Source organism: Anaerococcus murdochii (genome assembly GCF_019957155.1).
Lineage (GTDB): Bacteria > Bacillota > Clostridia > Tissierellales > Peptoniphilaceae > Anaerococcus > Anaerococcus murdochii.
The window spans coordinates 576717-634387 of record NZ_JAIPME010000002.1; the positions used below are offsets into that span (position 1 = coordinate 576717).

Below are 57671 nucleotides of genomic sequence, written 5' to 3' on the forward strand. Positions count from 1 at the left end.
AATCTTCTTCCTTCATGAGCTGGGCCATGTGGATGCCGTTATCTAGGATATTCATGAGGTTGCCATTGCCGGCTGGATACCAAAGGTCGACTATGGAATCTTGGGCAAAGCATACATTTATGTCATTGTCGACAAATTCACGAACCCTGGTCATGCCCCTGCGTTTTGGATAGGTATCCTGTCTCGCTTGAAGGTAGGCATTTTCTGTTGGAAGGGCCACGAAATTCATCTTTGACTTTCTAAAAAGTCCCATCATCCTAAAGGCATAGGCATTGTCAGCCGAACCAAAAGAGCAGGTGTGGCTTGCTGTGACCCTTTTTCCTATATCGTGGATTAGGGCCTCGGCATTTAGGACTTCCACAAAGCGTGCCATAGGATCGTCTGTTTCATCACAATGGACGTCGATTAGCTTGTCATATTCCATGGCCAATCTTACAATTTCCTTGATGGATTTTTCCCCAAGTTCACAGGACCATTCATTGTGAGGAATACCTCCAACCACGTCAGCGCCAAGCTTTAGGGCTTCTTCTACCAAATCTCTACCAGTTTTTCCTTCCTCCTTGTAGGAATACATACCATTTTGAGGAAAGGCTACGACTTGGATTGTAATCTTATCTTTAAGTTCATCTCTCACTTCAAGGGCGGCCCTTATGCCTGTTAAATTTGGGTCGGTGCAATCAGTTTGGGCACGGATATATTGGGTGCCGTGGCTTGCGCACTCAAGAACAGCAGCTTTTATCCTTTCCTTCATTTCTTCCTTGGTAGTTCCCTTTTTAAAATCATTCCAAATATCAATGGCCTCAAAAAGTGTGCCCGACTCGTTTTTAGCCTTGTCAGTCTTTCCTACCATGTAATAGTCAAGGTGAAGATGGCTATCAACATAAGGTGGAATTACAAGAGAACCTTCAAGGTCGATTACTTGGTCAACTTCCCCTAAATCTTTGCCAAAACCCACAAATTTTCCATCTTCAACTAAAATTTGGTCACAATCTTCGTGGCCATATATTACTGCATTTATAAATTTTTTCTTCATTATTTTCTCCATACATAAAAACATTTCTACTCATATTATATCACAAAAGGGCAAGCCAACGCTCACCCTTGTCTGTAAGAATATATTAAATTTCCCTTGATTTTATGATTCTTCCTCGCTTTTCTCGTAAGAATTACGCCGAGGAATTCTCTTTCATAAAATTTAAGGAAGATCCCTTTGTATTAATATCTTGGCCTTTCCTTATAGGAGGTGTGGAGTAGTTCGTGGGCACGCCCGCTACCCGGTTCTCCCAAATATTCCTCGTAGAGTTTTTTGATTGAAGGATTTTCGTAAGATTTTCTGTAGGTTTTTTCCTTATCTATGGAATAAAGGCCCTCTGCTCTTTTCTTTAGGATTGTTAGGTCTCCCTTGTGGTAAGGTTGGCCACCGCCACCTACACAACCTCCAGGACAAGCCATTACCTCTATGGCGTCGAGTTTTTCTTCGCCAGAGCGGATTTTTTCTAGGATTTTTCTGGTATTTCCAAGGCCGTTTACAACGCCAATGTGAATTTCCTTGCCATTTATATTCACAACCGCCTTTTTAACTCCCCTAAGGCCCCTTAATTCCTCGTATTCGACCTTATCAAGGCTAGCTCCTGTGAGGGTGTCATAGGCCGTCCTGATTGTGGCTTCGATTACACCACCGCTTGCACCAAAAATTGTGCCGCCGCCTGTAGATTCGCCCAAAGGATTGTCAAAGTCGGATTTATCGGTATTGGCAAGATCTATGCCCGCTTCTTTGATCATTGAGGCAAGCTCCCTTGTTGTGATGACTATATCAACATCGGAGAAGCCTTCTTCGTTGAGTTCATCCCTTTTAGCCTCATATTTTTTGGCTATGCAAGGCATGACTGAAACAACGGTTATCTTTGCAGGATCCATACCGATTTTTTCTGCATAATAGGACTTGGCAATGGCCCCAAACATCTCGTGTGGAGACTTGCAGGTTGATGGAATATCAATTAAGTCAGAAAATTGGTGTTCCATGAAATTTACCCAACCTGGGCAACATGAAGTGAGAATTGGCTTGCCCTCCCCAAGTCTTTCTATAAATTCGTGGGCTTCTTCCATAATTGTGAGGTCTGCTGCAAAGTTTGTATCAAAAACCCTGTCAAAACCGAGATTTCTAAGGGCTGTCACCATCTGACCTGTAACTTCAGTTCCTGGTTCTAGGCCGAATTCTTCGCCCAAAGCCACCCTCACAGCTGGGGCAACCTGGACAATTACAAGGTCTTCATGGTTTTTCCTGTGGAGGATATTCCAAACTTCTGATACATTTGATTTTTCAGTCAGAGCTCCAGTTGGGCAAACAGCCAGGCACTGGCCGCAGAAGGTGCAGGTTGTATCAAACATTGGTCTATTAAAAGTCGAACCGACATGGGTCATAAAACCACGTCCGATTTCAGCAAGGGCTCCCACAGTCTGGACTTCATTGCACATGGTCTCGCAGCGCCTACAAAGTATGCACTTATTCGGATCTCTTACAAGAGAATAAGACGAATCGTCTATTGGTAGATTTCTCTTTTCACCTGGATATTTTATTTCCCTAATATTTAAGTCTGCAGCTAACTTTTGAAGCTGACAGTCGAGATTTTTCGCACATTTAAGGCAATCAGTCGGATGGTCTGAGAGGATTAATTCCACGACAGCACGCCTGGCCCTGATTACCCTTTGGCTATCGGTCCTAATTTCCATCCCATCCTTGGCAAAGGTGGCGCAGGCTGGGATGAGATTTCCCTTATTCACATCTTCTACCAGGCAAACCCTGCAAGATGCGAGTTTATTTACAAAATTAATGCCAGATAGGTCCATGTGACAAAGGGTAAGAATATTGATATTTAAAGCCTTGGCGGCTGATAAAAGGGTAGTTTTTTCCCTGACTTCTATTTCTGTGTCATTTATTTTTAATTTTATCATGTCTCCTCCTAGCATAAAACTATGGCCTTAACTGGGCAGTTATCCATGCAAGTACCGCACTTGATGCAGACTTTTTTGTCGATGTGGTGGATTTCCCTGGCCTTGCCAAATACCGCCCCAACAGGACACGCCTTGGCACACTTGGTACAGCCGATACAGGTGTCTGTAATCTCGTAGGAAAGCAAATCTTTGCACCTTTTTGCAGGGCAGGTTTTGACATTGCCAACATGGGCTAGGTATTCGTCATAAAAATAGTTCATTGTTGAAAGGACTGGGTTTGGCGAAGCTTGGCCCAGACCGCAAAGGCTGGTTTCAGAGACAATTTCTGACAGCTCTTTGAGTTTAAAAAGTGTTTCCTCGCCGGCCTTTCCTGTTACGATTAAATCAAGCATTTCAAGGAGCCTTTTATTTCCAATCCTACAAGGTGTGCACTTGCCGCAAGATTCATCCACAGAAAATTCTAGGAAAAATCTCGCCACATCCACCATGCAGTCGTCTTCGTCCATGACAACCATGCCGCCAGATCCCATTATAGAGCCAATTTCCTTTAGGGATTCGAAATCGCAACCTGTGTCAAAAAGTGATTTTGGTATGCAACCGCCTGATGGGCCACCGGTTTGGACGGCCTTGGCTTCCTTGTCATTTTGGATGCCCTTGCCTATGTCGTAGACAATTGTATTAATAGATGTGCCCATTGGCACTTCTACAAGGCCAGAATGTTTGACCTTTCCAACTAGGGCAAAGACCTTGGTTCCTGGGGATTTTTCTGTACCGTAGGCCCTAAAATAATCCGCTCCTTTTAGGATAATTTGGGCCACATTTGCCAAAGTTTCAACATTATTAATTACAGTAGGTTTTCCCCAAAGACCCTTGACTGTTGTCCTAAATTCCTTGTTTCTTGGCTGGCCACGCTTGCCCTCGATTGATTCCATAAGGGCTGTACCCTCGCCACAAACAAAGGCTCCAGCTCCAAGCCTTAGGTCAATATCGAAGGAAAAATCTGATCCTAGGATATTTTCCCCAAGCAAATTGTATTTCTTAGCGTCTTCTATGGCGTGCCTTAAGGCCTTGACTGCCTTTGGATATTCGGCCCTAACGTAGATAAAACCTTGGTTTGCACCAACAGCTCTGGCACAAATCGCCATGGCCTCAAGGACTGAATGAGGGTCATTTTCAAGAACTGACCTATCCATAAAGGCACCTGGGTCGCCCTCGTCAGCGTTACAAATTATGTATTTCGTATCGACATCTTGTTTAAAGGCAGTTTCCCACTTGCGACCAGCCGGAAAACCTGCTCCGCCCCTGCCCCTAAGGCCTGAGTCTGTGACGACCTTTATAATTTCTTCCCTGGTCATGTCGTAAATGGCCTTTTCTAGGGCAAAATATCCGTCACGGCCTATGTATTCTTCTATTGATCCAGGGTCAATTATGCCGCAGTTTCTCAAAACAAGCCTGGTTTGTTTTTGATAAAATTCGCCCTTAAGCCTGATATCTTCGCCGTCTATGTAATAATTTTCTGGATCAAGCCTAGAAATAAGCTTGGCAAATCCATCCTTTTTGATATTTTCAAGCCTCGACTTCATCTTTTTCCTCCAAAACTTCCTTGATGATATCAGCTGCCATGCCCTTAGTCACATTGCCGATATTTTTTGATGAATCAATACTTAAAACAGGTGCTATTCCGCATTCGCCTATGCACCTAGCCTCGGCAAGGCTAATCTTGCCATCAGCTGTAGTCTCTCCAACTTTGATTCCAAGCTCATTTTCAAGGTTAGAAAGGATTTTATCAGAACCTTTGACATAGCAAGCTGTGCCCAAGCAAACGCAAATCTCGTGTTCTCCCTTTGGAATAAAGGAGAATTGGGAATAAAAACTTGCCACGCCGTAGATTTCTGAAGAGTGAACACCCATTCTTAGGGCCATGAGGTCCACAATTTCTTCCGGTATGTAGGAAAAAATTTCCTGTGCCTTCTGCAAAATCGGCATAACAGCGCCCTTTTTGTCCTTGTTAGCATCCAAGAATTCTACAAATTGATCAAACTTTTCCTGATCTTTCTTAAAACAAAAACTCATAGCTTAACCTCCTATTAATGGTAATAAAAATTTTGAAGGCAAAATTTTTATGGTCTTCACAATATATACAAGTGCAAAGCACGAAGTATAAATTGTTGAAGAACCTTATGTAATTTTTTCATAAGAACGCGACGAAAAGGAGCGTTCGTTGAAAAAGATTACCTTCCTTATTAATATTCTATAATTTCATAATATCAGAATATGAAAACAATTTCAACACCTAAGTTCATTATTGTTTAACGATTGATAATAATTATTAAAATCGTTTTCAATATAACAACAAAAAAAGACTTGAAAAACATCTTCCAAGTCTCTTCAAATTAAAATTTACTTAAAATGCCCAGTTGCCGTCCTTAAAAATTGGGAAAGCTTGGCCATCTTTATAGCCTATTATTTCAAGGTCCTTATCGCCAACCATGAAATCTTCGTGGATTAGGGAATCATTTAGGCCTACTGAATTTACTTCGCTATCGTCAAGGTCAGCTCCGCCTTCAACACAGGTTGGGTAAGCCTTGCCTAGGGCAAAGTGGCAGGAAGCATTCTCGTCAAAAAGTGTATTGTAAAATAGAATATTTGAATTTGAAATTGGACTATCATAAGGCACTAGTGCGATTTCTCCAAGGTTTTTTGAGCCCTCGTCAGATTCAAGCATTTTTGCTAGGGTGTCCTTGCCTTCTTTGGCTTCAAAATCAATTACCTTGCCATCTTTGAAGGTAAATTCAAAGTGATTTATAACCACACCATTGTAAACAAGAGGTTTAGTTGCTACAAGCCTGCCGTCAACGCCATCATATTGTGGAGCTGTGAAGACTTCCTCAGTTGGCATATTTGGAATAAACCTGTCACCCTTTGCATTCTTAGATCCTGCAGACATCCAAATGTGATTTTTTGGTAATTTCACCTTAAGATCTGTACCATTAGTTGATTTGTAATGGACATAGTCAAATTGGTGGCTATTTAAAAAGTCAGCCTTATCATCAAGTGTCTTAATGTGGTCTTCCCAATTTTTCTTAGTTTCTTCCCAAGATTCGGAAACCCTGCACACATCAAGGATAACTTCCCAAAGCTTATCGCAAGCAGCCTCGCCCTTAAGGTCTGGGAATACTTTTTCTGCCCATTTTACAGAAGGAACTGAAATCACAAGCCAAGAGACAATGTCATTCATGGTGTATTTTACAAAGTCCTTTAATTTTAGGGAACGAGCCTTGACAGCCTCAGAAATCTTAGCCTCATCAAGGCCTTTGAGTAAATCTGGATCATCAGAAACAATAGAAATCCTGTTTGACCTCTTTTCAGCAATCTGATAGCGAGATTTTTCCACAACCCAGTCAGGAACTTCGTTAAGTGTTTCCTGGCTTTCGTATTCGTAGGCAAACCTAGTAAGGGCATCGTCAACCCAATTTACAGAAACAGCACGAGCTCCTTTTTCATAAGCAGCCTTAGCCATAAGACGAGCAAGTTCAGGCGATTCCACAGGAGATGAAATTAAAACATCCTCCCCACTTTGCACATTAACACCAAACTCAACAGCAAGCCTGGCAAAATTTTCTATTCTTTTTTGCATATTTCCTCCCTTATATAAATAGTTTTATATATTATACCTTTTATAAAAATTTCATATCATTCTTAAAATATAGATTTAATAATTCTTTCAAAACATCAATATCGAAGAAAGATAAATAATGGAGTATAATGAAGCATTTATCATCAGCCCTTTTAGCATGGAAGGGAGGTGAGAGCATGCGAGAATTTTTGGAATTCATTTTGTCTATCGCAGCAAGTGTAGTTGGTTACTATGTTTGCAAATGGCTAGATAGCAAAATCAATGATGATAATTAGCATAAATAAAAAAGACGAGCAAAGCGGGCTCGTCTTTTTTTGGTTGAGACCATGCAATATCTCTGGAATTCATGGTTAATATTATTATACTTATTTAGGGTGGAATTTCAATAACATTATTTTTTTACTTATAATAGATAAGTTTTTTTACTTAAGACTAAAATCTTTATCTAAGCGAACAAAGTGATATAATAGTTAATAGTTAAAACGAATTAAAAATTATTTTTTATGAGAGGAGAAAAAATGAAAAAAAGATGTGATGTTGACCCTAAGGAAACTTGGGCCATCGAAGACCTTTACACTTCTGATGAAGCTTTTTATGCTGATCTTGAAAAATTAGCTGGAATGGCTGATGCTTTTAAGGAAAAATATTCAGTTCTTGAGACTAGCGAGGATGTTTATAATTCTCTTGAGGCTTATTCTGATATAATTTCCCTTACAGACGGTCTTGGTACTTTTTCTGGAATTTCTAAGGAAACAGATGCCACAGACGATGCTATGGCAAAAAGAGATGCCAAATTTGGAAGCGAAGTTTCTAAGATTTTTGCAAAACTTTCTTTCTATGATTCTGCCCTTGTCAAAGTTGACGGCAAAATCTTGGATGAAGTTATAGAAAATCATCCAGACTACGCTTATTACCTAAAAAGAGTAAAGGAAACTGCCAAATATCTCTTAGATGAGAAAACAGAAGCAGCCCTTGCTGCCCTTGCCCCAACCTTTGATGCTCCATATACAAATTACAACGACATGAGATATGGGGATATGAAGTTTGAAAACATCGACCACAATGGCGAGGAGGTCGTCCTTAACCACAACACTTTCGAAGAATACCTCGAAGGCGAAACCGACACAGAATTAAGAAGAAGGGCCTTTGCTGATTATCACAAGGTTTTAGGAGCTTACCAAAACGCTGACGCTTCAGTTTATAACAACCTTATCCAAAACGAAAAGATAATGGCAGACCTTCGTGGCTATGAATCAGTATTTCACTATCTTCTAGCCCGCCAAGACGTGGACTTTGATGTTTACGAAAACCATATTGACATAATTATGGAAAAACTTGCTCCAATTATGAGAAAATATGCAAATATTATCAAAAACCACTACGGCCTAGACAAGATGACCTATGCAGATTTAAAACTTGCCATAGACCCAGAATATGAACCACAAGTTTCTATAGAAGAAGCGAGAGACTATATAGTTGACGGCCTTTCACCACTTGGCGAAGAATATATCGGCTACATGAAAAAGGCCTTTGAAGATAGGTGGATAGATTATTCTCAAAATATCGGCAAGAGAACAGGTGCTTTCTGCTCATCTCCTTACCCATCCCACCCATTTATCATGACCACTTATAACAACTCAATGAGCCAAGTTATGACCCTTGCCCACGAACTAGGCCACGCCGGCCAAGGAATCCTTTCAAATGCCAACCAAAACGCCCTATCATGCGATATGTCCATGTACTTCGTCGAAGCTCCATCAACAGCCAACGAAATCACCATGGAAAGATATCTCCTTAAAAATGCAAAAGACGACAGGGAAAAACTTTGGGTCCTATCAACCATGATTGGCAAGACCTACTACCACAACTTCGTAACCCACTACCTCGAAGCAGCCTTCCAAAGAGAAGTTTATAGACGTGTAGAAAAGGGCGAAAGCCTCTCAGCTGCAGACTTTAACGCTATTTTCAAAGAAAAACTAGAAAAATTCTGGGGCGATTCTGTAATCTTAAATGAGGGATCAGAACTCACCTGGATGAGACAACCACACTACTACATGGGACTTTATTCCTTCACCTACCAAGCAGGCCTAACAATCGGCACAGCCATCTCAGAAAAAATAGTCCATGGCACTGAAGAAGACAGAAAACAATGGCTAGAAGTCCTAAAACTAGGCGGATCTATGGGACCAATAGATTTAGCCAAAGCCGCTGGTGTCGACATGACAACAACAAAACCAATAGAAGACGCAATAGACTTTATCGGCCAAATCGTTGATGAAATTGATGGGCTTTTGAAAAAACTAAATATGTATAAGTAAGCAAAAACCTCCCGAATTTGGGAGGTTTTTTTCATCTAAGATAACCTATCTTTCGTTCACTTTTTTTCCAGTCATATAGGCAATGTGAAAAGCCAACATCTTTGTATTTTTAAAGCCAGCCGCCATATTTTCATCGACTAATTCCATATTTGGGTAATATTTTTTGGCTAAGTTTATCATTGCTTCTCTGGCAAATTCTTGGTCTTCTATTTCTTCAACTAGGCCGTAGGCTACGACTGATGCTGTGTTTTTTGACCAGCCGTCTTCTGAAATCCCTTCTTCTAGGATGGCAGTAAAACAAGCCTTAGGATCTTTTTTAATACAGTCAATCTTGTAACCAGTCTTGGTGCCGTGAAAATAAAGTGCCTGGTTTTCCTCATCATAGACGTAATTTAAAGGCAAACCATAAGGATAACCGTCATCTCCATGGAGAGAAAGGACTCCCCTTGCAGCCTTATGAAGGACTTCCCCTGTTCTTTCTGGACTCAATTCATTTTTTACTTTTCTAATTTTTCTAAACATCTAATCCTCCATGAAATATATTTACTAGGATTATACTTTAATTCTTAGTAATAAGAGAAATCCCAACAAAATGCAACAATATCCATTTACATTTGTTTTTTTACTAAATTTAAAAAACTATAAATAAAACGAAATTTGCTATCATGATAAAGAGTTGATGAATATAGGGAGAAATCTCTCAAACACTTGTATTTAAGCCACTTTTGACTTGAAATATTTTTTAAAATTAAGTATGATAAACCTAACACAATGTGTTTTGTAGACACTGTTTTGTTAGATAAATTTAAAATCAAAATAAAACGAAGAAAGGGAAAATATGAACAAGAAACAAAATCTCCTTGCCATAGCCCTATCCGCATCCTTTGTCCTAGCAGGAGCAAATGTAGCTGAGGCTAATGAGCAAGCACAGACTCAAACTGAAAATGTAAGCCTACCAAACGACGGTCAAGGGATTACTGAGACAATTTCTGAGAATAAAGTAACAACCCCTCCTCCAAGTGAAGGAAATACTGATTCTCCTGCAGAAGACGAAATCCAAGATGAAAAAGCCACAGAGGAAACTAGCAAAGACGACCAAGCAGCTAGACCTCAAGTAGAGGCTATAAATACAAATAAAGAGGATACCCCAGCTGAAGCCGACATTCTTAAAACATCAGGAGAAAAGCAAACAGAGGCTCTAAAGGCGGGAGAAATTTCAACTAATGAGCCAAACTATACTGATGAAGAAAAGAACATCAAAGACTATAGTGACAGCGAACGTTATAAGGAAACTGACCTTACACCAGGATCTACAATAGTCGAAAATGTTGTTACCGATAAGGGAGTAGCAAAAGACGGTTTCAAATTTGATACCTTAAACCCATCACCAACTTCCCCAAGCAAGACGGAATATGGTTATGTAATTTCTATCGATAAGAAAACCGGCCAAAGAACCTATACTAAAATTGTTGTAACAGATTCCGGCCTTGTTCCTGTAAAGGCAGGGGATAAGCCAATGATGGGAGAGGGAGAAAAACTTACTCCTGATTCTCCTGATGTTACTTACAAGCCAGATGAAGATGGTGATATATCAGGAAAAAGACAAAAATTATATAACTACGAAGCAAGTGAAGAAACCCTAAAGCATATCAACAGCAAGGACAATGACACCACTGTTATTGGTATGAAGGATAACTACACTAAAGATAATCCGCAAAAAAAGTATTTCGACGAAAGCTTCGCCATAACCTACAAGGTCAACCCATGGCCAAATGAAAATGACAAGCTTCAATTAATGAAGCTAAATGGCGAATACAATGAAAAAGTATTTGTCAAGGGCCAAGACATCAATACCGGTGTTAAGGTAGACAATATTGACGCAAACGCCAAGGATCGACTGGTAGGTCAAGTCTATAACCCGATTACAGGTGCTGTTGTACCGGGAGCAAGGGCCTATATAGCTGATGATGGCAGCATCCATATCCAAATGCCGGAAGGTGCCCTTAAGAAAAATGCAGATGGTAAGTATGTAGTAAATGAAGATTCAATTTTTAACACAAAAGACTACAAAGGCATTCAAAACCTGGATGTTAAATTCTTTGCTAGACCAAGAACTGCTGGAGAATTTAAAACCATAGCTGAAACACCGGGCAAAAATGGTGAAACAGGTACCTATGTAGGGACAGGCGCAGGATCAGAAACCATCAACCACAAAGGAACCGATGTAACCATAGATAAGCAAGGCATCGACCGCTACGACCACTACAACTTAATCGGTAAGCTTAAGCTAAACCTTGATGACACACGCTACTATGATCAAGACTTTAAAGATCAAGAGGGTAATAAACTTGATGAACATACTTCTACAAAGGTGTTTCCCGGTGAAGACTTTAGTGTCGAGATAAAAGAACCGGCAGAAACTGGTGGAACTCAAAAAACTGGTGCAGAGATGGACGGCGCTTATAGTCGTGGAGAAGCATCAGGCAAACTAAAAGGAGAATTTCTTGATATAGCCAACAAACAAATAGCTGATGATTTGGGAGTTGATTATAAGGAATTTATCACAAGCGACGATTACGCAGACAAGCGTTGGACGGTTGTTGGTAAGTCTGACAATATTTCCAAGTTTACAATAAGAGCTCCAAAACAAGCCAAGGCCGGTGATTTCTTAGCCCTACCTGTTGAATACACTTACACAAATGGATCTACAGACACCCACTGGTTCCACTTTGTTGTCCAAGAAACAAACAACAATAGACCGGAATACCTGGCAGAGGTAGGACCACAAGGAAATACCTTAGTCAATAAGCCAATCATTACAAAAAGCGAAGAGGACTTAAAGAAAAACCAACCAGAGTCCTACGAGCTGATTGGTGATACCTTTAAGGATAACAAGGGCAATGTTTGGAAGGTATCTATTGACCAAACAACAGGTACTGTAACAGCAACTCTTCCGGCAAAGCTTCCTGATGGTAAGGAAATCAATGGTGGCGAAAAACTGACTGTTCCTGTTAAAGTAAAATATACTGACCAAACGACAGGGAAAGAAAAAACTGAAGAAATCAAAGCTCAATTTATTGCCACAAAGCAACACAAGACTTTAACCAATGAAACGACAACTTCGCCAATACCTTTTGAAACAGAAGTCGAATATGATGAAAGTCTGCCGGAAGGCTACTTCAAAGAAACACAAGCTGGTCAAAAGGGAGAACTAAAGATAACTTTCGTCCAAGATACCCTAAATGGCAAAAAAGGTATTTTCCAACAAGATGGAACTTTTAAAGAAGGCGAAAGCAAAATTGTAGTTGAAACGGTAAAAGAACCTACAAAAAGAATCATAAAAATTGGTACAAAGCCGGCTTCAACTAAAGTAGAAATCCCATTTGATACAGAATATGAAGTTGATAACAACCTAGAAGCAGGAAAAACCGAACTTGTAAATGATGGTGAAAAAGGCGAAGTGACCATTACCACAACAAGAAATGAAGACGGAACAATTACTGTAAATAAAAATGTTACTAAAGAGGCTAAGAATAAAAAGATCAAAATCGGTACCAAGACTCAAGGTCAAATCGTCGATACAGACAAGATTCCATTTGGATACAAGGTAGAATTCGACCCTGACTTCTACAAAAACTATCCGGATGCAACAGAAAACTACAAGATTGTTACACCCGGTAAAGAAGGAGAAAATACAAAGACTTGGACTATTGTCAATTCAGAAAAAGTTGGCGATCCAAAAATTGATAAAACTGAACCAGTAGACGCTGTAATTAAAGTTGGTCAAAAAGACTACACAGGAACTGTGACAAACACAGTGACTAAAGAAGTGCCATATAAAGTTATAATTAAAGAAAATCCAGAACTTGAAGCAGGCAAATCCAATGTTAAGCAAAAAGGCGTTGCAGGTTCTAAGACCTTTGAATATAGTGGAGAAATCTTTAATGGTGAGTTAAAAGAAGGTACACAATTTACAGAAAAAGAAGTAGCTGACAAATACGTTGCTCCACAAGAAGAAATTATAGAAATAGGTACAAAACCGGCAAATAACGAGAAGACCTATGAACGTGAAGTTGGTGTTGAAGTAGAATATGTTTACGACAATACAAAACCAAAAGGCTATCGTAACATTGAAGCTTTGGTACCGGGCAAGGTTATAACAAAAGTTGTTAATGAATATAATCCTGAAACAGGAAAAATTGAAACTACTGAAAAGATTGAAGTAATTCCAGGAAAGAGAAAGGTAACCTTTGGAACTAAAGACTTTACCGGAGAATATGAAGAAGTAGTTAAGAATATCGATCCTTATGAAACAGAAATAGTTTTTGATAATACTCTTAAAGCTGGAGAAAAAGCAATTGATCAACCTGGAGAAAATGGTGAAACAGTTACTAAAACCAAGAAACATTTAGTGAATGGAGTAGTTGAAAGTAGCGATGATCCGGTTTCTGAACAAACCAAAAAAGTTAAAAACCAAATTATAAGAGTAGGTACTATGACAGATGGTAAACACTCTTATACAGAAAAACTTCCGTATAAGTATGAAATCGAATACGATTCTAACTTAAAGGCTGGAGAATATGTCATTGATGTAGAAGGAAAAGAAGGCTCAAAAACAACTGAATGGACTATAAAAAATTCAGAAGTAGTTGAAGGTTCTGCAAGTGTAACTAATGAAGAAAAGCCCGTTAATGCAAAAATAAGAGTTGGAAAGAAAGACTTTACAGGAAATGTTAGCCACGAAGTGACAGAGGAAATTCCTTATGATGTAAAAATCGTTGAAGATCCAACTATGATAGCCGGCACAAGCGAAGTAGTTACAAAAGGAAAAACCGGATCCAAGACAACAAAATACACTCAAGCAGTTAAAAACGGCGAAGCTGATGGTAAGCTTCAATCTGAAGTAACATCAACAACAGATCCTACTCAACAAGTAATTAAAGTTGGTACAAAACCGGCTGAAAATAATAAAGACTATGACAAAGATGTAAATGTTAAAGTTGAATATGTTTACGACAAAAATTTAGACAAGGGTGTAGTCAAGGTTGGCGAACTAACTAAGGGCAAGGTAGAAATAAAGACTGTCAACAAATACGATCCAAAGACAGGGGAAGTGACAACTACTGAAGAAGAAAAAGTCACAGAAGCTACCCAAAAGATTATTGTAGGTACCAAAGACTTTACAGGAACTTACAAGTATGAAAAAACTTGTCCACTTCCATTTGAAGTAGTCATCAAAGAAGATCCAAATCTTGCTAAAGGTGAAAAAGTAGTTGATCAAAAAGGCCAAGCTGGATCTAAGACAACTTATTATGAACAAGATATTAAGAACGGTCAGCCAAATGGAGATCCAAAGCAACTAAACGAAAAAATAAACTCTCAACCTAAAAACCATATTGTTCGTATAGGTACCAAAGTTGCGGAAAGCTCAACAGTAAAAACCGTAGATAGAGAAATACCTTTTGAAACTAAATATATCTATGACGATACTATGGATGCAGGAAGTGAAAAAGTAGAAAGCGAAGGCAGAGTCGGTAAAGAAAAAGTAACTATTACTACAAAAATTACTGACGGTACTGGAGAAACTTCTGAAGAAACTACAACTATCACTGAAAAAGAGGATAGAAAAGTTAAAATTGGTACAAAACCAGTTGTTAAGACAGAAGCTATTCCATTTGACACATCTTACACTCACAATCCAGATTTAAAGGCCGGAGAAACTAAGAAAATTTCTGACGGAACTCCAGGAACAGTAACTATTATAACCTTCTTCAACAAGGAAACAGGAAAGCTTGAAACAAAGGTTACTAGAACTGAAGCAACTCCTGCTAAGTATGAGTATGGTTCTAAGACTGAAGGAAAAGTAACTGTTGAAACTGATATTCCTTATGAAGTTGAATTTGTTCCTGACGATACTATGGCAGCTGGAGAAACAAAGGTTACTCAAGAAGGAGAGCTTGGTAAGAAGGAAACTACTATTACTATAGAAAATAGCAAGGAAGTGGAAAACTCAAGAACAGAAAAAATAACAAAAAATCCTGTTAAGAAGATTGTTAAAATCGGTACCCTATGCAAGGCTCCAACTCCAAACCCAGGAGATAAGGACAATCCAAGTAAACCAGGTGGAGATAAACCTAATCCAAATAAACCAGGAATACCAGAAGAAACACCAGATGAGCCAAGTACTCCAGAGGAAACTCCAGAAAAACCTGAAAAACCAGGCGATGAAAAACCAAACGAGGATAAGCCAAGCGAGCCAGGTACACCAGGAAAACCAGGTGAGACTCCGGCTGAGCCAGGAAAAACACCAGACAAGGAAACTCCGAAGACACCAGAAGGTCCAATAGAAAATCCTAGTGAGGATGGAAAAGTTAGAGAAGAGAACAAAGAAAATGTCTCTGATGAGATGTCTAAGAAAACAAAAGAACAAGCAGTTTTAGGAAATGCCAAATCAACCAATCCAAAGACCGGTATAGGATCAGTTGCTCCTATATTCACAAGCATGGGCATTTCTATAGCGGGACTTCTTGCAACAAAGAAAAAGAAAAAAGAAGATGAATAAAATCTGATTTAATAGATAAAAGAGAGAGCAAAAATGCTCTCTTTTTTTATCTAAGATTAACTTGATTTTTGTTTTTATATTAAAAATAAAATGATAGCTTATTCCAAATAAAAAAACCAAGCTTTTTACCTAAGATTTTAAAAATCTTAAATACAAAAAACTTGGTTTTATATCAAAATAATATTCTAGAAGTTATTTACCCACAAGGTTTACCAACAAATCAAAAAGTGATTTGATTGCCTTTTCGTGAGTCCTCTCATAGCCATGACTTGCAGCAACTCCACATCCTACTAGGGCGTGTCTGTAGTCGTAGTCGCTTGATACTGCGGCTGAGGCGTCTGATCCGTAGAATGGGTAGATATCGAGTCCGTAGTCTAGGTTAAGGTCCTTGGCTATGGCAACTAGGTCGTTTGTTAAGTCGTAGTTGTATGGGCCAGATGAGTCTTTGGCGCAGATTGATAATTTTAGTTCATCGCAAGTAAGATCATCGTGAACTACTCCCATGTCTACTGCTACCATATCTCTTATGCCTGCTGGATGGCCGGATGCAGCCCCATGGCCTACTTCTTCGTAGATTGTAAACATCATATAAAGTGGACGATTTATCTTTATATTTTTATCCTTGATCTCCTTGGCTAGTGCAAGAAGGACTCCTGCGGATGCCTTATCATCAAGGTGGCGACTTTTGACAAAGCCGTTGTCTATCCTAAATCTTGGGTCAAGGGAAATAAAATCGCCGTTTCCTATGCCAAGCTTTTCGGTTTCTTCTTTTGAATGGGTTATAGCGTCGATTACGACTTCCATGGTTGTATCATCACGTTTGGCTTCTCTTGGGTCAGATGATCCGTGAACAGCCGGGTTATTTAGCCTAACCACACCTGTATATTCTTTGCCATCTCTGGTGTGGATTTTGACATTTTCAAATTCTACAAAATTTAGTGGGAAACCACCGAGTGTGGTAACCCTGAGGGCTCCGTTGGCCTTAATTGACCTTACCATAAGACCCAAGGTATCAATGTGGGCAGATAGTAATAGACCATTATCGCCCTCCATTTCGTTAATTGGGACAATAACATTGCCCTTGTTATTTTGGTATGGTGCATAGCCTAATTTTCTAAATTCATCCATCAAATATTTTTCAGCAAGCTTAGTAAAACCTGTTGGTGATGGGGTATTTACAAGATTTTCTATATATTTAGTAATTGTAGAGATTTCCATTTTTTTCTCCTCCTCTTATAGTATAATATCAATAATCATATTATATGGTAAGTAGAAAATTAATAAAGGAAGATAAAATGAAAAGATATATTTTTAAGGAAAAATTCTTTAAAATCACAGATAAGTATTGGATAAAGGACGAAGATGGAAGAGATTGTTTTTATCTCGACCAAGATTTCACCTTTATGGGCTACAGGGCAGCGGTCTATGGACCTGATAGACAAAGGCTTTTTAGAATCGAAAAGAAAATCCTATCTCTTTTGCCAAAGTTTTTTGTAAACTTTGAAGACGGGTCAGAAATGGTTATAAATCAGAGATTTACCCTGCTTAGAAAGTCTATTGATGTGGACACCGATTTTGGGACAATAAATCTTAAGGGATCCATTTGGGACTATAATTTTCTAATAAGTCTTGATGGGCAAAAGATTGGTGAGGTTAACAGGAAATTTCTTTCACTTACCGACCAATACGCCCTTACAGTTTATGACGAGGACTACACCCTAGCCATGATAGCCCTCGTAATTTGCCTAAATAAAATCCAAGACGACGAGGAAGGCGCCGCAGCTGCGACTGCCTCAGGAGGAGGACAATAAGATGCCACAATTAATTTTCATCCTATCTGCCATATTTGCCTTGGCTGGACTTTATAACATGTACTTGTTCGGGCAAATCAAAGAAAAAGTAAAATTCACTACAACAGACCTGGCAGTTCTAGGTATGATGGTGGTTATGTTTATCATTTACCATTGGGTATTTAGACCTTATCTAATAAACTCTATCTCCATATCCCTTGCCATGATATTTTGGAACTACACAGGGACCATAGCCAGGGGCTTTAGCGATGGATATGTATTTACCAACAAGCTAAACCCCTTCATAAACAAAAAAGTGCCCCTAGATGAAATAAGGTCAGTAACCCTATCAAGGGCCAACAAGAATCTCCTCTTAATGGTCTACCTAAAAACTGCCAACAGCCAAGACAACATGAGCTTCGCCTTCGCTAAGGAAAAAGAACTTGTAAAGATGCTTAAAAACCAGAAGGTGAATGTGATAAATTAGGGGGAATGTTGAAAAAATAGACTTAGTGGGTATATTAATAGTAACCATGATAGTCGTAATAAAAGCATGGTCTTAACCAAAAAAGACGAGCCTACCCGCTCGTCTTTTTTAAAGGCTAATTATCATCATCCAAAATTCTGTCTAGCCATTTGCAAATGTAGTAACCAACTACATTTGCTGTGACAGTGGCAATGATAGTCATAATAAATTGCATGATCTCACCTCCTCCCACCCTGTGGGCCGATGATAACATTATTATTATACTATTTTATTTATAAGTAAGTGGTTTTATCTTTAGATGAAAAATTAGAACGATTAGTATATTGATAGTAATATTATATTCGTAATAAAAGCATGGAACAACCAAAAAAAGACGAGCCTAACCACTCGTCTTTTTAGTGTAAAATATTTAAAATTTATCACCTAGCCATTGTAAGCTTCTTCATCTACAAACAAATACACATTTGGGTGTAAATTTAAAAGTCCACAAGGGAGGTCGGTTGTGATTTTTTCATCGTTTAAAAGTCTTTTTACTGCCTCATGTTTATTTTTGCCGTTGGCTAGGACTATTATTGTTTTTGCGTCGAAAATTTCTGCAAGTCCCATTGATAGGGCGTATTTTGGCACGTCTTCTTCATTTTCGAAAAATCTTGAGTTGGCTTCTATGGTTGATTGGTCTAGTTCAACGATAGATGCGTATTTATTAAGCTTTTCTGCTGGTTCATTGAAAGCTATGTGGCCGTTTACTCCAAGACCCAAGATTTGGATGTCTCTTTGGCCAAATTCTTCTAGTTCTTTTCTGTATTTTTCGGCGTATTTTTCGTCTGCTTCTGGTGCAGATGGTAGGTGGATGTTTTCCTTCTTGATAGCTACGTGATCAAAGAGGTTTTTGTGCATGAAATATGAATAAGATTGGTCGTTTGATGGATCTATGCCTACGTATTCATCCAAATTCACACTTTTTGCATATTTAAAAGAAATTTCCCCATCTTTTTGAGCAGCAATAAGGTTTTTATATAGACCTATTGGGCTTGAACCTGTTGCAAAACCAAACTTTATTTGTGGTTTTTCCATCATGTAATTTATTACAAACTCACTGGCTTTTTTGCTCATATCTTCATAATCTTTGCATACTATTACTTTCATTTATATCTCCTATTAATTTTGCTCTTATATTATTACCCATATATTTTAATTTTACCTTTTTAAGCAAAATAAAAAACCCAGCTTATAGCCAGGTTTTAAAATCCCCAGCTAAGGCTGGGGTTAAGGTACGTAATCTTTTTAGAATCAATGCTCAGTGATATCAAGTTCAAATCGCTCCTCTTCGTCGCAATTTAAGCTTAATATCACATAAGCTTATTCTATCATTTTCTACGAAAGCTAAAGCTTTCTAGAAAATGATGAATAACACAAAAAACATCGGTCATTTATTGCCTTACGGCTTGACCGATGTTTTTTGCTAGCATTATTTTCGTCGCGTTCTTACGTGAAAATTACATAAATTTTTCATCAATCTAACCTTCGTGCTAAGCACTCGGTTATATTGTGAAAATCATATAAATTTCGCTTGCGAAATTTATATTAATAGTTAAATGCTGCTACTTCGAACCATTCTTGTGGGTGGTGGCATGCTGGGCAGATCTTTGGAGCTTTTTTGCCTTCATATAAGAAACCACAGTTTCCACATTTCCAGATTACTGATTCTTCTTTTTCGAATACTGTGCCGTTTTCTACGTTATCGTGTAGTTTTTGATACCTATCTCTATGTGCACCTTCAGCCTTAGCGATGTTTCTGAATGCTCTAGCGATTTCGTCAAAGCCTTCTTCTTCTGCTACGTCTGCAAATGCTGGATACATATCTTCACATTCTTCGTTTTCACCATCGATAGCGCCTTGAAGGTTTGTTAATGTGTCATGCCAAATTACTGGCCAAGCTGTATAACCTTCTGTAAGTTCGATTGTTTCAAGTTTGAATTCTTCTCTTAGGAATTTATAGAATCTTGCTGCGTGCTCTCTTTCGTTTCTAGCTGTTTCTCTGAAAATTTCAGCGATTTGTCTATAACCTTCTTTTTCTGCAGTTTTTGCAGCATATGTATATCTCATGTTTGCTTGTGATTCACCAACAAAAGATGTGATTAAGTTTTGTGCTGTTTTTGTTCCCTTTAGTTCTGCCATAATAATCTCCTTTATAATATTATTTCATTTCCTGATATTCATACTATATTGTTAATTATTCGTTTTGTCAAGAATGATTCTAATCTTTTAATGAATCTAAACTTGATATGTATAATCATTATCATTATATCTTTGCAACCGTTTTAAATATTTGATTTTAGCTGTTTCTTAAAACCTAATTCTTCTAAATATTTTATGGATTTTGAGTGTTTGCCTATTAGTCTAGAGAAGTGATAATAATTATCAATTTGTATAATATCCAAAATTATTGATTATTTTAAAATATCAACTTGAATGGTTTTTCTCTATCGTGGCAAATTGAGGTATAATTAGGAGTAACAAAAGGAGGCTATATGAAATTAGATTTTAGCAATGTTAATTTAGATAATATAGGAAAATACGAAGAAAGGGCCCTTGCCGCTTTTGACACTCTTATGAACAAAGACGGCGAAGGAAACGACTTTCTAGGCTGGATTGATAGGCCAGTTGACTACGACAAAGACGAGTTTGAAAGAATTAAGAAAGCTGCAGCAAGGATTCGTGAAAATTCTGACGTCCTTGTTTCAATTGGTATAGGTGGATCTTACCTTGGTATCAAGGCTGTAGATGTGGCTTGTGATTCTTATTTCAATTCAAAAAGAAAAACAGAAATCATCTATGCAGGCAACCAAATTTCTGGAGAATACCTTGCAGACCTCTTAGACTACCTAAAAGATAAGGATTATTCCCTAAATGTAATCTCAAAATCAGGTACAACAACAGAGCCTGCCATCGCTTTTAGGATCCTTAGAGAAGCCATAGAAGAAAAATATGGTAAAGAAGAAGCAAAAGGAAGGATTTTTGCCACAACAGATAAGGCCAAGGGAGCTTTGAAGCAACTTGCTGATACAGAAGGTTTTGAAAGCTTTGTAGTGCCAGATGACATCGGCGGCAGATTTTCTGTAATATCTGCAGTAGGTCTTTTACCACTTGCAGTAGCAGGCGTTGATATAGACGAATTTATGGCAGGTTTTGCTGATGGTAGAGAAAAATATACAAATAAATCTATGGAAAATGACGCCATCAAATATGCCGCAGTAAGAAATATGCTACATGAAAATGGAAAAGATATTGAAATCTTACTAAACTACGAACCAAAACTCGCCTATGTGGCAGAATGGTGGAAGCAACTTTACGGAGAAAGCGAAGGCAAGGACGGCAAGGGAATCTTCCCAGCAAGCGTGTCAAACACAACAGACCTTCACTCTATGGGCCAAATGATCCAAGATGGAAAGAGAAATATCTTTGAAACAGTAATCGAAGTTGAAAATCCAAACAGAGACATCACCATCAAAGAAGACGCCGAAAACCTTGACGGTCTAAACTTCCTAGCAGGCAAAAATATGTCCTACGTCAACAAACAAGCTATGGAAGGCACAACAATGGCCCACGTAGGAGGCGGAGTTCCAAACATCAGAATAAAACTAGAAAAAATCAACGAAAGAAAACTAGCAGAACTCTTCTATTTCTTTGAAATAGCAGTAGGAGTATCAGGCTACATGCTAGGGGTAAACCCATTCAACCAACCAGGAGTAGAAGCCTACAAGACAGCAATGTTTAAACTACTAGGAAAACCTGGATATTAATGGTAGCAAAAAAATCGTAAGCGATTTTTTTGCGGTTCTCACAATATATCGAACACGAAGTGTGAAGATAGATTGATGAGAAACCTTATGCAGGGAACAAAAATTTATGCGACGAAAAGGAGCATCTATTTTTGTGAGTCGCTAGATAGAAATTTTCATCAATACAAAAAGACCTCAAGTGAGGTCTTTTTAATTTATCTTCTTTTCAACAGCTTTTATAAAGGTCTCTTGAATTTACGATCAGACCTAGTTTATAGTTGGCCTGGGAAAACTCTTCGAATCTTTTTGTCCCTAAGCCATACGATCCCTCGTCAGTCGCTTCGCTCTTTCTGTCGGGATGGCGCTATGAGCTTGGGACAATCTTAGTAAAAGTAATTATTTTATAAACAAATATCCACAGCTAGGCTATTTTCTTATTTATTAATCCTAATCACTTTAAAATTAGAATTCTTCATAAATATCTCATCATGGCTTATAACTATGACTAGTTTTCCCTTCCTATTAAGGTCACAAATTTGGTCCAAGACCTTGGCCTTAACTTCCATATCTAAGAAGTTTGTTGGCTCATCAAATATATATAAGGACTTGTCGGTTTTTATGGCGTGTTTTAATTGGGAGAGTTTCCTCTGGCCTGAAGATCCCTTTATCTTATCTTTCAGGGCACCGTATTCGCTTATGGTTGGGTTGGCTGGAACATAAACCAAATCATCAAATAAAAGACCCGAATTTTTATCAAGGACCTTGCCGTTGATTGAAATCTCTCCGTCATACCTTGTTGTAAGATTCATAATTGCTTCAATGAGGGTAGTTTTCCCTATCCCGTTATCCCCTACTATGAGGTTAATTTTGCCTTTTTCAATAGTTTGGCTAAAGGCTTGGTGAAGCTTTTCTCCTCTGCTTCCTAAGCTAGTGTAATCTCTTATTTCCAAGGATTTTATTTTTGACTTATCAAAGGTCACAGGGGTCATATTTATAAATTCATAATAAGAATCCATGGCAGGCTTGCCAGATACGTATTCTCTCCTGGTGTTAAAAGTATCAAGCATAGGATCCCAAAGGGAGCTAATGTAGATTGAAACAGCCGCATAAGAACCTGGGGTCATCTTGCATTTTATAATAAGGATAATCGAAATAATTGTTGTAAGGGTGATGGCCATATTTAGGGTTCCATAAACGAAAATATTATAACTCACGCTTTCATAACGGACTTTTTTAATGAGATTAGTAAAAAATCCTTTAAAAGAGTCTTTAATTGGTGGAAGCTGTTTATCTTCTAAAAACATCTCTTCCTTGCTTAGGTTGTTGGAATCTAAGAGATAACCCTTCATATTTTTCATATCGTCCAAATGGTTTGAGGAATAATCTGAAATCTTCTCCTCGCTCTTATATGAAACCACAGCTGCTATTGGCGCAATAATTAAAAATGAAATCAAAAGAAATTTCAAAGTAGAAAAACCATACATTCAAATAACAACAGACACAACAGAATTTAAGTATTTAGAAAAAGATAAAACAGGAACATACCAAATAAAGAAACTCTATCTAAACCCATACCTAGATATGTACAACAGTGAAATACTAAGCTATGAAATATCAAAACAACCAACAATAGAACCAATCCTGAAAGCCTTAGATAAAGCAATAAAGGTAACTAATAAAAGTAAAGAAAAAAGGATATTCCACTCAGACCAAGGCTGGGCATACCAGGTGAAACAATACACATCAAAACTAGAAGCTAACGGTATCACCCAATCTATGTCAAGAAAAGGCAACTGCCTAGACAACTCACCAATGGAAAACTTCTTTGGAATATTAAAACAAGAAGTATATTACGGAAGAAAATTCTACTCATACGAGCACTTAAAACAAACAATAGAAGATTTCATAAAATATTACAACGAAGAAAGGATAAAAGAAAAATTAGGATACTTATCACCAGTAGAATATAGAAAGAAAAATGCAGCATAAAAATTTCCTACCCCTAGGGGTAGGAAAGTAAAAAGAAATACCAGAGCTAGTTTAGTTCTAACTCTGGTATTAGGTCCAACTTTGTGGGGTCACCTTATTTTGCGAGATCTCTTTGTTTTATTTTTCTGATTAAAATCACAATTAAAATGGCGAGAACTATTGTGGTTACTATACTGCCCTCTACTCCAAAGCCACCTCCTGAGATTAGGTCGGGGCCATATAACTTTGTGGTAAAGTAAGTGACTCCTAGTGACTTGTTGCCGGAAACTGTGATGCCGTAGATGTTGGCCATAGTCATATTCCAGAAGGAATGGGCAGCTCCTACTATATAGATTGAATCACTTAGGTAAAATATTTGCGAAAATATTAGGCCTAGTAAAAATATATTTGCAAAGGCCATTGGACTAAAGCCTGCATTTCCTAAGTGGAAGATGGCAAAAATTAGGGAGTTGGCTACCATCGCCAGGCTGATTTTGCCCTTTACTGCCATTTGGTTCATTAAAATTGCTCTTAGTAAAAATTCCTCCTCAAATCCTTGGATTAGCCAAGCTGGGATGAAGAGCAAAAAGAGTTTTGTGTCAAAGCCCGATGGATTTTTGCTGATTTCTGCAAGGCCTGTCAGCTTTAGGATTAGGACAATTAAAGTTAAAAGTCCAAAGCCTAGCAAAATCCCCTTGCCATAATTTGAAATTTTTTTATCATCAACAAGGCCCAAAGAAAGATTTGATCTCTTTAGGATTTTCTTTGCAAAGATGTAGGCTAAAATTAGGGTTAGGGCTGTGGAATAAATTATCAAAAGGAAAAATAGGTCCTTTTGATAAAGAAAAGTGAAAAAATCATCCAAGGCCTCGATTTTTCGGCCAAGGCCCATTATTTGCCCGAGTCCATATTGGGGAATTATTACCAGAAGTGAAAGGATGACGGTAATAATGACCGGATTTAGGTCTCGGGTGGTCTTCGCTGTCTCTTTTATCGACTTATTTCTTATCATTTGACTAAATCCAAGGCACCGCCGATTATGGCGTTGATAAAGTCTCTTGACTCAAAAATTTCATAGCCAAAGAGCTTTTTCTTTAGGAAAATTTTCGCATCCATACTCTTAACTTCGGCATCGTCCTTGGAAAGCTCCTTCATATAGGCCTCGTGTTGGTTTTCCGCTTCGAGATGGGCGACCTTGTCAAAACAAGCGACATAATTTACATTTGAAATCTTTAGGGTGACTTCCACGCCACCATCTATATCAAGCTTGTTTAAGACCTTAATATCAAGGTTTTTGAAATTATTTCTGACAAATTCGTCCTGTTTTTCAAGATCATCCGAATATGACTTTTTAAGGACGTCAAAAATCACATCCAGCCTATCCATGTTTTCTTCCATGAAGGCTGTATCATCGGTTTTAATCGCTTTTTCAATCCTATCCACAGTCCTATTTACACTGTGAGATAGGCTTCTTGCCCCAAAAAATACCGCGGCAACAAGGAGGATAAAGATTAAAATATAAGGACCAAAGGTCTTTCTCTTGCGCCTTTTTTCCCTAGCACGCCTTTTCCTCTCACGGGTTTTTGGATTTTTATATTCTTTTTCTTCACTTCTTTTTTGTCTAGCCATAATTATATCCTTTTAAATTATTATACCATTTCTCTAATTTTATGATATGATAAATATATGAAGTATGTAAAAAATAATTTTGCCAACGGCCTTGCACTCTTGGCCCTAATCTGCCTAATCTTTAAGGCTTTTATAGGACAAGGTCTATCAATTAATGAAAATTTAATAGAAAGGACACTCACATCCTACATCATAGCCTACCTAGCCTTTAAAATTTCCTATATGGAAACAAAAAAGGTCGGCCTAATCTTTGTTCCCCTCATATTTCACAGCCTAGTCATGGCTCTTGTTATAAGGGGCGGGTCTTCGCAGAAAATTCCTAGCGATATGGTCCAAATAATAACCACGCTTTATAAATTATTGGTCATGGTCGGAGTCTTTTTTGCCATTGAACTTTTCTTTAATAGACTCTTGGGAAGCCTTGCAACATCAATCTTAGGTGGGATTTCGCTTGTAATTTTCTTATGCCTTTCCTTTAGCAAAAAGATTGCCTTCCTAGAATCTTTTGAGGATTTTTTCCTCTATTTTTCCTTCTATGTAATGGCAATTAGGGTGAGATCTGCAGCAAGCTTAAACCCTGTCCTCCTAGTCCTTAGCCTAATCTTGGTGGCAGGTGAAATATATATCAAGGAAAAATATATAAAAATCGACTATGGATTTTTGCTAAGTATCTTCCCTTTATCCTACCTGGCCCTTAAAACTGTAAGTCGCGAGTCGGCCTTTGACCTTATTGACCACTTGATTTTTGCCCTAATCTATATCTACCCGGCCCTTTTTGTAATTATCAAAGCGAGCCTTGATATAGAAATGTTAGCCATTTCAATAATTGCAATACTCGCTTCTTATATAATCGGCCAAGGCATTTTCAAAATCAAAAACAAATATCTTTCCTATTTGCTTTTAGGAATCAACTAGAAACGCAGACTCTTAGCCTGCGTTTTTTAAATTATTTCCTTAAGAAACATTGCTATAGCAACAACAGCTATAGTTTTAATAATAGATAGGGTTTTATCCATTCCGTATTTTTTCACTAGGAATTTTGACAAAAATTCCATAATAATTGTAACTATCAAAGTAATAATAAAAATTTTTAGGTATCTCATTTTCTCCTCCTTATTTAATTTCCCAAGCTACGGTCACTTCACTTCTTAGCCTTGACCATGGGATATTTTCTTGGGTAGTTTTTTTCATATTCATAGGGTCATTTATCAGAAAAGACCCATTTTTATAGGAATCCACGACCATGTAGTGGCCAGCATTTATAAAAGTTCCAGGACCTACTCTAATAACTATAGGATTGTCCTTAAGGGCCTGGATGAAGGCTTCTTTGTGGATTGGAATGTCGTAAGATTTTAGGTCGTAAGCCTCAACGCCTTCTATAAAATATTGCCAGTCAGTCCCATCCCGAGATGAGTAGTCTCTGGCAACAGCCATGGTGTTTGTTGGATAGATGTCATTTGTATTTAACTTACGGTTTAAGACCATGGCCATGACTGTTGGTCCACAACCCAGATTTGCCATAGTTCCTAACGAATAGGGCTTATCTGCCCAACGCTTGTCGGTTTGGCTAAAATACGGGGTTTTTCTCATGAGATTTTGAGAAAATCCAGGCTTAAATTTCCCACCTGTCCCCCTTGATAGGTAGGCGTGGTTGACTTTGTACTTATAAATCGCTTCGCCCTTTTCATTTATCCAATACATTTTGTGGTCAAAAACCTTGTTGACATTGCGGAGTAAGTTGAGACTCCTTTCGTGAAAAGCGTATTTCTTACCATCTATTGTGACAAGGCCTTCAGCAGGCTTGCCATCTTCAAAATAATACTTGTCGCCAAGCCAGCCTTTAGGATATGGTCCGTCAGTCTTAGTCGCTTCACCGTAATTATTAAAATAGAAGTTCATTCCATCAAAAACCCTATTTTGTTTCCTGAAAATTGACCCATCTTCATCAAAGCCGTAAGTAATGTTGTCAATGGTCTTAAGTCCCTTAGCATAGCCCTTTTCTGGATCGTAATATCCTAGCTTGCCTTTGTAATAGTCCCATCCGATGTAGTGGGCTTCCCCATCGGCATCTACAAAGACATTTTCATTTTCAATCTTTTTATTTTTGACCATCTGGCCGGTTTCTTTGTCAAAATACCTGCGGGCCTCGCCTGTATCTATTAATCCCTTGGCCAGACTCCCATCTTCCTTGTAATGATAGGAGTCAGTTAAAATAACTCCATTTGGGCTTTCACTTTCATTTTTAATCGGTTTTTTATCTTCAAGTTTTTTTGCATTTTTATTTTTATGATTAAGGTCTGGATATTTTTCAAAAATAATGTCGAGACTTGTTGTGTCGTAGTAAACTACCTCTTCTGCAGCAAGGGCAGAATTGATACCTAAGACAGCAGAAACTACCAGACTTAATATGAATAAATTCTTTTTCATCTAAGCTCCTAGGCTTTTCTTTTAATTATATCAAAGATTGGCTATTTTTGGCAAAAGAAAATCCCGACAAAGTCGGGATCAACAGAATATTTATAGGGAAAGTATTTTCTTATTTATTTGAAGACTCTTTTGCTTTTTCAATATTTGCCTTTAATTTGGCTATTTGGTCTTCACTTGTGATTGCTCCTACCACATCTTCGCCGACGATGTTGCCGTTTTTGTCAACTACGATTGTTGTTGGATAAGCAAATACGTGGTCTAGGTATTTTTTGATTTCGCCTTCGTTTTTAACGCCTAGAGCTTGGTAGGTTGGTTTGTTTTCATCAATTATTCTCTTGAAGGCATCCATGGTTGACTGGTCATACTCAGCATCTGTGCAAAGGGTAAGGAAGTTTACCTTTTCGTCCTTCTTAAGATCATCTGCAACCTTGTTGAGCTCTGGCATCTCTTGGATGCAAGCAGAACAACCTGTAAACCATAGGTTTATAACTGTTGCGTCATAGTTTTTGAAATCTTCGTTAGTAAATTTCTTGCCATCTTGGTCTTTTGCTTCAAAAGTTCCTAAAGTTGTTGGTTTTTCGCCTTCTACTTGAGGTTCTTCAATTGGGGTTGTTGTATCATTTGTAATTTTAGCGCCTTCTGGAAGGTCTTTCTTGCTGATAGCTTCTTGTTTTACTTCTTCTGGTTTAGCTTCTTCTTTTTTTCCACATGCCACTAAAGAGCCTGCTAGCATTAATGCTAAGATAATTTTGCTTTTATTTTTCATTTTTTTCTCCTTTTTTTCTTATGAATTCACTGGTGATGGCCTTGGTTGGACAAGCCTCCACACAATCTCCGCACCTAATACATTCTAAATGTGCGGTATTTTTTCTAATATCAACATCCATCTTACATACCCTTGCACACTTGCCGCAGTTGATGCACTTGTCTTCGCTCAATTTTAATTGATAGAGGGAAAATTTATTAAAGAGCGAATAAAATGCACCTAGCGGGCAAATCCACTTGCAAAATGGTCTGAAAAATCCAATGGAAAGGATGATTGTTATAACCAAAATTACAAATTTAAACCTGAAGAGAGGACCAAGAGCCGCTCTTAGTGAAAGATTTCTCGCCGCAAGAGGTAGGGCTGCTTCCATAATGCCCTGAGGGCAAATGTACTTGCAAAAGAATGGAGGCACAACTTCGTACTGGCCTTTTAAGGCAAAGCCCACTCCAACAAGGAGGCCAGTTAAAATTATGTATTTTATACTCCTTAGGGCCTTTAACTTTTTGGTTGAAAATTTCTTTGTTGGGATTTTATGGAGTAAGTCCTGGAAAAACCCAAAGGGACATAAAAATCCACAGATGAGTCTACCAAAGATGACCCCAAAAAACATTATAAGGCCGATTACATAATAGGAAAACTTATATTTTTTTGACCCTATGACAGCTTGGAGACTTCCAATCGGGCAAGAACCAGCCGCTCCCGGACAGGAATAGCAATTTAATCCAGGTAGGCAGGCTTTTTTGCCAGGTCCCTGGTAGATTTTGCCTTTTAAGAAATTATCCAAGTGGAAGTTGTGAGCCAGGGTGGATAAGGCTTGGACAATGAGTTTTTTGTAATTTTTTACCTTATCCAATTCCTATACACTCCAAACACAGATTGATTGCCTTCATAAAAACCGTATCCACTTCTTTTCTATAGACCCCAAAGCCAATGAAGGCAAGGCTTAGGGCAAGAAGTCCAATTGTAATTTTTCTTTCTTTCATCTTAACCACCTTTTTCATATTTTATATTCTATCAAAGCCTGTGTTAAATTCTCATAAAGACTTGGGAATAATTATAGTGAAAATTGAACCAACTGGCTCGTTGTCTGAAATTTCAATCTTTGCCCTAAGCATATCGGCTATTGTTTTTGACAAGGAAAGACCTATTCCATAGCCTTCTTGCCCCCTAGAAGAGTCGATTTGGTAGAAAAGATCAAAAATTCTTTCCTTATCAGAATCAGAAATTCCAAGACCGGTGTCTGCAACTTTTATTTTTACAAATTTAGAATCTTCCACAGCAGAAATTTCTACCTTGCCACCTGGCTTGTTATATTTAATAGCATTTTCAACTATATTAAAGACCAATCTCTGGAGGAGGCCATCGTCTGTGATAAGATTTATATCAGTTTTTTCCGTAATAAGTTCGACATTTTTAAGATCTGCCTTATCTTCCAGGTCAAGAATTATTTCATCTATCAATATATCTAGGTTTACCTCGTCGAGTTTGAGATTGGATTTTTTCCTCAAAGATAAAATCGCATCGACAAGACCATTTAACTTGCCTACATTGCTATCAAGGACTCTGAGCATTTTGAGAGCGTCTTCGTCATTTGTCTTTTGCCTATAAAGGTCAATCTGGCTTTGCATGACAGCTATTGGTGTCCTTAATTCGTGGGCCACATTTGAAGAAAAATCCTTCTGCCTCTTGTAATCAGCGTAGATTTTTTTAAGCATCTTGTTGAAAGCCTCTGAAAGCTCGACAATTTCACTTGAAGTATTATCCAAAATCACCAAATTTTCAAAACTTTCCGGCTTATCTATGTCAACCTCGGTTAGCTTTTTCTGGAGCTTTTTGAGGGGTGCAAGAATTTTCTTTATTATAAAGGCAAAGGAAAGAGATCCCAGGATAATCACAGTCGACATCACAAAAATTAGGTAGATTGTAAAGTCGCTTGCCGATTGGACCTTAGTTGTATCTACAAAAAGGACCATTGACCTGTCCATATTACCCATATTTGCGTTCATTTCCTCTATAACACCGTCAATTACCATGGCCTGCTTGCGGTTAATAAGGTACATGCTAACAAGGAGCATGATTATAAAAAGCACCACAACAGCCGAAATTAGTTTGAAAACTACAGAATCATAGACTTTCTGTTTCATGAATCCTATATCCTTTACCAATTACATTTTCGATTAGGTTTTTGCCGCAGGCAGCCCTTAGCTTTTTCCTAAGCGAAGACATATGCACCCTCACCGTATTTGAAAAACCATCCGCATTTGAATCCCAAACGTGTTCGATAAGCTCTTCTGCCGAAATAAAACGCTCAGAATTTAAAAACAAGTATTCCAAAATCCCAGTTTCCTTGACTGTAAGGGGAATAACTTCTCCGTTAAAAGACGCTTGCCTTTTGATTGTATCAAAGGAGAGGCCGGAAATATCTATAACTGTGGCCTGGTGGATTTTTTTGCCTCTCAAATGTGAACGCATTCTGGCATCAAGTTCCCTAAGGGCAAAGGGCTTTACCATGTAGTCACTCGCCCCAAGATCAAGGCCCTTGACCCTATCTTCTATGTCGGACCTGGCAGTTAGCATAATAATAGCTACTTCTTTGTTGTCCTCCCTAATAGCTCTAAGGACCTCAAAACCGTCCTTTCCCGGCAAATTTACATCCAAAATTATGAGATCATAGGATTCAACATAAGCCATATCAATTGCATCGTCACCGTTACTTGCCTTATCAGTCACATAGCCCAAAAGGGTCAACCCTTCTGCTATGGAGTCTAATAAATCTAATTCATCTTCTACTATTAATACCTTCATATTTACCTTCCTTGAAAGTAGTTTATTTCACTTTGATTATATCACAATACTGTTAAATTATGGTTAAGATTTCTTGCTTCATATTGAATTTGCAAATCTTAAATTTTTTATAAGAAATCTTAAATATTTTTAATTTTTACTTTACATTTTATAATATCCAGTATAATATATATCATAGGTAAGGATTTTCTAATCTTGAACATAATGAAGAAAATAAATGGAGAGTAATATTTATGAAAAATAAAAATTTAGCCCTAGTATTAGCAACAGCCCTAGTTTTAGGTGCATGCGGCAACCAAGCTGCTAAACCAGCTGAGGAAACAAAAACAGAAGAAAGCCAAGTAGCTGAAAATAAAGATGCTGTAAAAGAAGTTTCAAACAAAGCTCAAACTTCAGCCAAAGACCCAATCCCAGCTACAGAAAAAACCCTAGAAGAAGCAATTGACGCATTCTATACTCACTTTGGAGATGATGCAATCGAACTAACAGGTGCTGGATTTGACGAAGAAGATGGCAAATATTGCTATGAAATCAACGGCTTTAAAGACGGCCAAGAATATGAACTAGTTCTTGATGCAAATACACTTGAAGTTATAAGCGAAAATAAGGAAGCGGAAGACGATAATACAATCATGGCTATCGACAGAGCAAGCCTAATCACAGGCAAAGAAGCCATGGAAAAAGCCCTAGAAGACCAAGCTGATGGCGTTTATGTTGAAGGATATGAACTTGAAGTAGAAAATGGCAAAGCCATCTACGACATAGACCTAGAAAATGCAAGCGATGTAAAAATCGACGCTGCAAGTGGCGAAATAATTAAATAATTTCAGAAAATAGGCCCAATCGGGTCTATTTTTGTTGTTAACTTACAATTCTTAAAACTTTTGTAAGAAACATTAAAATTTCTTGATCTCTGATATAATATATATATAGGAAAACAGGAATTCCTTTTTTAATCTAATATTATATAAGAGGAGTAAAATATGAAAATCAAAAATTTAAGCCTAATTCTTTTAGCAAGCCTTCTTTTAGGAGCTTGTGGAAATAAAACACCAAAGCCAGCTGAAGAAACAAAGCAAGAAGAAAGTCAAGTAGACGAAACAAAGACTGGCGTAAAAGAAGTAAAAGATAATGACAAAAAGCCAAATGAAGAAGAAAAAGAAAAAGTGCCAGAATTTGCCACAAATGCAGATGAAGCCTTAAAAATCTTCCACGATCACAATTTTGGTGACGGATCTAATGATGCTATAAATATCGATAAAATTAAGGTGGAAATCTTAGATAAGGATATAATCTATAGCATTGAAGGTTTTAAAGATGGCAAAGAATACCAGCTTAAGATAAACAACAATGGCAAAATTTTAGAAGAAAAAATCGAAGATGATGATGGCAAGAAAAAACTTGCGATAGATTTTACTAAGATAATTTCTGGTGAGGAAGCCTGGGAAAAATCCCTAGAAGGCCAAGCTGAAGATGTTAAAGTCAAAGAATATGAATTGAAAATTGAAGACGGCAAGGTAGTCTACGACATAGAGCTAGATAATGGCAAAGACGTAAAAATTGATGCCACAACAGGCGACATAATCAAAAGAGACTAAATTCTAAAATTAATAGGCCCGAATGGGTCTATTTTTTCGCTAAAGTCAAAGCAAACCAACAGAAATTGATAAGGCAAAGCTATTTAGTATAATTTCAATAAGAAAGAGATTATAATGGAGATATAGATGATTAAAAAAGTGTTAATAGCTTTCTTAGCCATTGTTTCCCTGCTAACGGGATGTAATAATACAAATAAGGAAAATACTGAAACAGGGATAAGACAAGTCGAAAATAAAGATACGAAAATTTCTAAAATAAAAAAAGAATCCGTCCCAGATTTTGCAAAAAGCTTAGACGACGCCTTGAAAATCTTCCACAACCACAATTTTGGTGAGGCAAACATGGATTCAATAAATATAGATAAAATCAAAATGGAATTTACCAATGAACTCTTCATCCTAAATATTGAGGGATTTAAAAATGGGAAAATATACAAGCTAAAAATCGATGACAACGCCAAAATCCTAGAAGAAAAGATCGAAAAATCTCCCAATAACAAGACACTCGCCCTAGACTTTAAAAATATAATTTCAGGCGTAGATGCAATGGAAAAGGCACTAGAAAGCCAGGCCAAGGGCGCTTGGGTCAGAGGATACGAATTAAAAATTGAAAACGGAAAGGCTATCTACGACATAAACATAGCAGAAGGTAGAGATATAAAAATTGACGCAGCGACAGGCGAAATAATCAAATAATTTTAGAAAATAGGCCCTTGGGTCTATTTTTTGTCTTTATTTTCCAAAAATTCACTTTTTTTGATAGGTTTTGGCATTAAACTCTAAAATTTGTAAAATTAAGCCCTTTTGGTATAATTTAAGAGATAAATCGATTAAAAGGGAGTATATAGATGAACAAAAAATTATTAGCCTTACTATTAGCAGGAACCTTTGTTTTTGCTGGCTGCAATCAAGATAAAGCAGAAAACAAGGAAGAAACAAAACAAGAAGAACAAGCAGAAAAACCTGCTGAAGACGCAAAAGACGAAGGCAAAGAAGAAAAACCAGAAGAAAAAGCAGACGAAAAAACAGCTGACATAGTTCTTCCAGACAACAAGGTAACATTAAAGGCAGCAAGCTACAAGTTTGAAAGCCATGTGGTTGGCGCACCTTACAACCTAACAGAAGTGACCTACGAAGTAGAAGATAATGGAGAGGCTTATTACAATTTTGAAGGTGAAAAAGATGGAAAAGAGTATAAGCTAAAGGTAAATGCCAACTCAGCAGAAACCACAGAAGCCGAAATAGAAAAAGGAGCCGACAAGGAAAATCCAGTAGACTTAGGCAAATCCATCCCACCAGAAGAAGCAATGAGAATAGCCCTAGAATCAAACGGAGGCGGCACCGTAAAAGAATGGAAACTCTATAACGACGGCGAAGGCGAAAAATACGAAATCGAACTAGAAGACGGCAAAGAAATCACAGTCAATGCTATAAATAAAAAAGTAATGTAAGAAAAGCTAGCTAAAGATTACTCAAATAATCTAAAAGCTAGCTTTTTAAATATCTAATTTAAAATCCATAAAAAATTTTATAATAAGAAATAATTGAAATTTACTATTGTTTTCTTATTTGTAACATTCTAACACAATTTTCTATAAAAAACTTAAATTTCATTCCTACTTTGTTTTTTCTATGAAACTATCCCAGTCTTTTTTGAAACTTTCTATACCTTGAGTTGTAAGTGGATGGGTCCAAAGTTTTTCGAAAAGAGTGCCCGGAATAGTTGCTATATGAGCCCCAGCTATGGCTGCTTCTTCTAGGTGCTTGTTGGTCCTTATTGAGGCAGCTATGATTTCACTTTCTAGGCCATAGTTATCTAATACTGTCTTTAGGTCATAAATTAGCCTGATTCCATCTTCTCCCATATCATCGATTCTGCCGATAAATGGTGAAATATAGGTCGCTCCTGCCTTTGCTGCCATAAGTCCTTGAGCTACTGAGAAGATTAGTGTGCAGTTTGTTTTGATTCCTACCTTTGATAGGGTGTTTACTGCTTTTAGTCCGTCTTCTGTCATTGGAATTTTTACAACTATATTGTCTGCCCACTTGGCTATTTCACGAGCTTCTTTGACCATAGTTTCATAGTCATAGCTTGTTACTTCAGCTGAGATTGGCCCATCTACAAATGAAGCTATCTCTGTAACAACTTCTTTAAAATCCCTGCCTTCTTTGTTGATAAGTGAAGGATTAGTTGTAACCCCATCACAAAGGCCTAGGTCGTTGATTCTTTTTATTTGGTCTACGTTTGCTGTATCTAAGAAAAATTTCATTGTTACTCCTTTTGATTTTTCCTATGTTTTATTATAAAACATTACCCTGCTCAAATCTTTTTTACATTTTGGTAATTAAAGCTTTTGGCAGGGTGTTTGTTTCTTTATTATAAATCTATCGTTTGTATTCCCTCAGAGCTTCAAGCTTATTTTTTTATTTAACTAATTCTAGTGGGGAATCGATATGTTCTTCTATTGTTTCACCTTTTAGGTGGTTTATTGCGTTTTCCATAGCTAGTTTACCCATTTTTTTAGGTTGTTGAGCTACAGTTGCAGCAAGGTCGCCATTTTTTACAGCTTCTACGGCATCATCGTTTCCGTCAAATCCTACTATTACTATATCTTTACCGCTAGCTTTTATTGCTTCGCTTGCTCCTAAGGCCATTTCGTCGTTTTGGCAGAATACTGCTTTTACATCTGGTTGTGCTTGGAGTAAGTTTTCCATTACTGTTAATCCTTCAGCTCTGTCAAAGTTTGCTGTTTGGCTTGCTACAAGGTTTATTTTATCCTTTGTTGCTTCTTCAAATCCTTGACCTCTTTCACGTGTAGAGCTTGCTCCAGGTATACCTTCTAGTTGGATTACTTCAGCATTTTCTCCTACTTTTTCTAGGATAAATTCGCCTGCCATCTTGCCACCTTCTACGTTGTTACTTGCAACAAGGCTTACTATTTCACCATCTTCAGTTCCTCTGTCTACACAGATTACAGGGATATTTGCTTCATTTGCTTTTTGTACTGATGAAGATATTGCTGTAGAGTCTACTGGATTTATGATTATTAGGTCTACTTTTTGTGTGATTAAGTCTTCTATTTGGTTTGATTGAACAGAAGAATCATTTTGTGCATCTGAAATTACAACTTCTGCACCTTCTTCTTTTGCTTTTTCTTCTATACCTTCTCTGATTGATACAAAGAATGGGTTGTTTAAGGTTGATAAAGATACTCCTATTTTATATCCACCTTCTTTTGTTTCTACACTTGTTTCTGTTGATTTTTCTTCTGTTTTTGCTTTATCTTCCCCTTCTATAGAACAAGCTGCTAGTACAAATACTGCTAGAAGCAAGAATGATAAACGTTTGATAATTTTTTTCATTTGTTCCTCCTATTTATTTCTCTTTCTGTCTATTAATACTGCTACTAAAATGACGATACCCTTGACTATTTGTTGATAGAAGCTTGAAACTCCGAGTAAGTTTAGTCCGTTATTTAAAACGCCGAGTATTAAAATACCTATTAAAGTACCTGTTAATGATCCACTACCGCCTGACATACTTGTTCCTCCAAGTACTACTGCAGCAATGGCATCCATCTCGTAGGCTGTACCTGCTGTTGGCTGAGCTGAATTTAGTCTAGATGTGAGTACCAAACCTGATAAAACTGCCATTAAAGCTGAAATTATATAAACCCATGTTTTTACTTTATCAATATTAATACCTGATATAAAACTTGCTTTTTCATTGCCGCCTACGGCATATATTTTTCTGCCAAATGGTGTTTTGTTTAGGATAATCCATAATATTATAAAAACTATAGCAAAAAGTATAACTGGAAATGGAATACCAAATACAGTCCCCTTGCCTAAAAATTTAAAGAGAAAATCTTCTTTTGGTCCAGGGATTGGGCGACCTTCTGTATATACTAAAGTTAATCCTCTAAATATTGTCATAGTTGCAAGGGTTACTATAAAAGGTGCAAGTTTTCCCTTGGTTATTAAAATACCATTTATTAACCCAAGACCGAATCCTATTACAAGAGCTATTAAAATAGCTGGTAGAGTTCCTATTCCATTTTGTAATAATCCTGCAAATACAGCTGATGTAATGGCTAGAGTAGATCCTACTGATAGGTCAATTCCTCCTGTTAGAATTACAAAAGTCATACCTAGCGCAATAAATCCATTTATTATTAATTGTCGCATTAAGTTTAGTAAGTTTGTTGGTTGCAAGAATGCTCCATTCATCAAACTTACAAAAACTATTAGAATTACTAGGGCAATTAGATTGCCTAGATTTTGATTATTTTTTAATTTAGCTTTAAATTCGCTCATAGTTTTCCTCCTGTAGCTAGAGTCATTATTTTTTCTTGATTTGCTTCTTCTCTTAATAGTTCTCCTTGAACTTCTCCTTCATGAATTACATATATCCTGTCTGATAATGATAGCAATTCTGGCAAGTCACTTGATATTAATATGACTGCTACACCTTGATGGGTAAGGTTATTTATTAGGTCATATATTTCTCTTTTTGCACCAACATCTACACCCTTTGTTGGTTCATCCAATATCAATATTTCAGGATCTATGGCATACCATTTAGCAAATACTACTTTTTGTTGGTTACCACCGGATAAATCCTGAACTTTCGCTTCACTTGATGTTGTCTTTACTTTAAAATCGCCTACCAATTTATTTGATAGAAGGTTTTCCTTGGCCTTATCTATAAACATTCCTGGTGTAAATTTATTAAAATTGAGAAGGGAGATATTTTCTTTAATTGATTCATCTAGAACTAGACCTTCTTCCTGTCTATTTTCTGTTACAAAGCCAATCTTGTTTTTTATCGCATCTATCGGTTTATTGATTTCAACTTTTTTGCCATCAATAAAAACTTCTCCAGAATCTTTTGGATCTAGACCAAAAAGTGCTCTCATTATCTCAGTCCTACCTGCTCCCATAAGACCAGATATACCAAGCACCTCGCCTTTTTTAGCACAGATATTAATATCGTTAAAATAAGGAGGTCTTGAGAAATTTTTAAGTTCAATTTTTACATCGGTGATTTCTGCATCCATTTCCGGATAAAAATCTCCTATGTCCCTACCTACCATGTGGGAAACAACTTCAGCTTCATTGGTATCGTTGGTATCTAGTATTGCAACTGATTTACCATCCCTCATTACTGTAATTTTTTGGGTAAGAGCAAATATTTCTTCCATTCTGTGAGAGATATAAATCATTGATACTCCCTCATCTCTCAGTCTTTTCATAAGCAAAAACAATTTATCTATTTCATTGTTTGTAAGAGCGCTGGTTGGTTCATCTAATACCAAAATATTTACTTTATTTAGGTTCGCCTTAGCTATCTCCATCATTTGTCTTTGACCAACTGATAAATTTGAGACCTTAGTATCTGGATCTACATCTAAGTCAAATCTTTTCAAAAGCTCTTTTGTCTTTTCTCTCATAGTCTTGATATCCAAAAAAGAACCCTTTTTGATTTCGTTATTCATAAATATATTTTCCATCACAGTAAGCTCTGGCCAGTCACTAAGCTCTTGGTGGATAAAACTTATACCTAAATCTTTGGCTACGTTGGTGTCTTTGATATCAACTTCTTTACCGTCTATTAAAATTTTCCCTTTATCTTTTTCTAAAACACCTGATAAAATATTCATGAGGGTAGATTTACCTGCCCCATTTTCTCCTACCAAGGCGTGGATTTCATTTTCTCCTAATTTAAAATCTACTCCCTGCAAGACATGGTTTTTACCAAATGATTTATAGATATCCTTCATTTCTACAATCATGATAGCTCCTAAAAAATATTCTTTGCTTTGAGGATAATATTAGAATATGGTGTATTCTCACCTGTTCTTATTACAAATTTCACATCATCAAGTTTTTTCTTAAAGTCTTCATGGCTAATATAGTCTGCACTAATATCACCTAATAATTCTTTGATAGCTTTTTCTTGGCTTGGGTTGTTTTCTTTGATTTCTTCTGCTAGTATATAGGCTTCACAGCCAAAGTCTTCTAGCAAAACTTCTAAAACGTCAATAAATTTTGGTTCTCCTAACTTCAAAGCCAAGTCTATTTTTTTACTAGGATCTATCGGTAGACCACAATCTCCAATAGCTATTAAATCTGTATGACCCAAATCTGATAGCCTTTTTGATATTTCACTATTTAAAATTCCATTTCTCTTCATGTTTTTTACCCCTTAAATTTTAATACTGCTTCATGACTTGGTATGGAAATACTAGCTCCCTTTTTTGTTACTGAGAGCGCTGACGCCTTTGTCGCAACTTCTAAACATTTTTCAATTCTTTCTCCCTTATAAAAATAAGTTACGAAATAACCTGTAAATGTATCTCCTGCACCTGTGGTATCTACAGCATCTACCTTAAATGAATCTTGATTTATTAAATTATCCTTATCAAAATACATAGACCCGTTTTTACCAAAAGTCTCAACTACTTTTAGAGATGGAAAATTATCTCTAAAATAATTAACTGCTTTTTTAGCATCAGAAACTTTCGCCAGTGCCTTTGCTTCTGTCTCATTTACTAAAAGAAGATCTATCTTATCAAGGTCAATTTTTTCGATCTCATCTGTTATAGGTGATGGATTTAGAACAATTTTTAGCCCATTTTCATAAGCCTTATTTACTATATATGGCATACAGTTAATCTCATTTTGTAATACTAGAATATCGTCTTTTTCAAAATGTGATAAAACCTCATCAACATAAGACTCGCTATTATCAAAATTTGCCCCTTTATAAAGAACGATAGAATTTTCACCCTTATCATCAACTTGGATAATTGCATTGCCAGTAAGTTTATCGCTTTTTTTAAGTAGGCTTGTATCCACTCCAAAATTTTCCATCTCTTCGATAAGGAAGTTTCCATCAGTGCCTATACTTCCTGCGTGGTAGACGCTATCTGATACCTTAGCCAGAGCAACTGATTGGTTTAATCCCTTGCCTCCAGCGCGTTTTTCTATTGATTCTGAACTTATTGTTTCCCCTGGTCTTACAATATGTTCGACCCTAAAAAATATGTCAATATTAATAGAACCAAAATTAAGAATTTTCATATTTTATACCTACACTTTCTCTTTCAACAATCCTCGGATCTATAACAACTTTTTCTGCAGGTTTTCCATCATTTATTAAATTATCAGCCATATCAATAGCTTCCTTGGCTAAAAGTTTAAGATTTTGATCAATAGATGTCAAACCCGGTGTGATAATGTCATCAAAAAATAAATTATCATAAGAAATTATGCTTATCTCTTTCCCAATAGTAATATTATTTTCCTTAAAATAATTAATCAGTCCATAAGAAGACATATCTGAAAAGGAAAAAATAGCATCAATATTCTTATCAATAAAAAATCTTCCAGATTTGTAGCCTTCTTCATAGGAATAATCTCCGTGAATCATATTTGAAGAATCAATGTAAATTCCATAATCCATAGAAGCTTTGATCCCTCCGGATAACCTACGTGATGAGTTGGCAGTAGATCTAGGACCTAGGAGCATCCCTATATTCTTGTAGCCTCTTTTTATAAGATATTCAACAGCTAAATAACCACCTTTTTCATTATTACCGGTAACAATATTGTTCTTCCTATCTGTAAAATCATATTCATCTAGAAAAATAATATTATTCTTTTTTATATCATTTTCTGTTAAGCCGACAATATTTCTATCAACCACAAAGGAAGCCATAAAATAATTATTTTTCAATATATTTACAAAATCTTTACTTTGCAAAAGCTTATTATTTGTATTGTAAATATATAAAAAATAGTCTTTTTCTCTAGCAAAATATGTAAGCTGCTTTATTATTGAAGAATAAAAGGGGTTTACGATATCAGGAATAACCACCATAATGGAGTTACCCTTCTTGCTCGCCAAAGCCTTTGCATAATTGTTAGGATTATAATTTAATTCGTGAGCAGCTTTGATTACTTTTTGTCTAGTAGCGTCGGATATTTTATTGTTTGTTTTGTTTAAAACCATCGAAACAGTAGTAATAGATACTCCCGCTTTCTTAGCCACATCTTTTATATTCGCCATTTTAACCTCATTAAAACGTTTTACCTATATTTAGTATATTACAAATCACTCACTTGTCAAGTATCAATTTTAAATTTTTTTATTTTTTAAATTTCCATCGTTCTTATTTATCAATTTTCTCACAAGATGATTTTTACGCATCTATAATTCTTTTTTTATTATGATTAGTTAAATTACAGTAAAAATAATTAAGTATGGCATATTTTTATTAAAAAAATCGTGCTATAAAAAGCATTTTTTACTTCTACTAACACGACTTATTATAGAGAAATTTTTTATAGACCTTTATTTCTAATATTTATCATAAATCTAGCTATAAGCTTTAAATCTTAAACCACCTACATATTAAATCTAAAGATTTACAATTTTTTCCAATAAAAAAGGCGAGGGTGCTCGCTTGAGTTTTCCTCGCCTTTAGTTTTTTATTTATTTTTTGCCTTTGTTTTGAGAAGCTGTTTTTTCTTTTTCTTCTCTTCTCTTCTTCATTGATTCTAAGATACCGTCTACCATTGCGTCCATGTCTGGTTCTTTTGCTTTCTTTAGTGAAGATACCATGTCTAGACCTTCTGGAAGTACGTCCATTAGTCTCATTTCTTCGTCTATGAATTTTTCCATTTTTTCTGCTGCTTGTGGAGCCCATGTTCCGTTACCAATGATTGAGATCGCTCTGTTTTGTAGGTTTAGAGCCTTCATATCTTCTAGGTAGTTTAGCATTACTGGATAGATTCCTAGGTTGTAGGTTACAGATGCTAGTACGATGTTTGAGTATTTGAAGCTTTCTGCGATTAGAGTTGATACGTGTGTGCTTGATACGTCTCTTAGTGAGATGTTGGTCATGCCTTTTTCGCAAAGTTTGCTTGCTAATGCTTGGGCTGCAAATTCTGTGTTGCCGTACATTGATGCATATACGATTAGGACACCTTCTTCTTCTGGTTCATAGGTTGCCCAGTGAACGTATTTGTCGATGATGTATCCGAAGTTGTCTCTCCATACAAGTCCGTGTAGTGGGCAGATGTATTTAAGGTCTAGGCCACCTGCTTTTGCTAGGGCTTTTTGTACGAATGTACCGTATTTTCCTACGATGTTTGTGTAGTATCTACGTCCTTCATCTAGGTAATCTCTATCCCAGTTTACTTCGTCTGCGAATAATCTACCGTTGTTTGCGATAAATGATCCGAATGCGTCTGCTGAGAATAGTACTTTGTCATATGAGTCATAAGACATTAATACTTCTGGCCAGTGTACCATTGGTGCTTCTACGAATGTGAATTCGTGTTTACCAAAGCTTACTGTGTCGCCTTCTTTTACTTCGATGTATCTATCGTCTACGTGATAACCAAATTGTCTCATGAACATAACTCCTTTTTCAGAAGAAATTATCTTTAAGTTTGGATATCTTTGTAGCATCAATTCTATTGATGAGCAGTGGTCTGGTTCCATGTGGTGAACGATTAAGTAGTCTAGGTCTCTGCCGTTTAATACTCTTGCTACGTTTACCATGTATTCTCTTGTTATTGCCCAGTCAACCGCATCGATTAAAACTGTTTTTTCGTCCATTAATAGGTAGGAGTTGTATGATACACCTTCAGGTATTGGAAATATATTTTCAAATAAGGCTAATCTTCTGTCATCTCCACCTACATAATATAAATCGTCTGTTACTTTTCTAACTGTATACATTATTACCTCCTACTACTTTCTATCTGCTGGGAATTCCATCTTAATAAATTCGGATTTTTCTTCGCCAGAAACTGGTGATACCCAGCTGTCAGGAAGTTTATCAAATGGAGTACCTGGCTCGATTCCTTGAGATGGATCTCCTACTTGAGGATCATATTCATATCCTGAACCTAAGTCTAAATAAACGTCTTCTTTTGGAGCCATTTTTCTTGGTTTAGATCTCTTAATTTTTGGTTGTGGTGGTGCTGGTTTCTTTGCTTCGCCATTATCAAGTTCTTTGATTAATAATGGAAGAATTTCCATAGCATCGCCTACTATACCGTAGTCACAGTTGTTGAAAATGTGAGCATTCTTGCTGTTGTTAATTGCAACGATTGTTGATGCGTCTTTCATTCCCTTTAAGTGTTGTCCAGCGCCTGATACACCTACACCGATGTAGAGGTTGCCTTTGAAGCTTTGACCAGACATACCGATATATCTTTCAAGTGGAACGTATTTTAATGTTTCTGCAACTGGTCTAGATGATGAAATAGCTGCACCTGCTTGGTAAGCAAGGTCTTCTATTAGTTTCATATTCTTCTTTTCACCTATACCACGACCTGCTACAACAACTCTTTGTGCTTCGTTAATTGGTGTCATAGGATCAATTCCTATTGTGAAGTCATAGCCGTCTTTCTTAAGGGCTGCAACTAAATTTTTAACTGCTTCTTTTGGATCTCCTTCGAAGATTTCGCCTTTACGTACGCCTGCGATTGGAGCTGCTGATCCTTTTGATCCAGCTCTTTGCATCTTTGGAGCACGACCAACTGTGTTTGCACCAACTACTACTCTCATGATTTCGTTAGTACCTTCGTAAATTTGTGTAATCTTAGCATCTCTGAAGAATCTTTCTACGTCAACACCCTTGATAAATCCAGAACCACCGTATAGTTGAACTGCTTCAGTTGTAATCTTCATTGCAAGATCTGATGCAACTTGTTTAGCCATAGCTGCTTCTGCAGAATATCTTTCGTGATTTTCTTTAAGTTCTGCAGCAGAATAAATCATAAGTCTTGCACCGCGTAGATATGTTGCCATATCAGCAAGTTTGAATGTATTTCTTTGTAAGTGAGCAATTGGCATACCAAATTGTTCACGTTCTTTTGCATAAGCAAGGGCGGATTCATATGCACCTTGGCCAATACCTAGGGCTTGAGATGCTATACCAATTCTACCACCGTCTAGGGTAGCCATAGCTATAGCGAAACCTTGGCCTTCTTTACCAAGTAAGTTTTCTTTTGGAACTTTTACATTATCAAAGTGTAGTTCAGCTGTAGAAGATGATCTGATACCTAATTTGTCATAGTGATCAGAGAAGGTGAATCCTTCAAATTCTTTTTCTACGATAAATGCTGAAATACCGTGGGTACCAATACCTGGTGTTGTAACTGCAAATACTACATAAGTATCAGCCTTTGGAGCGTTTGTGATAAAGATTTTTTTACCATTAAGTATATAGTTATCGCCATCAAGAACTGCTGTTGTTTCTGTACCACCAGCATCTGATCCAGCATTTTCTTCTGTTAGACCAAAAGCACCTATTTTTTCACCCTTAGCAAGTGGAACAAGGTATTTTTGTTTTTGTTCTTCGGTACCGAAAGCAAATATTGGCCAGGAACCTAAAGATGTGTGTGCTGAACAAATTACACCTACACCGCCATCTACTCTTGATAATTCTTCAACTGTAATTGCATAAGAAATTACATCTAGACCTTGGCCACCGTATTCCTTTGGATATGGGATACCCATAAATCCTAATTGGCCCATTTCCTTAACTATATCATCAGGAAACTCGTTTTTTTGGTCGAGGTCGAAGGCGATTGGTTTTACCTTTTCTTCTGCGAAAGCTCTGACTTTTTTCCTAAGCTCTTCGTGTTGTTCTGTTGTCTTAAAAAGCATATAATCCTCCTTACATTATTATCCTTATAAAAGTATTGTAGCCTTAAGAAAACGTTTTGTCAAGTATATTTTTTATTCCAAATATCTTATAAATTTGTTTGGCAAAACCCTCCTTTCTCCCAAAATAACTAAAAGTTAATTGTCAAAATTAATTATTTACTGGAAATTTAAGTAAAATCTGACATTTGTTTCAAATTTGAGGATGGTCTTTCAAAACATTTTCCCTACTTTAATATATATCCATTTTTGCCTTTTTTTAAACCAAAATAAGGAAATTTTCAATAAAAATCCACAAAAAAATTGACATTTTTTCCATGGTTTAAAACAAAAAAATAAAAACAAAATCACCTAGCTTATTTTTGTAAATTCCATTCCCATCAAAGCTTAAAAAAGTTTTAAGTTTCATAAATGGCCTTTAGGGTATAATAGGAATAAGAGGTGTAATATGAAAAACAAACTATTAAAACCAATACTTTTATCGATTATGGCCATAAGCCTAATTGGCTGCGAATCAAATGATGTAGCAGATAAAAATTTAGGAGAAAATCAAGTAGTAGAAGCCCACGACGAGGATCAAAATTCTGACAATAAGCCTGCCGAAGATAAGGTTGATAAGTCAGAATCTGAAGATGATAAAGAAAATGAAAGCAAGGAAGATAGCAAAGTGGCAGATAAAAAAGAAGACGAAAAAAACCTTCATGAAAAAGACGGAAAATACGTCACAACCATGATTGCTAAACTTAAGGGCGAAGCAGATGACTACATCACATCTACTGCCTACGATTATAAGTTTGAAGACGATAGGTTTGTAGTTTCAGGATCCTTTGATTATTTAGAAAATCCAGAAGACTACGAAAAGGTCGAAGAAATCAAAAATGAAGAAGACCACAAATTTGTAATCAACGACAAAACTGTATTTGAAGCTGTTGGTGGCATGGCCCCAGCTAAGGAATTCACCAAGGAAGACTTCCTCAAATATCTCGAAGAATGCAAGGATACAGGTCTTGCCCTAATAATTTTTGTAGAAAATGGAGTCGCAACAAGCGTTTCAATTTCTTCATAAAAAAATAAAAAGAAATTCAAATCTCAGATGGCTAAAGCAAGCTGTCTGAGTTTTTTTTATTCTCATTCGAAAAATCTTATCATATTATCTTGATAAAGTAATAAAAGTATGGTAGAATATAAGTATCAATAAGTTAGCAAGGTAAACAGATAATAAACAGACTTAGAGTTTATGTTCAATAGAAAGGACTTTCCATGTTTGACTATAAAGAAAACGATTTTAATTCATGCAAGATGATTTTTACCCAACTAGGAGCAGCCGTCGGTGCTTATTCTAGCTTAGTTTTAAAAGATAATATAATTTTAGTATTCCTAGCTTGTCTAGGATTTGGGTATCTCGTTGGCCACATCCTCGATAAGAAAAAGATTTGCTAAAATTTAGGATAATGAGCAAGACCTTCCTCCCTTTTGGTCAAAATAAAATGCTTTATTAAATTTTTTTAACTAGACTTGCTCATTAAAAAAGGCCCCTCATGGGGCCCTGTTTTTTTATAAAATTTCTTGAGCAAGGATCAAAAGCCCTAGGGTGGCTGATCTTCCATCATATTTTGGTCTAACAATATAAGAATCTAAATCAGGTAGGTCTACATAGCAATTCATCAAGTCCTTAAATTTTTCTCTCACCTTTTCAATAAGGCCAGGAACTTGCATAACCCCGCCACCGAATACAATAACATCAGGGCTAAACATAAGGCTTGTGTTGTAGGCAGCCTGGGCAAGGTATCCTGCCTCTATATCCCAAAATTCATCATTTGGATCAAGATTTTGACCACTTTTGCCAAGTCTTTTTTCAATATTTGGACCAGATGCAAGGCCCTCAAGGCAGTCGCCGTGGCACATACATCCGCCCTCGTAAGTATCTCTTGGGTCTTTTTTTATAATCATGTGTCCCATTTCTGGGTGGCTAGCTCCACCTAGGAAATTATTATTTTGAACATAACCGCCACCCACACCTGTTCCAACAGTATAATAAGTAAGACTTGTCTTACCCTTTCCGCAACCAACCTTGTATTCTCCATAAGCTGAAGCATTCACATCTGTAGTCACATAAATTGGCACAGAAAAATCTTCCTCAAGACATTTTATAATATTAAAATCTTTCCATCCCTCTTTAGGAGTATTTAAAATCTTCCCATAATCATCCGAATCTGGATTCACCTCAATTGGGCCAAAAGAGCCTATAGCAATTGATTCAATTTCGTCCTTATACTTTGCAAAAAAATTCTTTATGTCAGCAAAAGTCTCAACAGGCCCTCTGGTATCAATCCTGATTTCGTCTTTAACCTCTAAATTCCTATCACCAACAGCACAAATCATCTTAGTCCCGCCAGCTTCTAATATACCGAACATAAACCCTCCTAGTAAAGATTTCTTTTTTATATTTTACCATAAATGTGTTCTATATTTAAATACCATTGATAAACCTATTTGATTTTCAAAAATAAAACCAAACTGTTTTTTCTTTTTTCTTTTATTTTAAAGCCAATTTTTTCATGAAGGGTCAAGCTTTTTTTATTTGAAATTGCCACTTCTGACCTTATTTCAGATCCCTTTCACAAAAGACTTATAACTTCTCTCACTAATCTTTCACCGTAGCCAGATCTTCTATATTTAGGATTTGTTTCTAGGGCTTCTAAAAGGAAAAATTCCCCCTCATCGTAAATCCTTAGGGCCGATAGGTAGTCTTTTTCGTCTTTTAGGATTGCCAGATAATTTTTGCCACTTTTTAAAAATTCATTTATAAGATAAGCCTTGTAGGCATCTCTTACTTTTTGATATAAAATATTTTTATCACTTTTTTCGTCAAAGTCCGAGCTGACCATAGATAAATTTTCCCAGTTGGATTCCTCATATAGGTCCATTAATTTTTCTAGGTCTATGCCTTCTATTTTGTTTGTAAAAACTACTTCCATCGCCAATATTCCCTGCCTTGTATTATTCACTAGTAATTATATAGCATTTTCAAAATAGAACCTAGTTTTAATAAAATTTTATTTTTTATATATCTTTGATTTTTGACAGAAGTTTGAAAATCAATTGCATATTGTTCGAAAATAAGTATAATTTTTTGGTAATGTTCACATAATACATAATATTTGAAGAAGAAAGGATATATATGAACAATAAATTTAAGTTAACAGCCCTTGCTCTAGCTTTATCACTAGGTTTTGCAGGCTGTGCACAAGAAGCAGGTAAGAAGGTAGACGACGCTGCTAATGACGCTAAGGAAAAGGTAGAAGAAGTCGCAGACGACGCTAAGGACAAGGCAAAGGAAGTCAAAGATGACGCCAAAGACGCTGCAAAAGATGCAAAAGATGCGGTAGAGGATGCAGTAGACGAAGCTAAGGATAAAATGTCTGACGAAGAATTTGCCGCTGCCATAGAAGGCAAATTAGTTCTTAGAAGAAGCCTTAAGGCTCCACACGGCGAAGGCTCTTTCGCAAGAGTAGCTGTAGTTACAGATGGGGACAAAATTGTGGATGCATCAATCGACGAATTCCAATATTTTGACGCTGATTCTGATTTCGTAGGTCTTCCAAACCAAGACGAAGATACAGAATTCAAGTCTGGTAATGCAGAAGGTAAAATCCTTGGCTCAAAGATTATGAATAACGATCAATATTCAGCTTTAATGAAAGAAAAAGCAGGATCAACAGTTTCTATCGCTGATAACTACAAAGCAATCCAAAATTTTGCCAAAGGCAAAACTATAGATGAACTTAAAGAAGTTGTAGCTGGTGCAGAAGATGGCAAGGCTATTGACGGTGTTACAGGTGCAACCCTTGTAGATACAAAGGGCTACCTAGAAGCTATCATCGAAACTGCTGAAAGTCGTGACAACGCAACAATCTTTGAAGCGACAAATGCTGATGATATCAAGGTTCAACAACTATTTGGTACAGCTGGCAACAAGAATGCTATAACAGATACATTTGTAGTCCTTGAAGGCGACAAAATCATCGCTGCAAACATTGATGAATACCAATATATAGAAGGAAAAGGCGTTCCAAACTCTGATAAGAAATTTGGCGAAAACTTTGCTGACAAGGAAAAAGTCCTAGCATCAAAACTAGAAAATAACGATGATTATTCAGGTAAAATGAAAGAAATTGCCAAAGCAACAAAGACTCTTAAGGAAAGCTTAAACGCAATCGAAGAATTCGTAGTTGGTAAAACTCCTGAAGAAATCAAAGAAGTAATCGATGGCAGCGAACCTGGTAAACCAGTAGATGCTATCTCAGGTGCAACACTTACAAGCACAGTTGGCTACCTAGAAGAAATCTACAAAGCAGCTACAAAATAAAATAATAGCACGCCAGAGAACCGAGACTCCTCGGTTCTTTTTTTGCAGCAAAAAAGACCTCGCTTTTTTTATCAAAAGCTGAGGTCTTTTGGAATTTTTATTCTTTTAAATCGAATTTAGCATTTTCATTCAAAGGCCAATTTCAATTTGCTTTTCATTCTAATTTTCAAAGGTCTATCAAAAATATTTTTAAAAACTCAATTCTTTTCCATAAAATTTGAAATTTTCACCGAAATATTCCCAAAATATAAGGAAATTTATAGATTATCTGGCAAAACGTCAATCTTGTTTTTGATGTCTCTTCTAATAAAAATTACACAAACAATCCCATTTACGAGCTCTGAAACCACAAAGGCCCACCAAGAAAATGTTAGGTTGCCAGTTTTGGTAAAGAGATAAAAAACTGGAAGAAGGATTATTACCTGCCTTAAAAAGGACTGGAAGATTGGGAACTTCCAATTGCCAAGGGCCTGAAAAATCCCACCAACACCTACAACTGAAGGAATAGAAACGATTAGAGAAAGTGATACTATCCTAATCATAGGCACTCCTATGGCCCTCATCTCGTCTGTGGCTGCAAAAAGGTCAAAAATTTGTCCTGTGAAAATCCACATCAATAGGGCAGCAAGACCAACAATGGCAAAAGACGCCTTCATAGCAAGGCTGATTGCTTCCTTGATTCTGGCCTTTTTCCTCGCCCCAAAGTTATAGGAAACTATAGCCAAAAGGGCATTTGAAATCCCAAACATTGGCATAAAGGCAAAGGACTGGAGCTTATACATAATTCCGTAAGCAGCTACAGCTGAAGAGCCGAAGGTATAAAGGATGGCGTTCATGAAAAATAGGACAATAGATCCGATTCCCGACATGATAATCGAAGGAAGTCCTATGGAGAAAATCATATTTAGGTTTTCAAAATGAAATTTAAAGCCCTTAAATTCAAAGTTTACATCCTTGTTTTTCTTGGTGTGGAAAATCACTCCAACCAAGGCCCCGCTTATTTGGCCGATGACAGTTGCAAGGGCCGCTCCCCTTACACCAAGCATTGGAAAACCAAAAAGCCCAAAGATCATAATTGGATCTAGGATTATATTGATAATGGCTCCTGTGCCTTGAGTTATCATAGTATAGACGGTGTTACCTGTAGATTGGAGGGTTTTTTCGAAAAATATTTGGAAAAATACTCCCCCGCAAAATAACAAAATTACAAAGAGATAGTCTTTGGTATATTGGATAATCTCTGGGTCTGTGGACTGGGTTTTTGCATAAAAATCTGAAAAGAATATGCCAAATAAAACAAAGGCCAACATAGAAATTGTGGCCAGAATAAGCCCGTGGGTCGCAATTGATGCCACTCTTTTTTTATCATCCATACCCAAATATCTTGATAAAAGGGCTGTTGTTCCGATACCTGTGCCGACTGCAAAGGCAATCATAATATTTTGGACAGGAAAGCAAAGGGAAACAGCTGTGAGGGCCTTTTCTGAAAGTCTTGCTACGAAAATCGAGTCAACCAAATTATAGACTGATTGGACCAAGAAGGAAATAATTATCGGTAGGCTCATTTTTATCAAAAGGGAAGGAATTGGCTCTGTTCCCATCCTATTTTTATTTTCTAAAGATTCTGTCATATAAACTCCTTTCTCTTGTGAACAATATAAAGAGATAGGGGCTATATGCCGCCTATCTCTGGTTTAATCGTATAGGTCTTTTTCTTGACGTTTGAGAGCATCTTTCACCCTCAAATTTCTCATAATTCCGTCGTCCACACTATTAATTATATGGATGGCTGAATTTTCATTTCTCTTTTTATCGTCAAATTCTTCTAAAAGACTTGGGTCAACGTGGTCTCTTGCCACGTTTTTATTAATAGCTGTAAGCATAAAAGGCCTTTTGGTCCTCTCGCTTACAGATTTTCCTAAAATCATATCTTCTGTGGCAATTTTTATCAAATTCACACCGGCAAGGGTTGAATAATAAAAAGTCCTGCCCTGTCTGATATTCATCTCTAGCGTATAGACCTTACCACTTTTGGCATCTTTTTTAAAGTCAAAATTGAAAAGTCCCTGGTAATCTAGGCTAGCAACAATTTTTTCTGCTATAGCATACATTTCCTTATCATCATGGTCGACTTGGACTAGGTGGTTACCGACCCACATTGGCCTCATGTCAGATAAAAGGTTTCTGGCAAGAACCATTGAAACCTTACCATCTTTTGACCTATATCCATTTAGGGAATATTCTGTGCCTTGGCCACCGTAGATAAATTCTTGAACTATGACATGACCTTGGTAGTCGCTATCGTAGATATTTTCCAAAATTCTTATAGCTTCGGCCTTATCTTTTACATGGTAGCCTTTTTGCTTGATTTTTATATCGCTTCCTATGAAATCATCATATTCATCAGCTTTTAGGAATAATTCTCCATCTAAATTTAGGTCTTTGAAATTTTCCCTGTCAGCAAGAAATGTTCTTGGATATGATAGGCCTATTTCTTCTAAAATCTTGTAAAATTCAGATTTCATAAGGAGTTTTTCCGCCATATCTTTCTCTGGATAAGGAATGTGAAAAGAAAAATCAAAGTCCTTGGCATTTCTCACCAAAAGGTCTACATAGGATTCTGTTGGGGCAAAGAAGATAAAATCTTCTTCTGGCCTTGATTTTGCAATCTTATTTAAGGTTTGAACAAAAACTCCATCATCAGATGAGAAATTTTTCTCGGTGTAAATATCAGCTATTTTAGACTTATAAAAGGGAACTAGGACAGCTGACCCAGCTACAATCGGCTTTTTGTCAAAGGCCTCGTTAAAAGACCTTGCCACCGAATATGAGTTGTGGTCAGTGCCTAGGATTATCGCATTAAAAGTCATAGCTTAATAGATTGACTCTCTTGACTTAGAATCTCTTTCTTCAGAGATTTTCGCAATAAAGTCAGCAAGTTTAACGTCTTTTGTTTCTTCGCCGTCCCTATTTCTAACTGTTAGGAGTCCTGATTCGATTTCCTTATCTCCTACTACTAGCATATAGTTTGTTCTCATCATTTGAGCTGATCTTATCTTATAGCCTACACCTTCGCTTCTTTCATCTACGCCTACTCTGAAACCTGCTTTTTCGATTTCTTTTGCGATTTCATGAGCCTTGTCAGCAAATCTGTCAGCTACTGGAATTACTTCTACTTGTCTAGGGTTAATCCAAAGTGGGAACCTACCTGCAAAGTGTTCTGTAAGAACACCGATAAATCTCTCGATTGAACCAAGTAGGGCCCTGTGAAGCATTACTGGTCTCTTCTTTTCGCCGTTTTCGTCAACATATTCTAGCTCAAAGTTGGCTGGAAGTTGGAAGTCAAGTTGGATTGTACCACATTGCCATTCTCTCTTAGCTGCATCTAATAAGTGGAAGTCGATTTTTGGACCGTAGAAGGCACCGTCGCCTGGGTTTATTTGGTATTCAATTCCACGTTCTTCGAGTGCTTTCTTTAATTGTTCTTCAGCGAAGTCCCAATCTTTTATATCTCCCATATAGTCATCTGGTCTTGTTGATAATTCTATTGTATATTTAAAGCCAAATGTAGAATAAAGAAGGTCTGCAAGGTCGATCATTTTGTAAACTTCTTCCTTAATTTGAGATGGAAGGCAGTAAACGTGGGCATCGTCTTGGGTGAAAGTTCTTACTCTGAATAGGCCATGTAAAGTACCAGATAATTCGTGTCTGTGAACTTGGCCAAATTCTGCAAGTCTAATTGGTAGGTCTCTGTAAGAATGTTGACGAGATGCATAAGTTAAAACTGAACCTGGGCAGTTCATTGGCTTAATTGCGTAATCTTCGTCATCTATCTTTGTAAAGTACATATTTTCCTTGTAGTGGTCCCAGTGGCCTGATCTGTGCCATAGGTCTTCATTTAGGATAAGTGGAGTTTTGATTTCTCCGTAGCCATAATTATCAAGGACACCTCTCCACCAACCAAGAAGCTCGTTCATTAGAATCATGCCATTTGGATGGAAGAATGGGAAGCCTGGTCCTTCTTCGTGGAAGGCAAATAGGTCCATTTCCTTGCCGATCTTTCTGTGGTCACGTCTAGCTATTTCTTTTTGTAATTCTTCGTATTCTTCAAGATCTTTTGCCTTTGGGAAGGAGATACCGTAGATTCTTTGAAGCATAGCCTTATCAGAATCTCCCCTCCAGTAAGCACCGGCAATTGCCTTAAGTTTTATAGCCTTGATTTCCTTTGTAGATTCAAGGTGTGGACCCCTGCAAAGGTCTGTGAAGGCATCGCCCATTTTGTAAAGAGTGATTAATTCATCTGCTGGAAGGTCTTCGATTAGTTCTACCTTGTAGTCTTGGCCCTCTTCCTTAAACATCTTAAGGGCCTCATCTCTTGAAATTTCAATTCTTTCTAGCTTAAGGTCTTTTTTGGCAATTTCTTTCATTTTCTTTTCGATTTGCTCAAGATCTTCTGGAGTAAATCTGTGTTCAAGGTCCATATCATAGTAGAAACCATCTGCTATGGCAGGTCCTATAGCAAATTTTGTTTCTGGCCAAAGTTCTTTAATGGCTGCAGCCATAACGTGGCTTGATGTATGCCAGAAAATTTCCTTGCCTTCTTCATCTTCAAATTTTACAACTCTAAAATCAGCATCTTCATTAATTGGCTCAGCATATCCCATAACTCTGCCATTTACAACAGCACCTACAGCTGCCCTGTAAAGGCCCATTGATATGTCTTTTGTCACATCACCAACAAGAACTCCTTTTTCATATTCTTTTACTGATTCGTCTGGTAATTTAATCTTAATCATGTCTTCTCCTTCGTTTTTAAATCACGAATAAAAAACCGCCCTACTATCCCTCTAGGATAATAGGACGGCAATTTTCCGTGGTTCCACCTAATTTTTTACTCATTAAGGCTGTATCGTAGTCATACGTCTTGCTTATTCACAAGAAACTCAGGGTTGGTATTCAATCGAAATTTATCTAAGGCTTCTCACCGCCAGCCTCTCTCTGCAAGTAAAAATCAACCTACTAGTCCCGTCATCGTCTTTTATTATGTAAATACTTTACTCAATCTTTAATGTATTGCAAATAAAAATCAAATATATAAAATTTCTTTGCCCAGGCTTAAAGTTTTTTTAAGGCATTAAAACTTGAATAAATGCCCCTGAATTTGATATACTTAAGTAAATGATAAAATCCTTAAAGTTAGGAGGAAAAATGAAAAACATATTAATAACTGGTGGGGCAGGCTATATTGGCAGCCACACTGCGGTTGAATTATTAAATAAGAATTACAATGTTATAGTTTATGACAATCTATCAAACTCTTCAAGAATTTCTATTGATAGAGTTGAAGAAATAACTGGTAAAAAAATAAGTTTTTATGAGGCTGACATCCTTGATAAAGACAAGCTAAAAGAAGTTTTGGTCAATGAAAAAATTGATGTCCTAATTCACTGTGCAGCCTTAAAATCCGTTGGCGAATCAGTTTCAAAACCACTTGAATACTACCACAACAACCTCACTGGGACCCTTACAACCCTTGAGGCTATGAAGGAAGTGGGTTGTAAAAACCTCATTTTTTCTTCATCTGCAACTGTCTATGGCAATCCAAAAAGCGTCCCTATTACAGAAGATTTTCCAAAGGGCGAGTGCACCAACCCTTACGGCTGGTCAAAGTCTATGATGGAACAGATTATGATTGACCTACAAAAGTCAGACCCAGATTGGAAAATTGTTCTACTAAGGTATTTTAACCCAATTGGTGCCCACAAGTCAGGCAAAATTGGTGAAGACCCACAAGGAATACCAAACAATTTGCTCCCATACATAGCCCAGGTAGCCGTTGGTAAACTTGACTATCTCAGAGTTTTTGGAGATGACTATGATACAGTAGATGGGACTGGAGTTAGGGATTATATCCACGTTGTCGACCTTGCCAAGGGCCATGTTTGCGCTATAGATAAGCTTGACAGTCTCGACGGAGTTTCAATAATAAACCTTGCCACAGGAAATGGGTATTCGGTCCTTGAAGTTGTGAAGGCCTTCGAAGAAGCCTCTGGCAGAAAGGTTCCATATAAAATTGTAGGCCGCAGGGAAGGCGATATTGCCAAGTGTTTTGCTGATGCGACTAAGGCCTACAAAGTCCTAGGCTGGAAGGCTGAAAACGGCATCAAAGAAATGTGTGAAGACTCCTGGAGATGGCAAAAAAATAACCCTAACGGTTATGAAGAAAGGAAATGAAATGAAAACTAGTCTGGTAGTTTTGGCTGCAGGCATAGGATCAAGATACGGAGCAGGCATCAAACAGCTTGCAAAGATGGACGAAAACTCCTATACGATTATTGATTATTCAATCTTTGACGCCATAGAAGCTGGCTTTGATAAGGTTGTTTTCATAATTAGAAAAGATATAGAAAAAGATTTTAAAGAGGTCATCGGATCTAGGATTGAAAAATTCATAGAAGTCGACTACGCCTACCAAGAAATGGCTTTACCAGCTGATTTTAAGGCTCCTTCTGATAGGACTAAGCCTTGGGGGACAGTCCACGCTGTTCTTGCGACAAAAAACCTTGTTAACGAGCCATTTTTGGTAATAAATGCCGATGACTACTACGGCAAGGGAGTCTTTAGGGACCTCCACGATTTTTTGATGACTTCTCCAGCTGAAAAAGACGGCAAAATCCAAGTTGCCATGGCAGGCTACAAATTGAAAAATACCCTATCTGATAACGGCACAGTTACCAGGGGTGTTTCTGTCGGCAATAAGGAAAACAAACTTATAAATATAATAGAAACCCACGAAATATCATACAACAAGGAAGATGGGGCTTTTTCCTCCAAGGAAAATCTTGGTCCAAACTTATTAAACCTAGATAGTCTTGTTTCTATGAATCTCTGGGCATCTTTTCCAGGCTTTATTGACCTAGCTTATGAATATTTTATTTCTTATCTTGAAAAAAATAGGGAAAATTTGGATACTTGCGAATACGTCTTGCCAGAAATGATTGGCGAGTGGATCAAGAAAGATTTGGCAGATATTTCAATAATCCCTACCAACGAAAAATGGATTGGAATCACCTACAAGGAAGACCTAGGCCCTGCCCAAGAGTCCTTTAAGCAAATGTTTGATGAGGGAATTTACCCAAAAGATATTTGGAAAGAAAAATAAAATCCATTAGAACTTACTTTGATAGCCTAAATATAATACTATAAGCTCCCTAGCAAATAGGCAAAAGAAATTCTCCTCAATTAAAAAAACAAATATGAAAAAATTTCTAAAACAATAGTCTAGGTCAAAGTAATTTTTGCTAAGAAGTTTATAAATCTTTTATCAAAAAAATCCCGCTTTTGCGGGATTTTCCTTTTTTGCTTATTTATTTAAAAAATTATTCTCTATTAGTTTTTAAATTATTTCTCTTTATTTTCTTCGACCTTGCTTGTCTTTCCAGACTTTTTTCTTGCATGGCCCCTATTTTTTTCTATGATTTCCTTTAGAGTTTCTACTTTTTCCCTATAGTCATTCAAGTCTTTGAGTTTAAAAGACCAATTTAGGTCGTTTAAGGTTGAAGGTTCGTTTATCCTTGCTTCTTTTCCAAAACCTAGGATATCTGCCAAAGATACTATTACATAGTCGCTTTCAACTCCCATGACAAAATCAAAGAAATCATCCCTGATGTCCCCATGATCAATACCCAAGTCTTTGAAATATTCTTTTAAGGATTCATGCTGGTCGTCGGTTAATTCATCATACCATTGGAAGAGGGTCTTATTGTCGTGAGTGCCTGGATAGGCAACAGAGTTAGCTGTCGCTTCTATTAAGTGATCTTCCCAAGGTCTTAGGTTTTCTTGGATGATAACCATGCCCTTTAGGTCATAATGGTCACGAAGCTTGTAAACTCCTGGCATCATTGTTCCAAGGTCTTCTGCGATAAATTCTACATCTTTTAATTCTTCTGTTATTTTATCAAAAAGTTTAAAACCTGGTGCATAAATCCATTCGCCTTCTACAGCTGTGTCGTTTTTAGCGTCTATTTGCCAATAAGTGTCAAAGGCTCTAAAGTGGTCAAGCCTTACAATATCGTATAATTTTGCATTGTAGGCTAGCCTATCTATCCAGAATTTGAAGTCGTCTTTTTCGAGCTCATCCCACTTATAGATTGGATTTCCCCATCTTTGGCCAAGATTAGAGAAGGCATCTGGTGGAACTCCTGCTATTAATATTGGCTTACCTTCCTCGGTAATTTCAAAATATTTTTGATTTTGCCAAACATCTAGGCTATCAAGTCCCACATAAAATGGGATGTCACCTATGATTTTAAGACCTTTTTCATTAGCATATGCCTTTAATTTCATCCATTGTTGATAAAATATATATTGGATGAAAATCTCATAAGCAATTTGATCTTGGTATGGGCTAAGGTCAAGCTTTCTGTCAATGATCCATGATTTTTGCTCTGCTGGCCACTCATTCCAAGCGATTAGGCCGTTGTCTTTTTTGAAACTTATAAAAACTGCATAGTCGTATACAAAGTCAAATTTTAAAAATTCCTTATAGGAGTCGGTCTGATCTAGCTCTTTTTCCTTAAATTTTTCGAAGGCTTTCTTTAGGTATTGGCCTTTAAATTCTCTTACAAAGTTGTAATCAACCCTGTCCCTTTGCTTAAGTGGTGCTATTCTCTTATCTAGTAGCCCATCTTCATAGAGCATATCTAGGGATATATAGACCTCATCTCCCGCATAGGATGAATAAGGTTGGTAAGGTGAATTTCCATAACCTAGAGGGTTTAGGGGAAGGATTTGCCACATATCAAATCCAGCTTCTTTACTTGTGTCTATAAAGTCATAGCTAGCCCTGCCAAAATCCCCTATGCCATGGCTGCCGTTAAGGCTAGCTAGGGG

50 protein-coding genes and 1 other annotated feature (2 of these 51 cut by a window edge) are annotated in these 57671 nt (G+C 37.0%); of the genes, 16 read left to right on the forward strand and 34 right to left on the reverse strand.

The genetic code is table 11. The features are described 5' to 3' along the window. The 5 genes from K8P03_RS03110 to K8P03_RS03130 form a co-directional block, all read right to left on the reverse strand. Window positions 1-1033: the 5' portion of an amidohydrolase family protein gene (locus K8P03_RS03110; protein ID WP_223418225.1), read on the reverse strand. Its footprint begins 224 nt before the window's first position; 1033 of the gene's 1257 nt are visible here — the first part of the coding sequence; its start codon is at window positions 1031-1033; its stop codon lies off the left edge, out of view. Between the two features lie 182 nt (window positions 1034-1215). After that, complete coding sequence (locus tag K8P03_RS03115) at window positions 1216-2952, reverse strand: NADH-dependent [FeFe] hydrogenase, group A6 (protein WP_223418226.1); 1737 nt, start codon at window positions 2950-2952, stop codon at window positions 1216-1218. Window positions 2953-2960: 8 nt separating this feature from the next. Then, window positions 2961-4535: an NADH-ubiquinone oxidoreductase-F iron-sulfur binding region domain-containing protein gene (locus tag K8P03_RS03120; protein WP_223418227.1), complete on the reverse strand. Its 1575-nt coding sequence runs from the start codon at window positions 4533-4535 to the stop codon at window positions 2961-2963. After that, a complete protein-coding gene (locus K8P03_RS03125; protein ID WP_223418229.1) occupies window positions 4519-5025 on the reverse strand; it encodes an NADH-quinone oxidoreductase subunit NuoE family protein in 507 nt (168 codons plus the stop codon). Before K8P03_RS03125 ends, K8P03_RS03120 begins: the two co-directional genes overlap by 17 nt. A 331-nt stretch (window positions 5026-5356) precedes the next feature. Then, the gene (locus tag K8P03_RS03130) at window positions 5357-6589 is read right to left on the reverse strand and encodes an aminopeptidase (protein ID WP_223418231.1); all 1233 of its coding nucleotides are present in this window, start codon (window positions 6587-6589) and stop codon (window positions 5357-5359) included. Window positions 6590-7107: 518 nt separating this feature from the next. Between K8P03_RS03130 and pepF the strand changes: the two genes are divergently transcribed. Next, window positions 7108-8907, forward strand: a complete 1800-nt coding sequence (gene pepF, locus K8P03_RS03135) for an oligoendopeptidase F (RefSeq protein WP_223418233.1) — start codon at window positions 7108-7110, stop codon at window positions 8905-8907. Between the two features lie 45 nt (window positions 8908-8952). Here pepF and K8P03_RS03140 read toward each other — a convergent pair whose 3' ends face one another. Further along, window positions 8953-9429, reverse strand: a complete 477-nt coding sequence (locus K8P03_RS03140; RefSeq protein ID WP_223418234.1) for a pyridoxamine 5'-phosphate oxidase family protein — start codon at window positions 9427-9429, stop codon at window positions 8953-8955. 316 nt (window positions 9430-9745) lie between these two features. Between K8P03_RS03140 and K8P03_RS03145 the strand changes: the two genes are divergently transcribed. Further along, window positions 9746-15469, forward strand: coding sequence for a G5 domain-containing protein (locus K8P03_RS03145; RefSeq protein ID WP_223418235.1), 5724 nt, complete (start codon window positions 9746-9748; stop codon window positions 15467-15469). A 192-nt stretch (window positions 15470-15661) separates the two neighbouring features. Here K8P03_RS03145 and K8P03_RS03150 read toward each other — a convergent pair whose 3' ends face one another. Next, complete coding sequence (locus tag K8P03_RS03150; RefSeq protein ID WP_223418236.1) at window positions 15662-16687, reverse strand: M42 family metallopeptidase; 1026 nt, start codon at window positions 16685-16687, stop codon at window positions 15662-15664. 44 nt (window positions 16688-16731) lie between these two features. Between K8P03_RS03150 and K8P03_RS03155 the strand changes: the two genes are divergently transcribed. Both K8P03_RS03155 and K8P03_RS03160 read left to right on the forward strand, forming a co-directional pair. Beyond that, window positions 16732-17280, forward strand: a complete 549-nt coding sequence (locus K8P03_RS03155; RefSeq protein ID WP_396020899.1) for an LURP-one-related/scramblase family protein — start codon at window positions 16732-16734, stop codon at window positions 17278-17280. Between the two features lies 1 nt (window position 17281). Then, on the forward strand, window positions 17282-17746 hold the full coding sequence (locus K8P03_RS03160) for a hypothetical protein (RefSeq protein ID WP_223418238.1): 465 nt from the start codon (window positions 17282-17284) through the stop codon (window positions 17744-17746). Window positions 17747-18169: 423 nt separating this feature from the next. Here the strand turns inward: K8P03_RS03160 and nagB are convergent, their stop codons facing one another. Beyond that, on the reverse strand, window positions 18170-18892 hold the full coding sequence (gene nagB, locus K8P03_RS03165) for a glucosamine-6-phosphate deaminase (RefSeq protein WP_223418240.1): 723 nt from the start codon (window positions 18890-18892) through the stop codon (window positions 18170-18172). Window positions 18893-19330: 438 nt separating this feature from the next. Further along, window positions 19331-19924 (reverse strand): rubrerythrin, encoded by a 594-nt coding sequence (gene rbr / locus K8P03_RS03170; RefSeq protein ID WP_223418241.1) that lies wholly within the window; start codon window positions 19922-19924, stop codon window positions 19331-19333. Window positions 19925-20277: 353 nt separating this feature from the next. Between rbr and K8P03_RS03175 the strand changes: the two genes are divergently transcribed. Next, window positions 20278-21549, forward strand: a complete 1272-nt coding sequence (locus K8P03_RS03175) for a glucose-6-phosphate isomerase (protein ID WP_223418242.1) — start codon at window positions 20278-20280, stop codon at window positions 21547-21549. A 413-nt stretch (window positions 21550-21962) separates the two neighbouring features. On the opposite strand, the gene K8P03_RS03180 is transcribed toward K8P03_RS03175, so the two are convergent. Further along, window positions 21963-22982 carry an ATP-binding cassette domain-containing protein gene (locus K8P03_RS03180; RefSeq protein ID WP_223418243.1) on the reverse strand — a complete coding sequence of 340 codons (1020 nt, stop codon included), beginning with the start codon at window positions 22980-22982 and terminating at the stop codon, window positions 21963-21965. Between the two features lie 28 nt (window positions 22983-23010). Between K8P03_RS03180 and K8P03_RS03185 the strand changes: the two genes are divergently transcribed. Then, window positions 23011-23517 (forward strand): IS3 family transposase, encoded by a 507-nt coding sequence (locus K8P03_RS03185; RefSeq protein ID WP_317847412.1) that lies wholly within the window; start codon window positions 23011-23013, stop codon window positions 23515-23517. 94 nt (window positions 23518-23611) lie between these two features. On the opposite strand, the gene K8P03_RS03190 is transcribed toward K8P03_RS03185, so the two are convergent. Continuing rightward, on the reverse strand, window positions 23612-24508 hold the full coding sequence (locus tag K8P03_RS03190) for a CPBP family intramembrane glutamic endopeptidase (RefSeq protein ID WP_223418244.1): 897 nt from the start codon (window positions 24506-24508) through the stop codon (window positions 23612-23614). Beyond that, window positions 24505-25125, reverse strand: coding sequence for a hypothetical protein (locus K8P03_RS03195; protein ID WP_223418246.1), 621 nt, complete (start codon window positions 25123-25125; stop codon window positions 24505-24507). The genes K8P03_RS03190 and K8P03_RS03195 overlap by 4 nt, the downstream gene beginning before the upstream one ends. 57 nt (window positions 25126-25182) lie before the next feature. Between K8P03_RS03195 and K8P03_RS03200 the strand changes: the two genes are divergently transcribed. Further along, the gene (locus K8P03_RS03200; RefSeq protein WP_223418247.1) at window positions 25183-26040 is read left to right on the forward strand and encodes a hypothetical protein; all 858 of its coding nucleotides are present in this window, start codon (window positions 25183-25185) and stop codon (window positions 26038-26040) included. A 26-nt stretch (window positions 26041-26066) separates the two neighbouring features. Here the strand turns inward: K8P03_RS03200 and K8P03_RS03205 are convergent, their stop codons facing one another. The 7 genes from K8P03_RS03205 to K8P03_RS03235 all read right to left on the reverse strand — a co-directional run bounded on the left by K8P03_RS03205 (window position 26067) and on the right by K8P03_RS03235 (window position 31123). Then, window positions 26067-26228, reverse strand: a complete 162-nt coding sequence (locus tag K8P03_RS03205; protein WP_209772623.1) for a hypothetical protein — start codon at window positions 26226-26228, stop codon at window positions 26067-26069. A gap of 10 nt (window positions 26229-26238) precedes the next feature. Then, entirely contained in the window at window positions 26239-27552 is a 1314-nt protein-coding gene (locus tag K8P03_RS03210) for a C39 family peptidase (RefSeq protein WP_223418248.1), read from the reverse strand. Between the two features lie 109 nt (window positions 27553-27661). Further along, on the reverse strand, window positions 27662-28318 hold the full coding sequence (locus K8P03_RS03215) for a TlpA family protein disulfide reductase (protein WP_223418249.1): 657 nt from the start codon (window positions 28316-28318) through the stop codon (window positions 27662-27664). After that, window positions 28308-29171: a 4Fe-4S binding protein gene (locus K8P03_RS03220; protein WP_223418250.1), complete on the reverse strand. Its 864-nt coding sequence runs from the start codon at window positions 29169-29171 to the stop codon at window positions 28308-28310. Before K8P03_RS03220 ends, K8P03_RS03215 begins: the two co-directional genes overlap by 11 nt. Continuing rightward, entirely contained in the window at window positions 29164-29301 is a 138-nt protein-coding gene (locus K8P03_RS03225) for a CD1871A family CXXC motif-containing protein (RefSeq protein WP_223418252.1), read from the reverse strand. Before K8P03_RS03225 ends, K8P03_RS03220 begins: the two co-directional genes overlap by 8 nt. A gap of 51 nt (window positions 29302-29352) precedes the next feature. Next, a complete protein-coding gene (locus K8P03_RS03230; RefSeq protein WP_223418254.1) occupies window positions 29353-30462 on the reverse strand; it encodes a sensor histidine kinase in 1110 nt (369 codons plus the stop codon). Further along, on the reverse strand, window positions 30443-31123 hold the full coding sequence (locus K8P03_RS03235; RefSeq protein WP_223418256.1) for a response regulator transcription factor: 681 nt from the start codon (window positions 31121-31123) through the stop codon (window positions 30443-30445). Before K8P03_RS03235 ends, K8P03_RS03230 begins: the two co-directional genes overlap by 20 nt. Window positions 31124-31356: 233 nt before the next feature. On the opposite strand from K8P03_RS03235, the gene K8P03_RS03240 reads away from it, so the two are divergent. From K8P03_RS03240 to K8P03_RS03255, 4 genes are all read left to right on the forward strand, one after another. Beyond that, window positions 31357-31947, forward strand: a complete 591-nt coding sequence (locus K8P03_RS03240) for a PepSY domain-containing protein (RefSeq protein ID WP_223418258.1) — start codon at window positions 31357-31359, stop codon at window positions 31945-31947. A gap of 159 nt (window positions 31948-32106) precedes the next feature. After that, complete coding sequence (locus K8P03_RS03245) at window positions 32107-32721, forward strand: PepSY domain-containing protein (RefSeq protein ID WP_223418259.1); 615 nt, start codon at window positions 32107-32109, stop codon at window positions 32719-32721. A 126-nt stretch (window positions 32722-32847) separates the two neighbouring features. Beyond that, complete coding sequence (locus K8P03_RS03250) at window positions 32848-33417, forward strand: PepSY domain-containing protein (protein ID WP_223418260.1); 570 nt, start codon at window positions 32848-32850, stop codon at window positions 33415-33417. A 152-nt stretch (window positions 33418-33569) separates the two neighbouring features. Then, a complete protein-coding gene (locus K8P03_RS03255) occupies window positions 33570-34172 on the forward strand; it encodes a PepSY domain-containing protein (RefSeq protein WP_223418261.1) in 603 nt (200 codons plus the stop codon). 165 nt (window positions 34173-34337) lie between these two features. Here K8P03_RS03255 and fsa read toward each other — a convergent pair whose 3' ends face one another. The 9 genes from fsa to K8P03_RS03300 all read right to left on the reverse strand — a co-directional run bounded on the left by fsa (window position 34338) and on the right by K8P03_RS03300 (window position 44413). Further along, window positions 34338-34991: a fructose-6-phosphate aldolase gene (gene fsa / locus K8P03_RS03260; protein WP_223418262.1), complete on the reverse strand. Its 654-nt coding sequence runs from the start codon at window positions 34989-34991 to the stop codon at window positions 34338-34340. Between the two features lie 154 nt (window positions 34992-35145). Next, window positions 35146-36084 (reverse strand): D-ribose ABC transporter substrate-binding protein, encoded by a 939-nt coding sequence (locus tag K8P03_RS03265; RefSeq protein ID WP_223418263.1) that lies wholly within the window; start codon window positions 36082-36084, stop codon window positions 35146-35148. Window positions 36085-36093: 9 nt separating this feature from the next. Continuing rightward, a complete protein-coding gene (locus K8P03_RS03270) occupies window positions 36094-37038 on the reverse strand; it encodes an ABC transporter permease (RefSeq protein ID WP_209772646.1) in 945 nt (314 codons plus the stop codon). Next, window positions 37035-38516, reverse strand: coding sequence for a sugar ABC transporter ATP-binding protein (locus K8P03_RS03275; RefSeq protein WP_223418265.1), 1482 nt, complete (start codon window positions 38514-38516; stop codon window positions 37035-37037). The genes K8P03_RS03270 and K8P03_RS03275 overlap by 4 nt, the downstream gene beginning before the upstream one ends. A gap of 8 nt (window positions 38517-38524) precedes the next feature. Beyond that, window positions 38525-38917, reverse strand: coding sequence for a D-ribose pyranase (rbsD, locus tag K8P03_RS03280; RefSeq protein ID WP_209772652.1), 393 nt, complete (start codon window positions 38915-38917; stop codon window positions 38525-38527). A gap of 5 nt (window positions 38918-38922) precedes the next feature. Continuing rightward, complete coding sequence (locus K8P03_RS03285; RefSeq protein ID WP_209772655.1) at window positions 38923-39807, reverse strand: ribokinase; 885 nt, start codon at window positions 39805-39807, stop codon at window positions 38923-38925. Further along, window positions 39794-40795, reverse strand: a complete 1002-nt coding sequence (locus tag K8P03_RS03290) for a LacI family DNA-binding transcriptional regulator (RefSeq protein WP_209772657.1) — start codon at window positions 40793-40795, stop codon at window positions 39794-39796. Before K8P03_RS03290 ends, K8P03_RS03285 begins: the two co-directional genes overlap by 14 nt. Before the next feature lie 426 nt (window positions 40796-41221). Continuing rightward, window positions 41222-42475: an FprA family A-type flavoprotein gene (locus tag K8P03_RS03295; RefSeq protein ID WP_223418267.1), complete on the reverse strand. Its 1254-nt coding sequence runs from the start codon at window positions 42473-42475 to the stop codon at window positions 41222-41224. 12 nt (window positions 42476-42487) lie between these two features. Then, on the reverse strand, window positions 42488-44413 hold the full coding sequence (locus tag K8P03_RS03300) for an acyl-CoA dehydrogenase family protein (RefSeq protein ID WP_223418269.1): 1926 nt from the start codon (window positions 44411-44413) through the stop codon (window positions 42488-42490). 445 nt (window positions 44414-44858) lie between these two features. Here K8P03_RS03300 and K8P03_RS03305 point away from each other — a divergent pair, with 445 nt between their 5' ends. Together K8P03_RS03305 and K8P03_RS03310 are read left to right on the forward strand one after the other, a co-directional pair. After that, window positions 44859-45476, forward strand: coding sequence for a hypothetical protein (locus K8P03_RS03305; RefSeq protein WP_223418270.1), 618 nt, complete (start codon window positions 44859-44861; stop codon window positions 45474-45476). A 194-nt stretch (window positions 45477-45670) separates the two neighbouring features. Beyond that, window positions 45671-45850 carry a hypothetical protein gene (locus tag K8P03_RS03310; RefSeq protein ID WP_223418272.1) on the forward strand — a complete coding sequence of 60 codons (180 nt, stop codon included), beginning with the start codon at window positions 45671-45673 and terminating at the stop codon, window positions 45848-45850. A 114-nt stretch (window positions 45851-45964) separates the two neighbouring features. On the opposite strand, the gene K8P03_RS03315 is transcribed toward K8P03_RS03310, so the two are convergent. Next, entirely contained in the window at window positions 45965-46825 is an 861-nt protein-coding gene (locus K8P03_RS03315) for an ROK family protein (RefSeq protein WP_223418274.1), read from the reverse strand. Between the two features lie 203 nt (window positions 46826-47028). Continuing rightward, window positions 47029-47388 carry a GNAT family N-acetyltransferase gene (locus tag K8P03_RS03320; protein ID WP_223418277.1) on the reverse strand — a complete coding sequence of 120 codons (360 nt, stop codon included), beginning with the start codon at window positions 47386-47388 and terminating at the stop codon, window positions 47029-47031. Between the two features lie 203 nt (window positions 47389-47591). Between K8P03_RS03320 and K8P03_RS03325 the strand changes: the two genes are divergently transcribed. Further along, entirely contained in the window at window positions 47592-48779 is a 1188-nt protein-coding gene (locus K8P03_RS03325; RefSeq protein ID WP_223418279.1) for an uL1 family ribosomal protein, read from the forward strand. 257 nt (window positions 48780-49036) lie between these two features. On the opposite strand, the gene K8P03_RS03330 is transcribed toward K8P03_RS03325, so the two are convergent. The 3 genes from K8P03_RS03330 to thrS all read right to left on the reverse strand — a co-directional run bounded on the left by K8P03_RS03330 (window position 49037) and on the right by thrS (window position 53575). Further along, window positions 49037-50410, reverse strand: coding sequence for an MATE family efflux transporter (locus K8P03_RS03330; protein ID WP_223418280.1), 1374 nt, complete (start codon window positions 50408-50410; stop codon window positions 49037-49039). 63 nt (window positions 50411-50473) lie between these two features. After that, window positions 50474-51649 carry a carboxylate--amine ligase gene (locus K8P03_RS03335; protein ID WP_223418281.1) on the reverse strand — a complete coding sequence of 392 codons (1176 nt, stop codon included), beginning with the start codon at window positions 51647-51649 and terminating at the stop codon, window positions 50474-50476. A gap of 3 nt (window positions 51650-51652) precedes the next feature. Further along, window positions 51653-53575 carry a threonine--tRNA ligase gene (thrS, locus tag K8P03_RS03340; protein ID WP_223418282.1) on the reverse strand — a complete coding sequence of 641 codons (1923 nt, stop codon included), beginning with the start codon at window positions 53573-53575 and terminating at the stop codon, window positions 51653-51655. Between the two features lie 57 nt (window positions 53576-53632). Then, window positions 53633-53820, reverse strand: a binding site (T-box leader). A 167-nt stretch (window positions 53821-53987) separates the two neighbouring features. Here thrS and galE point away from each other — a divergent pair. Together galE and K8P03_RS03350 are read left to right on the forward strand one after the other, a co-directional pair. Beyond that, window positions 53988-55013, forward strand: a complete 1026-nt coding sequence (galE, locus tag K8P03_RS03345) for a UDP-glucose 4-epimerase GalE (RefSeq protein WP_223418283.1) — start codon at window positions 53988-53990, stop codon at window positions 55011-55013. A 1-nt stretch (window position 55014) separates the two neighbouring features. Further along, window positions 55015-55941, forward strand: a complete 927-nt coding sequence (locus K8P03_RS03350) for a sugar phosphate nucleotidyltransferase (RefSeq protein WP_223418286.1) — start codon at window positions 55015-55017, stop codon at window positions 55939-55941. Window positions 55942-56180: 239 nt separating this feature from the next. On the opposite strand, the gene malQ is transcribed toward K8P03_RS03350, so the two are convergent. Next, window positions 56181-57671: the 3' portion of a 4-alpha-glucanotransferase gene (malQ, locus tag K8P03_RS03355; RefSeq protein ID WP_223418288.1), read on the reverse strand. It continues 24 nt past the right edge of the window; only the last 1491 of its 1515 coding nucleotides appear in the window; its start codon lies beyond the right edge, outside the window; the stop codon is at window positions 56181-56183.

Bases quoted from the DNA above. Each gene is read 5' to 3' on its own strand.
- K8P03_RS03115 (WP_223418226.1), bottom strand. From the start codon at position 2,952: ATGATAAAATTAAAAATAAATGACACAGAAATAGAAGTCAGGGAAAAA.
- K8P03_RS03120 (WP_223418227.1), bottom strand. From the start codon at position 4,535: ATGAAGTCGAGGCTTGAAAATATCAAAAAGGATGGATTTGCCAAGCTT.
- K8P03_RS03125 (WP_223418229.1), bottom strand. From the start codon at position 5,025: ATGAGTTTTTGTTTTAAGAAAGATCAGGAAAAGTTTGATCAATTTGTA.
- K8P03_RS03130 (WP_223418231.1), bottom strand. From the start codon at position 6,589: ATGCAAAAAAGAATAGAAAATTTTGCCAGGCTTGCTGTTGAGTTTGGT.
- pepF (WP_223418233.1), top strand. From the start codon at position 7,108: ATGAAAAAAAGATGTGATGTTGACCCTAAGGAAACTTGGGCCATCGAA.
- K8P03_RS03140 (WP_223418234.1), bottom strand. From the start codon at position 9,429: ATGTTTAGAAAAATTAGAAAAGTAAAAAATGAATTGAGTCCAGAAAGA.
- K8P03_RS03145 (WP_223418235.1), top strand. From the start codon at position 9,746: ATGAACAAGAAACAAAATCTCCTTGCCATAGCCCTATCCGCATCCTTT.
- K8P03_RS03150 (WP_223418236.1), bottom strand. From the start codon at position 16,687: ATGGAAATCTCTACAATTACTAAATATATAGAAAATCTTGTAAATACC.
- K8P03_RS03155 (WP_396020899.1), top strand. From the start codon at position 16,732: ATGGTAAGTAGAAAATTAATAAAGGAAGATAAAATGAAAAGATATATT.
- K8P03_RS03160 (WP_223418238.1), top strand. From the start codon at position 17,282: ATGCCACAATTAATTTTCATCCTATCTGCCATATTTGCCTTGGCTGGA.
- nagB (WP_223418240.1), bottom strand. From the start codon at position 18,892: ATGAAAGTAATAGTATGCAAAGATTATGAAGATATGAGCAAAAAAGCC.
- rbr (WP_223418241.1), bottom strand. From the start codon at position 19,924: ATGGCAGAACTAAAGGGAACAAAAACAGCACAAAACTTAATCACATCT.
- K8P03_RS03175 (WP_223418242.1), top strand. From the start codon at position 20,278: ATGAAATTAGATTTTAGCAATGTTAATTTAGATAATATAGGAAAATAC.
- K8P03_RS03190 (WP_223418244.1), bottom strand. From the start codon at position 24,508: ATGATAAGAAATAAGTCGATAAAAGAGACAGCGAAGACCACCCGAGAC.
- K8P03_RS03195 (WP_223418246.1), bottom strand. From the start codon at position 25,125: ATGGCTAGACAAAAAAGAAGTGAAGAAAAAGAATATAAAAATCCAAAA.
- K8P03_RS03200 (WP_223418247.1), top strand. From the start codon at position 25,183: ATGAAGTATGTAAAAAATAATTTTGCCAACGGCCTTGCACTCTTGGCC.
- K8P03_RS03205 (WP_209772623.1), bottom strand. From the start codon at position 26,228: ATGAGATACCTAAAAATTTTTATTATTACTTTGATAGTTACAATTATT.
- K8P03_RS03210 (WP_223418248.1), bottom strand. From the start codon at position 27,552: ATGAAAAAGAATTTATTCATATTAAGTCTGGTAGTTTCTGCTGTCTTA.
- K8P03_RS03215 (WP_223418249.1), bottom strand. From the start codon at position 28,318: ATGAAAAATAAAAGCAAAATTATCTTAGCATTAATGCTAGCAGGCTCT.
- K8P03_RS03225 (WP_223418252.1), bottom strand. From the start codon at position 29,301: ATGAAAGAAAGAAAAATTACAATTGGACTTCTTGCCCTAAGCCTTGCC.
- K8P03_RS03230 (WP_223418254.1), bottom strand. From the start codon at position 30,462: ATGAAACAGAAAGTCTATGATTCTGTAGTTTTCAAACTAATTTCGGCT.
- K8P03_RS03235 (WP_223418256.1), bottom strand. From the start codon at position 31,123: ATGAAGGTATTAATAGTAGAAGATGAATTAGATTTATTAGACTCCATA.
- K8P03_RS03240 (WP_223418258.1), top strand. From the start codon at position 31,357: ATGAAAAATAAAAATTTAGCCCTAGTATTAGCAACAGCCCTAGTTTTA.
- K8P03_RS03245 (WP_223418259.1), top strand. From the start codon at position 32,107: ATGAAAATCAAAAATTTAAGCCTAATTCTTTTAGCAAGCCTTCTTTTA.
- K8P03_RS03250 (WP_223418260.1), top strand. From the start codon at position 32,848: ATGATTAAAAAAGTGTTAATAGCTTTCTTAGCCATTGTTTCCCTGCTA.
- K8P03_RS03255 (WP_223418261.1), top strand. From the start codon at position 33,570: ATGAACAAAAAATTATTAGCCTTACTATTAGCAGGAACCTTTGTTTTT.
- fsa (WP_223418262.1), bottom strand. From the start codon at position 34,991: ATGAAATTTTTCTTAGATACAGCAAACGTAGACCAAATAAAAAGAATC.
- K8P03_RS03265 (WP_223418263.1), bottom strand. From the start codon at position 36,084: ATGAAAAAAATTATCAAACGTTTATCATTCTTGCTTCTAGCAGTATTT.
- K8P03_RS03270 (WP_209772646.1), bottom strand. From the start codon at position 37,038: ATGAGCGAATTTAAAGCTAAATTAAAAAATAATCAAAATCTAGGCAAT.
- K8P03_RS03275 (WP_223418265.1), bottom strand. From the start codon at position 38,516: ATGATTGTAGAAATGAAGGATATCTATAAATCATTTGGTAAAAACCAT.
- rbsD (WP_209772652.1), bottom strand. From the start codon at position 38,917: ATGAAGAGAAATGGAATTTTAAATAGTGAAATATCAAAAAGGCTATCA.
- K8P03_RS03285 (WP_209772655.1), bottom strand. From the start codon at position 39,807: ATGAAAATTCTTAATTTTGGTTCTATTAATATTGACATATTTTTTAGG.
- K8P03_RS03290 (WP_209772657.1), bottom strand. From the start codon at position 40,795: ATGGCGAATATAAAAGATGTGGCTAAGAAAGCGGGAGTATCTATTACT.
- K8P03_RS03295 (WP_223418267.1), bottom strand. From the start codon at position 42,475: ATGTATACAGTTAGAAAAGTAACAGACGATTTATATTATGTAGGTGGA.
- K8P03_RS03300 (WP_223418269.1), bottom strand. From the start codon at position 44,413: ATGCTTTTTAAGACAACAGAACAACACGAAGAGCTTAGGAAAAAAGTC.
- K8P03_RS03305 (WP_223418270.1), top strand. From the start codon at position 44,859: ATGAAAAACAAACTATTAAAACCAATACTTTTATCGATTATGGCCATA.
- K8P03_RS03310 (WP_223418272.1), top strand. From the start codon at position 45,671: ATGTTTGACTATAAAGAAAACGATTTTAATTCATGCAAGATGATTTTT.
- K8P03_RS03315 (WP_223418274.1), bottom strand. From the start codon at position 46,825: ATGTTCGGTATATTAGAAGCTGGCGGGACTAAGATGATTTGTGCTGTT.
- K8P03_RS03320 (WP_223418277.1), bottom strand. From the start codon at position 47,388: ATGGAAGTAGTTTTTACAAACAAAATAGAAGGCATAGACCTAGAAAAA.
- K8P03_RS03325 (WP_223418279.1), top strand. From the start codon at position 47,592: ATGAACAATAAATTTAAGTTAACAGCCCTTGCTCTAGCTTTATCACTA.
- K8P03_RS03330 (WP_223418280.1), bottom strand. From the start codon at position 50,410: ATGACAGAATCTTTAGAAAATAAAAATAGGATGGGAACAGAGCCAATT.
- K8P03_RS03335 (WP_223418281.1), bottom strand. From the start codon at position 51,649: ATGACTTTTAATGCGATAATCCTAGGCACTGACCACAACTCATATTCG.
- thrS (WP_223418282.1), bottom strand. From the start codon at position 53,575: ATGATTAAGATTAAATTACCAGACGAATCAGTAAAAGAATATGAAAAA.
- galE (WP_223418283.1), top strand. From the start codon at position 53,988: ATGAAAAACATATTAATAACTGGTGGGGCAGGCTATATTGGCAGCCAC.
- K8P03_RS03350 (WP_223418286.1), top strand. From the start codon at position 55,015: ATGAAAACTAGTCTGGTAGTTTTGGCTGCAGGCATAGGATCAAGATAC.